This window comes from Streptomyces sp. NPDC002690 (assembly GCF_053592415.1).
The window spans coordinates 1-56,235 of the sequence record NZ_JBSFVR010000006.1 but is presented as its reverse complement, the minus strand read 5'-3'; the positions used below and the strand labels follow the sequence as shown (position 1 = coordinate 56,235).

The window sequence follows — 56,235 nt, the reverse complement described above, 5'->3', positions numbered from 1 at the left end:
CGTCCGCGAGGGCCCGCATCGACACCCGCACGACCGGCACGCCCCCTCCCCCGTCACCGCCCGCGCCCCACCGCCGGAACGCGGGCCCACCCCCGCAGGAGATCCCCGTGCCCCCACGCATGCGCAGAACCGCCCTCGCCGCCGGACTGGTACTCGTCGCCGCCCTCTCCGTCACCACCGGTACGGCCTCGGCGGGCAACGCTCCCGGCTCCGCCGCGCAGGGCTCCACCGTCCGGGCCGAGTACTTCGCCGATCCGGCGGGCGAGGGCAGGCACGTCCAGGTGCCCGCTGTATCGCCGTACGCGGCCTCCGCCCCGGCACAGTCCGCGGCATCCCGTTCCGCCGACGCCGCGACGGCCACGGACGGCGCGGTCACCGTCCTCTCCCAGACCGGCCCGAGCGCCGCCCGCATGGACGTGGCGATCATCGGCGACGGCTACACCGCGTCCCAGCAGGCCGACTTCCTCGCCGACGCCCGCGCCCGGTGGGCGGAGGTCACCGCCGTCGAGCCCTACCGGAGCTACACGGGCCTGTTCAACGTGTGGGCGGTCGGGGCCGTTTCGGCCGAGTCCGGCATCTCCGGCGACCCCTCGGCGGGCGTGGTCAAGAACACCGCGCTCGGCTCGTACTTCTGGTGCTCCAGCACCGAGCGGCTCATCTGCGTGGACCTCGCCAAGGTCAGGACGTACGCCGCCAAGGCCCCCGCGGCCGATCTCGTCGTCGTGGTCTCCAACTCCACGAAGTACGGCGGCGCGGGCTACTCGGGGCTCGGTTCCTCCTACTCCTTCGCCGGTGTCTCCACCCTCTCGTCCGACAACAGCCAGTCCAGCCTGATCGCCGCCCACGAGATAGGCCACTCGATCGGCCTGCTCGCCGACGAGTACACGTACGACAGTTACGGCACGTACACCGGAGCGGAGCCCGTCGAGCCCAACTCCACCGTCCGCACGGCCGCGCAGCTCACGTCGGCCCAGGCCAAGTGGTACCGCTGGCTCGGCGAGAGCGACCCCTCGGGCGGCACCGTCGGTACATACACGGGCAGTTCGTACTATCCGCTGGGCGTCTACCGGCCCACCGCCGACTCCCTGATGCGATCGCTCTCCACGGACAAGTTCAACCTGCCCGGCCGGGAAGCGATGATCAGCGGCTTCTACCGGTACGCCTCCGCGCTCACCGCGACCACCACCGCCACCACGGTGAGCCGCGGCCAGACGGTCACCGTGAACGTCGCCACGCTGACGACGGGCCTCTCCCAGCTCGACCTGCGGTGGTACGTCGACGGAACCGAGGCCACCCAGGCGCGGGGCCTGACCAGCGTGGTGCCGCAACAGCTCGGTGTCACGGCGGACGGACGCACCCACACCCTCATGGCACGCCTCGCGGACACCACGGCCTCCCTCCGCGACCCGAAGGCCAAGACCGCCGCGACCGACACGCTGACCTGGTCGGTCACCTCCTGATCCAGGGGCGGTGCCGCCCCGGAGCGGGCGGCACCGCCCCTCCGTCCGCCCCTCCGTCCGCCCCGCGCCCGCAGGGCGGCCCGAGGCTCGCGCGGGCGGCGCGGACCGGGAGGGTGCGGGAGAGTGGATCCATGGCACTGCACTGGAAACTCGTCATCGACAGCGGGGACGCGCCGATCCTGGCCGACTTCTGGGCCGCCGCGCTGGACTACGAGGTGGAGGACCCGAGCCCGCTCGTCACACGGCTGCTGGCCGCCGGACAGCTCGGGGAGGACGCGGTCGCCGAGCACCACGGGCGCAAGATCTTCCGCGGCTACGCCGCGATCCGCCACCCCGACGACCCCTTCGACGAAACCAGTGGGGTGGGCGCCGGGCGGCGGCTGCTCTTCCAGGAGGTTCCCGAGGAGAAATCCGGCAAGAACCGTCTGCACGTCGACATCCACAGCGAACCCGGCGGCCTCGAACGGCTGGTGGAGCGGCTCAAGGACCTGGGCGCCACCCCGGTCCGCGAGGTCGACCAAGGACCGGCCGGGCACTGGTGGGTCATGAAAGACCCGGAGGGCAACGAGTTCTGCGCGGCGTAGAGCACACCGGCCCGGAACGGATCGGTTGCCGCACAGAGCACATCGGCGGTCCGCGACGCGCGCACGCGCTCGCCGCGGACCACGGACGGCCTGGGAGGACGCCCCGGTCGAGTGGCAAACTGGCCTCGCGTATTTTCATGCCGAGGGGGCCACCGTGCCGATGATCCGTTCCATCCGCCGGGCGATGAGCCGTGCGGTCCACCGCACGGTGGACCTGAGCCACCCGGCCCGTTCGCCGCTCGGCAGTTCGGTCGTGAACTGCGTGTCGTACGAGGACGGGGTGCGGCAGCCCCTGGCCGACTCCCCCGAGGAGGCCCTGCACCGGGTCCGCCGCACCGGGAACGGCTTCGTCTGGCTCGGCCTCCACGAGCCGGGCCAGGAGGAACTCGCGCGCGTGGCAAAGCTGTTCGACCTCCACCCGGTGGCGGTCGAGAGTGCGCTGCGCGGGCACCAACACCCGAAGGTGGAGCCGTACGGGAAGGGGCTGTTCGCGGTCTTCCGGACGTGCGGCTACGTCCCCCACGAGCAGTTCACCGCCACCAGCGACGTGGTGAACACCGGTGAGCTGATGGTCTTCACCGGGGAGGACTTCGTCATCACGGTGCGGCACGGCTCCCACGGTTCGCTCGGCCCGCTGCGCGAGGCCCTGGAGGCCGAGCCCGCCCGTCTGCGGCAGGGTCCGGCCGCCGTGCTGCACGCCGTCGCGGACACGGTGGTCGACGCCTACGCGGAGGTCGCCGACTCCCTGCAACACGACGTCGACGCGGTGGAGACCGCCGTGTTCAGCGTGGACGCCGGCCGGGGCGAGGCGGGAAAGATCTACCAACTGAAGCGTGAGCTGATGGAGTTCAGGCGGGCGGTCGCCCCGCTCGACCGCCCGCTGCAGACCCTCGCCACCCGGCCCATGCCCGCCTTGGCCCCCGAGACACAGCCGTACTTCCGCGATGTCGCGGGCCGTCTCACGCGGCTGACCGAGCAGATGGCGTCCTTCGACTCGCTGCTCGACTCGGTGCTCCAGGCCCATCTGGCCCAGGTGACGGTCGGGCAGAACGAGGACATGCGCAAGATCACCGCGTGGGCCGCGATAGTCGCCGTGCCGACGATGGTGTGCGGGATGTACGGGATGAACTTCTCGCACATGCCGGAGCTCCGGTGGACCTACGGATACCCGTTCGCACTGGGGCTGATGGCCCTGGCGTGCTACGCGATCCACCGGGGCTTCCGGCGCAACGGCTGGCTCTGAGCGGCGCCTTGGGCCGTGTCCGAGAATTCGGACCGCTCGGCGGGAATTCTCGGACACGACCCAAGGCCCTCAGGCGGCGTCCGCGCCCTTGAGGATCGACTCGACGAGCGCGAGCTCGTCGGCGTCGAAGTCCAGGTTGCGGCTGGCCTCCACGCTGTTCTCCAGCTGGGCGACGCTGCTCGCGCCCACCAGCGCGGAGGTGACCCGGCCGCCGCGCAGCACCCAGGAGAGCGCCAGCTGGGCCAGCGACTGGCCCCGCTCCTTGGCCACCGCGTCGAGCGCCCGCAGCTTCTCCACCAGCGCGGGAGTGACGGCGTCCGCCGTCAGGAACGGGCTGGAGCCCGCCGCCCGCGAGCCCTCGGGGATGCCGTCGAGGTAGCGGTCGGACAGCATGCCCTGGGCGAGCGGCGAATACGCGATGGAGCCGGCCCCGACCTCGTCCAGCACGTCCAGGAGGCCGTCCTCCACCCAGCGGTCCAGCATCGAGTAGCGCGGCTGGTGGATGAGGAGCGGGGTGCCCAGGTCCTTGAGGATGGCCGCGGCCTCGCGGGTCTGCTCCGGCGAGTAGTTGGAGATGCCGGCGTAGAGCGCCCGCCCGGAGCGGACAGCGGTGTCGAGTGCCCCCATCGTCTCCTCCATCGGGGTGTCCGGGTCGGGACGGTGGGAGTAGAAGATGTCGACGTACTCCAGGCCCATCCGTCCGAGGCTCTGGTCGAGCGAGGAGAGCAGGTTCTTGCGGGAGCCCCACTCGCCGTACGGGCCCGGGCCCATCAGGTAGCCGGCCTTGGTGGAGATGATCAGCTCGTCGCGGAGCGTGGCGAAGTCGGTCGCCAGCGAGCGACCGAGGGTGAGCTCGGCGGAGCCGGGCGGCGGGCCGTAGTTGTTCGCCAGGTCGAAGTGGGTGACGCCCAGGTCGAACGCCCGGCGCAGGATGGCGGCCTGCGTGTCCGGCGTCCGGTCGCCACCGAAGTTGTGCCACAGGCCGAGGGAGAGCGCGGGCAGCAGGAGGCCGCTGCGCCCGGTGCGCCGGTAGGGCATGGCGGAGTAGCGGTCGGCGGACGGAAGGTACATACGAAAGGCTCCGCGAGGTCGTCGGACGGGCACTCCGGTCCGGAGTGCCGGGGGCTCTCTCCGCGGCGGGTATCCGCTGAGGGGGTCCTTCCCCAGGCTGACGGAGAAAGATCCAGCAGTCCAACGGGAAACAGCTCTGGCATTCATCGTTTAGATTCATCAATCATGGAATTGCGTCAGCTGGAGCACTTCGTCACCGTCGCGGAGGAGCAGCACTTCACCCGGGCCGCCGAGCGCCTCGCCGTGTCCCAGTCGGGTCTGTCGGCGTCCGTGCGGGCGCTGGAGCAGGAGCTGCGGACGCCGTTGTTCAGCCGGACGACCCGGTCGGTACGGCTCACGGAGGCGGGGCGGGCGCTGCTGGTGGAGGCGGTGCGGACGCTGGCCGGGGCCCGGGCGGCGCGCGACGCCGTGGATGCCGTACGGGGGCTGCTGCGCGGCACGCTGACGGTGGGGGTGGAGCAGTGCGTGGCGGGGGTGAGCCCGGCCAGGCTGCTGGCGGCGTTCCACCGGGAGCACCCGCACATGGAGATCCGGCTCCGCCAGGAAGGCACGATGAGCCTGCTGGACGGGGTGGCGGACGGGCGGCTCGACCTGGCGTTCGCGGCGACGGTGTCCCCGCTGGAGTGGCGCGGGGAGCTGATCCCCCTGGCGACGGAGGAGATGGTGGTGCTGTGCTCCGCCGGGCACCGGTTCGCCGGGCTGCCGGGGGTCGAGTGGGGTGCGCTGCCCGAGGAGTCATTCATCGACTTCCATCCGGACTGGGGTCCCCGGCGGGCCGCCGACGCGGCCTTCGCCTCGGCGGGGGTGCGCCGGACGGTGGCCCTGGAGGTGAACGACGTGCACAGCCTGCTGGAGCTGGTCCAGGAAGGGCTGGGCATCGCGGTCGTCCCGCGCCACTTCGCGCGCAAGCCGGAGGCGGCGCGGCTGGTGGCCCTGGACCTCGTGGCGCCGGAGGCGTCCGGCCCAGGGAGCGGGCCGCGACCGGCGCGGTACGAAAGCGTGGTGGTGCTTCCGCCGCAGCGGGCGACGAGCCCGGGGGCGCGGGCGCTGGTGTCCCTGGTGACGTCGGCGCGGGAGCGGGACGAGGAGTAGCCGGCGTCGGCCGATGTGCCTGAGACCATGAGCCGCCCCCGGTCCCCGGTGGGCGCGCGACGACGGCTGCGGCACCCGTCGGGCACCCGGGGCGACCCCGCGGAAGCGATTTGCCGGAATTCGACCAACTGAGCAGCTCCGCGTGGCACATGACGGTCAATCAGGGAGGCTGGAAGGTGACTTGTGACGCGGTTCGGGCGGGTGCTTAATGAGTCTTCGCGTGAACACGGGTCAACTCCGAGGAGATGCATGGAAGCGAACGGGCCACCGCCGCCACCGTCACGACCACCCACCGCGGCGGGCTCACCCGCGTCGCCGCAGCCCGCCCGCCCTCGCGCCTCCTCGCCCCCTCCACCGATGGCGCCACCCGTGCGTGCGCAGTCTCCTGGTTCACCCGCGCTCGATCTGCGCGTCACGAAGAGGCTGCTGTGGGTGGGGGGAGCCGCGTACCCGCTCCAGAACGTCGCCCGCGTCTACACGTTCGTGCTCCACCCGAAGCGCAAGGAGGCGGTCCTCCTCTTCCTCAAGCGCACGGCGCTGACCGTCGTGGTGGCGATGGCCCTCGCGCTGTTCGGCACCATCGCCACGTTTCTCGCGCGGGAGGAGAGCTTCGGCGGGGTCATGGGGTTCATCTGGTTCGTCACCGTGGGCGGCTTGGTCTACTACCTGGTGGACATGCTGACCGTGCTGACGGCGTCCTCGCACTACGTGCTGGCCGTCGAATCCAACGGCCGGTCGACGGCCCTGGTCACGGGCCACCCCGGCCACCTCGACCAGCTCGTTCATCAGATCGCGCATGCCATCGAGCACCCGGACACCGAACTGAACGTCCGCGTCGAGCGGCTGACCATCAGCAACCCCAGCAACTACTACTTCGGCGACACGGTGAACATGTACGGCGGCACCGGCAACACGGGGATGGCATCGGGATGAGCGGAGACAGTTACAACTTCGGCAACGTGGTCAACATGCACGGTGGCTCTCACAACACCGGCATGGTCAACCACGCGCCCGCTCAGGACCCGCAGCCCGTCGATCAGGCGCTGCAGGAAGCGATCGACGAGCTGATCGAGCTGTTGCGGGACCTGCGGACGCAGGTGGCACCGGCGACCGCGCAGCGCATCGACGCCTCGCTCCCGGCCGTCTCCGCGGTTCCCGCCGCGGCCCCCGCGGAGCGGCTGAGCACCCTGGAGGCCGTCGCCGGCATCGCCGCGACCGTGGGCGCGATCGGCGACCCCGTCATCAGCACCGTACGTTCGCTGATGGAACTGGTCGGGCTCTGAGGGGCCCGGACCGGGCGGGGCGCCGGGTCCGGGCACCCGGGCGGGCGCCGAACAGCTCCGGCTCCCCGCTTCGGCGGGCGGTCAGTCCTCGTGTCCGAGCTGGAGATCGCGTTCGGTCCGGCCGCCGCCTGCGACCTGGAGAACGGTGGCCACCGGCGGGTAACCGGCCGCGATCACGGTGTACTCGCCGGTCGAGAGGTCCACGAAGCGGAACGCCCCGTCCGGACCGGTGGTGAGGGTGTCGACGACGTTGCCCGCGGCGTCGAGCAGAGTGACCCGGGCGTCCTCGACGAGCCTCCCGCCCGAGGCGCGTACGACCCCGCGCAGCACCGCGCCGCCGGCCAGCTCGATGTCCTGGCGGGTCTCGCGGGCGGCCTGCACGCTGACCGGGAGCGCGGCGGGCCGGAAGGCGGCGGCGCTGGCGGCGAGGGTGTACTCGCCCGCGACCAGTTCCCCGATGACGTAACCGCCCTCGTGGCCGGTCCGGGTGGCGGCGACGACCTCGCCGCGTACGTCGGTGAGGGTGACGGTCGCCTCGCGGACCGGGGCGCCGTCCGGGGTGAGGACCCGGCCGGCGAGGCGGCCGGCGCCGCCGAGCACGATGTCGAGCTGGACCGGCCGCTCGCCGACGGTGACGCTGACGGCCTGCGGCTGGTGCCCTCCCGCCGCGGCGATCAGGACGTAACTGCCGGAGCCGGGCACGCTCAGCGCGTACCGCCCGTCCCCGTCGCTGGCGCCCCGACCCACCTGGTGACCCTGGGCGTCGATGAGGGTGAGCGCCGCCCGGGGCACCGTGGTCCCGTCCTGGTGCTGGACGCAGCCGCGTACCGGCACCCCGGCGACATGGGCGATCACGACGGGCGCGGCCGCGGGGACGGGTACGGGCACGGGCACGGCAGCCGGTGCGGCGGCGGGGACGGCACGGGCGGCGGGGATGTCGGCGGGCTCGGCGGCCGCTTCGGGGCTGTGGTGGGACACCAGCGGTTTCTCCTTGAGGAAGAAGGCGAGGGCGAGACCGGTCAGCAGGACCGGCACCAGGTAGAGGAAGATCCGCGGCATCGCGTCCACGTACGCCTGGATGTACGCGTCGCGCAGCGCCGGGTCCAGCGTGCGGATCAGCTGCGGGGTGACGGACTTCGCGTCGGGCAGACCGGCGTCGGCGGGCAGGCGGACGGCGAGGGCGTCCGCGAGGCGTCCGGCGAACAGCGTCCCGAAGATCGCCGCTCCGACACTGCCGCCGATCTGCCGGAAGTAGTTGTTGGCGCTGGTGGCGGTGCCGAGGTCGGTGGGGCGTACGGAGTTCTGCACCGCGAGCACCAGCACCGGCATGACGAGCCCGATCCCGATGCCGAGGACGGCCTGGGCGAGGCTGTACTCCAGCCGGGAGGTGCCCAGTTCCAGCCGGGAAAGCAGCCACATGCCGACCACCGAGAGCGCGCTGCCGACGATGGGGTGGATGCGGTAGTGGCCGGAGCGGGAGATCATCTGGCCGGAGACGATGGAGGCGCCCACGATGCCGCCCATCATCGGCAGCATCAGCAGCCCCGACTCGGTGGCGCTCACACCGTCGACCATCTGGAGATAGGTCGGCAGGTAGCTCGCCGCGCCGAACAGCGCCACGCCGATGACGGCACCGACCAGTCCGCTGACGTTGAAGACGGAGTCGCGGAAGAGCCGCAACGGAATGATCGGTTCTGCGGCGCGGGCCTCGACGGCGACGAAGAGCAGTGCGGTGACGACCGCGCCTGCCGCGAGGGCCACGATGGTCGGCGATCCCCAGGCGTATTCGGTGCCGCCCCAGCTGGTCACCAGCACCAGGCAGGTGGAGGCCACGGCGAGCAGTGCGGCGCCCGGCACGTCGAGTTTCGGGCGGACCCCGGGCCGGGGCAGCTTCAGCACGACGGCGATGACCGCGAGGGTCGCCAGTCCGAACGGCACGTTGATGTAGAAGCACCAGCGCCAGCTGACGTGGTCGGTGAAGAAGCCGCCGAGCAGCGGTCCGGCCACGGACGCCAGCCCGAAGACGCCGCCGATGAGCCCCATGTAGCGGCCCCGCTGCCGGGGCGGCACGATGTCCGCGATGATCGCCTGCACGCCGATCATCAGCCCGCCGCCGCCGATGCCCTGGAGCGCGCGGAAGGCGATCAGCTGGTCCATGGTGCGCGACCAGCCGGCGAGCGCGGAGCCGACGACGAACACGACGATGGCGAACTGGAAGACGCCCTTGCGTCCGAAGAGGTCGCCGAGTTTGCCGTAGAGCGGCAGCACGATCGTGGACGCCAGCAGATAGGCGGTGACCGCCCAGGACATCTTGTCGAGTCCGTGCAGTTCGCCGACGATCTTCGGCAGCGCGGTGGCGACGATCATCTGGTCGAGGGCCGCGAGCAGCATGGTGAGCATCAGCCCGATGAAGACCGTCCGGACCTGACGGGCGTTCACCTCGCCGTCCCGCGCCGGCGGGCCGGGTGCGGAGCTCTTCTCGCGGGCGGCGGACGACCCGGCCCGTACGGGCAGTTCCTCGGTCGGGGTGTCGTCCGGGGGGAGTACGGACGGGTGCCCGGCTTCGCCCTCCCGGTCCCCCGACCCGTCCGGTCCGCCCTCGACCAGCATGCTGCCACCCACCACGGAACGCTCCCCTCGTCGCACTGCGCCGCACATTTCTCGCATCGGGCAGCAAGGCGGGGCAAACGACTTCGAGCGGCCCGGACGGCGTGCGCGGAGGCAAACGCGCCGGTGAGAGCGGCGTGGGGCGCACAACAGGTTGCCCTGGAAAACCACTCGTTACGGTGAGGCGGCCGAGCCGCCGAGTGGCGGGCGGGACACGGGGGAACGGGGACCGGCGCGCGGACGGTGGCGGTCGGCCCACCGTCCGGCGACGGGACCTACTTGGCGGTCTTCTCGACCTCGGTGGCGAGGTTCTGGAGCAGCTCGTCGTAGATGCGGGCAAGCCCCTTGGGAGCGAAGGTCCGCTCGAAGAAGCCTCCGATGCCGCCCGCACCGTTCCAGACGGTGGAGACGACCGCCTTGGAGCGGCCCTCTCCGGCGGGGGTGACGGTCCAGGTGGTGACCATGGAGGAGTTGCGGTCCTTCTCGACCAGCTGGCCGTCGGTCGGCTCGGTCACCTCCAGGAGGCAGTCGCGCACCCGCTTGGATGTGGCCTGGAGCTTCCAGTGGACGAGGGTGCCTTCACCGTCGCCGCCTTCGCGGACCTCGTACTCGCTGAAGTGTCCGGGCAGCACCTTGCCCCGGACCTCCTTGTAGTCGGCCAGCGCGTCGAACACCGTCTCCGCGTCCGCCGCGATGGTCCGCTCCGTCGTGGCTTCGACCTGCGCCATGGCTGTTCCTCCAGCACTTGGTTGATGGGGGCTTGGGCCTGCATCGAGTTCCGGGCCGGGCTCGCGACGTCGAACTCGATACGGGCCCTGGCTGAGCCAACCACCCCGGGAGGGTCCGCTCAAAATCGGGGCGGTGAACCTCCGGCCAGACCCTCCCTTCCCTTGCCGGCCACGACCTGGCCGGAAGTCGCCCCACAGCCCTCCGGAAAGGTGTCCCGCACGATCAAGGGAACATATGTTCTATTGTCGGAATCGAGCCACCGAGGAGGTGCCGATGCGCTGGGACCACTTGGTCGAGAGCCCCAAGAGCCCCGAGAACCCCGAGAAACCTGCGAACACCGGGAACACCGGGAACACCGGGAACACCGGGAACACCGGGAACTCCGGGAACACCGGGAACACCGCCGGCGACGGAATCGCCGCGAGCAGCCGCGCCGCCGACAGCGCGCTCTTCGCGGCGGACGCGGTGACCAGGCGTGTCTTCGACACTCCTGAGTTCAAGGGCATGACCTTCTACGAGATCCGCGCCCGCTCGCTCGTGAACCGGGTGCCCGGAGCCTCCCGGATGCCGTTCGAATGGACGCTCAACCCGTACCGAGGGTGCGCTCACGCGTGCGTGTACTGCTTCGCCCGCAAGACGCACAGCTATCTGGACCTGGACACCGGGGCCGGTTTCGACTCGCAGATCGTGGTCAAGGTCAACGCGGTCGAGCTGCTCCGGCGGGAACTCGCTTCCCCCCGATGGCGCGGGGAGCACCTCGCGATGGGCACCAACGTCGACTGTTATCAGCGCGCGGAGGGACGCTACCGCCTCATGCCGGGGATCATCGGCGCTCTGCGCGACCGCGCGAACCCGTTCTCGATCCTGACCAAGGGCACGCTGATCCTGCGCGATCTGGAGCTGCTCCGGCAGGCCGCCGAGGTGACCGAGGTGTCCGTCTCCGTCTCGGTGGGGTTCACCGACCGCGAGCTGTGGCGGACCGTCGAACCCGGCACCCCCGCCCCCGGACGCCGGCTGGACGCCGTACGCGCCCTGACCGACGCGGGCATCGGCTGCGCGGTCCTGATGGCCCCGGTGATCCCGTTCCTCGGCGACCACCCGGACCAGTTGCGGACCACGGTTCGCGCGATCGCGGAGGCCGGAGCCACCTCCGTGACTCCGCTCGTGCTGCACCTGCGGCCGGGCGCCCGCGAGTGGTTCATGGAGTGGCTGGGCCGCCACCACCCGCCCCTCGTCGCCCGGTACGAGCGAATGTACGCGGGCGGGTCGTACGCCCCGACCTGGTACCAGCGGCGGATCACGCGTCAGGTGCACCGGATCGCCGCCGAGTTCGGCATCGGCCCGTCCGGCTGGGGCACCGCCCGGCGGATCGCCCCGTCCGGCCCGCCGGAGGGCGGTGCGTCCGGGAAGGGCCCGACGCCGGGGCCCACCCAGCTCACGCTGCTGTGAGACGGGCCCCCGGTGCGGCTCCCCCGCACCGGGCGGTTCCACGCGGGAACGGCGCCGACCGGCCGCCCGTACGGGTCAACTCCGGCCCGATCGCGTCGGGCCCGGGCGGAACGCGGGGAGCATCCGGCCGAGGCTGCGCCCCCGCAGCCGCGACCCCTCGCCCTCGGAGCCCGTATGACGAACCGTGCAGGAATCCTGGTCGCCGCGAGTGCGGTGGTCGCCGGTCTGGTGACCGGCGTGCCCGCTCCGGCGACCGCCGACACCGGCGCCGCGCCCGCGCCCTTGAAGTGGACCGCGTGCGCCACGGACGCCCGGCCGACGCTCCAGTGCGCCACCGTCCTGGCCCCGCTCGACCACGCCCACCCCGACGACCGCCGGGTCACGCTCGCGCTGACCCGCGTCCCGCACACCGCGAAGACCTTCCAGGGGCCGCTGCTGGTCAACCCGGGCGGTCCCGGCGGCAGCGGACTGAATCTGGCCGGATTCGTGTCCACCGCCCTGCCCGCCGGGGTCGCCGCCCAGTACGACGTGATCGGCTTCGACCCGCGCGGCGTCGGGAAGAGCACCCCGGCAGTCGACTGCGTGCCGGGGTACTTCCAGCCGGTGCGCCCCGGATCGGTACCCGCCTCCCTCTCCGCCGAGCGGGCGCTCCGCGACCGGGCCGCCTCGTTCGCCGAGGCGTGCGGAAGCAAGTACGGCGACCTGCTGCCGTACATGGACACCCGGAGCACGGCCCAGGACCTGGACGTGATCCGCGAAGCCCTCGGCGCGCGGCGGATCAACTACTTCGGCTACTCCTACGGCACCTACCTCGGCGCGGTCTACGCCCAGCTCCACCCGGACCGGGTGCGGCGGTTCGTGCTCGACTCCGTCGTGGACCCCGAGGGCGTCTGGTACGAGGACAACATCGCCCAGGACTACGCGTTCGACGCCCGCCACAAGGCGTTCGCCGCCTGGGTGGCGAAGAACGACGCGACGTACCGCCTCGGTACGGACCCCGACGCCGTCGAGGCGGCCTGGTACCGGATGCGGGCGGCGGTCGCCGCGAAGCCGGCCGGCGGCAAGGTCGGTCCGGGGGAGCTGGAGGACACCTTCCTGCCCGGCGGCTACTACAACGGCTACTGGCCCCACCTCGCCGAGGCGTTCGCGTCGTACGTGAACGACGCCGACGAGAAGGCACTCCTCGCCGCCTACGAACGGTTCGGCGAAGCCGGCGACGACAGCAACGGCTACTCCGTCTACACGGCGGTCCAGTGCCGCGACGCCGCCTGGCCCGCGGACTGGTCCACCTGGCGCGGCGACGCGCGGGCGGCGGACGCGAAGGCGCCCTTCATCGCCTGGAACAACACCTGGTACAACGCGCCGTGCGCGAGCTGGCCGGTGGAGCCGCTCGGCCCGGTACGGATCGCGAACGACGCGGTGCCGCCGGTGCTGCTCTTCCAGGCGACCGAGGACGCGGCCACCCCGTACGAGGGCGGGCTGAGCATGCACCGCAAGCTCAAGGGCTCCCGGCTGGTCGTGGAGCAGGGCGGCGGGAACCACGGCATCACCCTGAGCGGCAACACCTGTCTCGACGGCTACCTGTCGGAGTACCTCGCGACCGGCGCGCTGCCGGCCGCGACCGACGGCGAGCACCCGGACGCGGTGTGCGCCACGCGGCCGGACCCGAAGCCGCTGCCCGCCGAGAAGGCGTTGCGCGCCACCGACAGCGGGACCACCTCGGGCAACGGCGGCGGAACCCTGCACGGACTGCTCGGTTTCCGGGGCTGACCGGCGCGCGGACCCGGCAAACTCCCCGGGCGGGGCGTATCCACGCACGTCGGCCGGGAGGGGGGAGCCGGCGCGAGCGGCTCGCCGGGGGTGGCGCGGTGGACCTGGTGGCCGTGACCGGGCCGCCTGGTTCACCGGCGCCGGAGGCCGTCGGCCGGGCCTGCCGCGGCGCCCGTCGCGAGGACGCCGGCAGCCGGACCGGGGCGGTGAGCCGTCCGTCCGGTCGCTCACCCCGCGGGGAGCAGGCTGAGGGCCTCGGCGGCGGCACCGGAGAGCCTGGGGTGGGGCAGCGCCGACTCCAGGACCGCCCGGGCCCGCTCGTCGCCGAGCTGTCCGAGTCCCTCCACGCACGCCAGCGCCACCCGCCAGTGCGGCTCCTCGGGTGCCGGTGCCGCGTCAGCCGAGGTTTGCGACGGGGCGAACCTTGGCCGGCGCGGCACCAGCAGCCGCTCCAGGGTGGCGATCAGCGCGGGTGCGGACTCCGGGGCGCGCAGCGCGGTCAGCAGGCGCACGGGGTGGAGGGCGTACGCGGAGCGCAGGGGGTTCGTGGCGAGCGCGGCGGCCGCCCGGGGCGTGCGCGGGTCGCGCAGCTCGGCGAGGGCGTGGGCGGCGCAGGCGCAGCGCTCGGGGTCCCGGTGGTTGAGCAGCAGCACGAGGGCCTCGAAGGCCCGGCGGTCGCCGGCGCAGCCGAGCCGGAAGGCGGCGAGTTCCCGGGACCAGAGCGGGCGGCCGGGTTCGACGAGCGCCCGGGCCAGCTCCTCCCGGTCGGCGGTGGAGGCGAGCCGCGCGCACTCCGCCTCTCCCGCCGGACCGGCCTCGCCCCACAGCCGGGCCGTCAGCGACTCGGCGAGGTGCGTGGTGAGCGGCCCCGCGACCGACCCGGTGCGTGTTTCCGCAGGTGCTTCCGTGCGTGATCCCGGCTCCTCGTCCATGACGCTCAGCGTATCCACGGACACGTTCCGTGCAGAGGGTGCGGACGTTCGCACACACGGTCAAGTGTGGTCCAGGGCACAAGGGTTCCGGGCTGGCGCGCTCGTTACCCGCCGGTTAGTCTCATGTGAGCGGGGCACACTCCCCGCAGGCTCCGGTGGCCTGGTGACGCAGCCATCCGGAGTGCATGTCGGTTCGGCGGTCTTCGTGAGCAGCGAAAGCCCCGTGTGGCGCGACCCGGGACAGGGTCCGTCCCCCTCGGGCCCGGGACGTGTTTCCCGTGGTCCGGCCCGTACACCTCGACACGCCTTCCGCACGCGCGCGTTCCTTCGCCCCTCGTGCGCGCCGTGCTCCCTCACAGTCGTCACTCACCCTGGAGTCCCGTGATGGACACCCCGTTCTCCACCATCGCCGTCGTCGGTCTCGGCACCATGGGCGCCGGCATCGCCGAGGTTCTGGCCCGCGCGGGCCGCGAGGTCATCGGCATCGACACCGACCCGGCTGCGGCCCGTCGGGCGGTCGCCTCGCTGGAGGTCTCCACCGCCCGCGCCGTGCGCCGCGAACGCCTCACCGAGCGGGAACGCGACGACGTCCTCGCCCGTTTCCGCACCTTCTCCGATCTGTCGGCGGCAGCCGACGCCGAACTCGTCATCGAGGTGGTGCCGGAGTCGTACGAGATCAAGCAGCAGGTGATCCGGGAGCTGGACGCGGTGGTGGCGCCGGGCACCATCCTGGCGACCGGCACCAACGCCCTGTCCGTGACCCGGCTGGCCGCCGAGTCGCTGCGTCCGGAGCGGGTGCTCGGGCTCCACTTCTTCAACCCGGCACCGGCGATGAAGCTCGTGGAGGTGGTCTCCTCGGTGCTGACCGCCCCGCCCGCCGTGGAGGCCGTCACCGCGCTGGCGCGCGAGCTGGGCAAGGAGCCGGTCGCGGTCGGCGACCGCCCGGGGTTCGTCGCGGACGGGCTGCTCTTCGGCTACCTCAACCAGGCCGCCGCCATGTACGAGGCGAACTACGCCTCCCGCGAGGACATCGACGCCGCGATGAAGCTCGGCTGCGGGCTCCCGATGGGACCGCTGGCGCTGCTCGACCTGATCGGCATCGACACCGCCCGCACGGTGCTGGAGGCCATGTACGCCGCCTCGCACGACCGGCTGCACGCGCCCGCACCGGTCCTCGGTCAGCTCAGCGAGGCCGGGCTGACCGGCCGCAAGGCGGGCCGCGGCTTCTACTCGTACGCGGCTCCGGGCAGCCAGGACGTGGTGCCGGACGCGCTCACTCCGGGCGCGGGCGCGGCCGGCGTCCCGGGGCGTACGGTCACCGCGGTCGGGGTGGCGGGCTCGGGCACCATGGCGTCCGGCATCGCGGAGGTCTTCGCGAAGGCCGGGTACGCGGTGGTGCTCGCGGCCCGGACCCAGGAGAAGGCGGACACCGCCAAGGGGCGGATCGCGAGGTCCCTCGACCGCTCGGTGGCCAAGGGGCGGCTGACCGCCGGGGCGCGGGACGAGACACTGGCCCGGATCACTCCGGCCGGCTCCCTGGACGCGTTCGCCGAGGTCGATCTCGCGGTGGAGGCGGTCGCCGAGGACCTGCTGGTCAAGCAGCAGCTCTTCGGGACGCTGGACAAGGTCTGCAAGCCGGGCGCGGTGCTCGCCACCACCACCTCCTCGCTGCCGGTGGTGTCCGTCGCGCGGGCCACGTCCCGGCCCCAGGACGTGATCGGGATGCACTTCTTCAACCCGGCGCCCGCGATGAAGCTCGTCGAGGTGGTCCGTACGGTGCTGACCGCCGACGACGTGCACGCCACCGTCCGGGAGGTTTGCGCGAAGGTGCGCAAGCACCCGGTGGACTGCGGCGACCGGGCCGGGTTCATCGTGAACGCGCTGCTCTTCCCGTACCTCAACAACGCGATCAAGATGGTCGAGGAGCACTACGCGACGCTGGACGAGATCGACGCCGCGATGAAGCTCGGCGGCGGCTATCCGATGGGCCCGTTCGAGCTGCTGGACGTGGTCGGGCTGGACGTCTCCCTCGCCATCGAAAAGGTGCTGCACCAGGAGTTCCGCGACCCGGGGCTGGCCCCCGCGCCCCTGCTGGAGCACCTGGTCGCCGCGGGATGCCTGGGCCGCAAGACGGGGCGCGGCTTCCGCGAGCACGCGCGGCGCTGACACCGGTGCCCGGCCCCCGGTGGCGGTCCGCCCGGTCGTACGGGCCCTCCGCCACCGGGGGCCTTCCCGGACGGTTTGACCTTGTCGTGGCGACAACGTTTCTACTGGGGTCATGAGAATCGGAGAGCTCGCCGGCATCGTCGGTGTCACGACCCGCGCCGTGCGGCACTACCACCGCATCGGTCTGCTGCCCGAGCCGCCGCGGCAGCCCAACGGCTACCGCGACTACACGCTGAGCGACGCCGTCGAGCTGGCTCGCGTCCGCCGGCTGACCGAACTCGGCCTGAGTCTTGACGAGGTCGGGGACGTCCTGGGGGACGACAAGGGCAAGGACCCCCTGGAGATCCTCGCCGAGCTGGACGCCGACCTGGCACGCCAGGAAGAGGGCATCCGGCAGCGGCGCGTCCGGTTGGGCCGGCTGCTGGAGCAGGCGAAGCTGACCGGCAGGCTGCCCGCCGAGGCCCCGGTCTCCCCGGAGCTCGCCGCCTTCTTCGACGACATGGCCCGCGCGTCGGCGCGGCTGCCCGGACCCGAACCCGCGATGGCGGCCAGGGAACGGGAACTGCTGGCCCTCGTGGAGACCGGCTCGCCGGACGTCGACCGGGACCGACTGCACGCCCTGCTCCACGCCATGGGGCGGAGCCTGAATGCGGACGCCGAGGCCGTGCGACGCGCTCACGCGGTCTACGACCTCGTGGAAGCGCTGGTAGGGGCGGACGAAGACGATCCGCTCGTGGAGGAAGCCGCCCGGGCGATCGCCGGGAGCCTCCCGGACGCGGTGGTGCGGGCGTTCACGACGACGGAGGGAAAGAGTGGACCGGGTGCGGAGAGCGGTCTCGCGGACGTCCTCCTCGCCGAGTTCCCTCCCGCGCAGGCGGCGGCCGTCCGCCGTGCCGTGGAGCTGCTCAAAGAACCCGTGGTCGGGGAGCGTGCGGAGTGAGGGCGGTGCCAACGACCGTGCGTCGGCTGGCCGGCCACCAGGCTGCCCTCGCGGCCGATCTCCAGCGCTGGGCAACCCGTCGCGGCCCGCAGGGCGTGGGCGAGGGCGACCACCCCGTTGCGTACGCGCCGGCCCAGGCGGCGACCCTGTACGGCCTCCTCTTCGTCTGCGTGGTCGAGACCGTCGCCCTCGCCGTCGTGATCCCCTGGCCGGTGGTGCACGCCGTCGCACTCGTCCTCGACCTCTGGGGCTGCTGTTTCCTGCTGGCCCTGCACGCCTCCTGCGTGGTGTGTCCGCACGTCATCGGGGCGGACGGCTCGCTGCGCCTGCGCTTCGGGGCCCTGCTCGACGTCCGCGTCCCGGCGGACCGGGTGGCTTCCGTCCGGCTGGAACGACGGTTCCCCGCCGGAAGGCCGGCCTCCGTGGACGAGTACGGCACCGCGGACATCGCCGTCGGAGGTCAGACCACGGTCACTGTGGAACTCACCGAGCCGCTGGGCTACGCACGGGCCCTGGGCCGGCGGGCCGAGGCCCGCGTCTTCCGCTTCTACGCGGACGACCCGGTGTCCGCGGTCGCGGCCCTACGGGCAAACAGCGGCTCGTCCTCCGGCGCCGTCGTCGCCCCGGGCCCATAGCCGACGGGCGCCGGAGGGATGTGGCCGGATGCCGGCCCCTCACGGTGTCCGGCCGGTCGTGCGGGACCTTGATCCGCCGGAGACCACCTCGGGCACATTCCCCGTCACCCATGGAGTACGTTCACACCATGTCCCAGCCCGCCAGGTCACCCCGTGCCACCGCCGCCTCCGACGCCCCGGAGAGCACGGCAGTCACCCGCGCCGCAGCCCAACGGCTCAAGATGCGCCGCGAGTTGGCCGCCGCCGCCATGGAGCTCTTCGCGACCCAGGGCTACGAGGGCACCACCGTCGACGAGATCGCCGGCGCCGCGGGCGTGGCCCGGCGGACCTTCTTCCGGCACTTCCGGTCGAAGGAGGAGGCGATCTTCCCGGACCACGACGACACCCTGGTCCGTGCGGAGGCGGTGCTGAACGCGGCCCCCTCCCACGAGCACCCGCTCGACACGGTGTGCCGGGGCATCAAGGAGGTCATGAAGATGTACGCGGCCAAGCCCGCCGTCTCCGTGGCCCGCTACAAGCTCACCCGCGAGGTACCGGCACTCCGCGAGGCCGAGATCGCCTCGGTGGCCCGCTACGAGCGGCTGTTCACGCGCTACCTGCTGGGCCACTTCGACGAGCGCGACAGCCATGTGGGCAACGACGACCCGCTGCTCGCCGAGGTCGCCGCGTCGGCCGTGGTGACCGCCCACAACCACGTGCTGCGGCGTTGGCTGCGGGCGGACGGCAAGGGAGACGTGGAGGACCAGCTGGACCACGCGTTCGCCATCGTCCGGGAGACCTTCGGCACCGGGATCGGTGCGGGCCGGATCACCGGCACCGATCCGGCGAAGTCGGCGGCGGCGCCCGCCGCTTCGGTGACGACGGACGGTGAGGTACTGGTCGCGGTGGCGCGGACGGACGCCCCGCTCGACGAGGTCATGCGGACGATCCAGCAGGCTCTGAAGGAGCGCTGAGGACGGGTCCGCCGGAGCCGCCGGAGCACGGCCCCGGGTTCAGGCGGGCTCGGGCAGGCCCGGCCCGCCGACGGCGGCCGGGATCTCCCACGGCGGCGGCAGGGTCCCCTCGCTCCAGCCCGCCAGCGCGTCCGCGTCGACGCAGACGATCCCGCACGCCGCCGCGTACTCGGCGGCGGGTGCGGTGAACTCCCCCGTGCTCACCACGACCGCCACCTCGGCGCCGTGGACGGCGTAACAGGTCCCGCCGAACCGCTGGAGATCCTGCGAGCCGACCTTGTTCGCCGGTCCGTAACGCTTGCACTGGACGACGAGGCGCCGGCCGTCCGGGGCGGTGGCGAGCACGTCGGCGCCGAGGTCCCCGGCACCGCCCACCACCTCCGCGTCCCGGCAGCCGTCGCGTCGGCAGAGTTCGGCCACGGCCTCCTCGAAGGCGTACGGGTCGAGGGCCGCGAAGTCCACCGGAGCCGGTTCGCACCCCGGCTCGGAGACGGGTTCGGAGACGGGTTCGTACCCCGGCTCGTACACGGTCACCGGCTCGTCCCACCGCGCCGCCGCGGTCGCCTCGTCGATCTCCGCCAGCGCGGTGTCCACCAGGTCCTCCGCGGCCTCGGTGACGGCTGCCGCCAGCCGCGCGGCGCGCCTGCGCCGGTGGCGCCGGCGCAGCGGCAGGACCGCGCCCGCGCACACGAGCGGGGCGAGGGCGCCCCAGAGGACGGGATGCCCGCCCATGGCGTCCCAGACCCTGCGGCCGAGCAGACCGCCGGCCCAGAGCAGGAGTGCCGCGAGGGCGAATCCCACGGCTGTGCGGCGGAGGCTGAAGTCCCTGCGGCGTGTCCGCGTACGCCCGCGTATTCCTGTCGGCATCCCGTTCCCACCCCTCGTCATGGCCGGGTCCGTGCCCTGCCCGCGCGCCCCACGAGACGCAAGACGCAAGATCATCCGATGGGGCGTCTGCCCCGGAGCGGGTGATCGACGCGGACCCTGCCGAAATTCGTTGGCCGGGCACCTCGGGGTGTGGTCAGGTACGCCGATGCGTACCCACGAGGAACTTCTTGCCCTGTTCGATCACGAGATGCGGGAACACGCCCGCCCCGACGGCCCCGGCGCACGGGTGGAGCGGGACGGACCGGTGGTCCGCCAGAGCGGCGCCGCCGACGCCTGGACCGCCGTCGTGTGGTCGTCCCCGGGACTCGACGGGGAGGCCGCCGACGCGGCCGTGGCGGCCCAGGTCGCGTACTGCGTGGCACGGGGTGTCACGTCCTTCGAGTGGAAGCTCTACGGTCACGACCGCCCCGCCGACCTGGGCGATCGGCTGCGGGCGGCGGGGTTCGTCGCGGAGCCGCCGGAGACACTGATGGTGACGGCGGTGGCCGACCTGCCGGCCGACGCCGGGCCGCCCGCCGGGGTCGAGGTGCGCGAGGTGCACGACGAGGCCGGGGTGCACCTGATGGCCGACGCGCACGAGGCGGCGTTCGGTGCGGACGCCTCGTGGCTCCGCGACCACCTGCTGGCGCGGCTGGCGGCGGCGCCGGAGGACTTCTTCGGGCTGGTGGCGGTGGCGGACGGGCTGCCGGTGAGCTCGGCACGGATGGAGCTGTACCCGGGCACCTCCTTCGCGGGGCTGTGGGGCGGCGGAACGCACCCGGCGTGGCGAGGGCGTGGCATCTACCGGTCGCTGGTGGCGCACCGGGCGCGTACCGCCGCCGCGCACGGGGTGGAGTACCTCCAGGTCGACGCCTCGGCGGACTCCGCGCCGATCCTGGCACGGCTGGGCTTCGCGGCACTCACGAGCACGACGCCGTACGTGTACCGCATCGCGTCGTAGCCCTTCTCCTGCGGGACAGACCGCTCCAGAACGCCCATGGTGTTGCTCATGCGTGCCCATCGGATGACAAGTGAGAGAAATTGTTGGCACTCGGTGCCTTGCCAGCTGTCACGCAGTGCCATACGTTGAAGGTGTCCGGGCGGCCGGCGTACCGGATCTCACGTACGCCGGCTGTCCCCGCGAGCCGACCGTGCCCGCGCGCCCGGACGCCTGCGTCACAGGCACCCTTCCGCTCCACCGAGCACGCCCGCACCACCCGCCGAACCGACGGCACACCTCCAGACCGCACCGCTCCCTGTCCGCAGGGACCACCGAAGCGTTCCTCACCAGCGTTCCCCTGGCTCTCGGCCCGTTCGAGCAGGGGAGACACCACCCGCCGGAGGCATCACCGTGAAGGAAATCCTGGACGCGATCCAGTCGCAGGAAAGCACCGCAGCCGACTTCGCGGCGCTGCCCCTCCCCGAGTCCTACCGCGCGGTGACCGTGCACAAGGACGAAGCGGGGATGTTCGAGGGGCGCGCCACCCGCGACAAGGACCCGCGCGAATCGCTCCACCTCGACGAGGTCCCGCTGCCCGAACTCGGCCCGGGCGAGGCCCTGGTCGCCGTCATGGCCAGCTCGGTGAACTACAACTCCGTCTGGACCTCGATCTTCGAGCCGGTGTCCACCTTCGGGTTCCTGGAGCGGTACGGCAGGCTCAGCGAGCTGACCAAGCGCCACGATCTGCCGTACCACGTCATCGGATCCGACCTGGCGGGCGTCGTGCTGCGCACAGGACCCGGCGTGAACGCCTGGCACCCGGGCGACGAGGTCGTCGCGCACTGCCTCTCCGTCGAACTGGAGTCGTCCGACGGCCACAACGACACGATGCTCGACCCCGAGCAGCGCATCTGGGGCTTCGAGACCAACTTCGGCGGGCTCGCCGAGATCGCGCTCGTCAAGTCCAACCAGCTGATGCCCAAGCCCGACCACCTCAGCTGGGAGGAGGCGGCGGCCCCCGGGCTCGTCAACTCGACCGCGTACCGCCAGCTCGTCTCGCGCAACGGCGCGGGCATGAAGCAGGGCGACAACGTGCTGATCTGGGGGGCGAGCGGTGGACTCGGTTCGTACGCCACCCAGTTCGCGCTGGCCGGCGGCGCCAACCCGATCTGCGTGGTCTCCAACGACCAGAAGGCGGACATCTGCCGGCGGATGGGCGCCGAGGCGATCATCGACCGCAGCGCCGAGGGCTACAAGTTCTGGAAGGACGAGGGCCACCAGGACCCCCGTGAGTGGAAGCGGTTCGGCAAGCGCATCCGCGAACTGACCGGCGGCGAAGACGTCGACATCGTCTTCGAGCACCCCGGCCGCGAGACCTTCGGCGCCTCCGTCTACGTGACGCGCAAGGGCGGCACGATCGTCACCTGCGCCTCCACCTCCGGGTACACCCACGAGTACGACAACCGCTACCTGTGGATGTCGCTCAAGAAGATCGTCGGCTCGCACTTCGCCAACTACCGCGAGGCGTGGGAGGCGAACCGGCTGGTGGCGAAGGGCAAGATCCACCCGACGCTCTCCCGCGTGTACACGCTGGAGGAGACCGGACAGGCCGCCCACGACGTCCACCGCAACGTCCACCAGGGCAAGGTCGGCGTCCTCGCGCTGGCCCCGCGCGAGGGCCTGGGCGTGCGCGACGAGGAGCTGCGCGCGAAGCACATCGACGCCATCAACCTGTTCCGCGACACCCCCGCGGAACCGGCCGCCACCCCTTCCCGCGAGAACGTCTGAGGTCTCCCGATGACCGAACGTCACAAGGACCGTCCCTGGCTCATGCGGACGTACGCGGGCCACTCGACGGCCGAGGCGTCCAACGAGCTCTACCGGCGCAACCTCGCCAAGGGCCAGACCGGTCTCTCCGTCGCCTTCGACCTGCCCACCCAGACCGGTTACGACCCCGACCACGTCCTCGCCCGCGGCGAGGTCGGCCGGGTCGGCGTGCCGGTCTCCCATCTCGGCGACATGCGCCGGCTGTTCCAGGACATCCCACTGGAGCAGATGAACACCTCGATGACGATCAACGCCACCGCGATGTGGCTGCTGGCGCTCTACCAGGTCGTCGCCGAGGAGCAGGGCGCGGACCCCGGCAAGCTCCAGGGCACCACGCAGAACGACATCGTCAAGGAGTACCTCTCGCGCGGGACGCACGTCTTCCCACCCGGGCCCTCCCTGCGGCTGACCACCGACATGATCACGTACACGGTCAACCGCGTCCCCAAGTGGAACCCGATCAACATCTGCAGCTACCACCTCCAGGAAGCCGGGGCCACGCCCGTCCAGGAGATCGCGTACGCCATGTCCACGGCCGTCGCCGTACTGGACGCGGTGCGCGACTCCGGGCAGGTGCCCGAGGAGAAGTTCGGCGCGGTGGTGGCGCGCATCTCCTTCTTCGTGAACGCGGGCGTCCGCTTCATCGAGGAGATGTGCAAGATGCGCGCCTTCGGCCGGATCTGGGACCGGATCACCCGCGAGCGGTACGGCATCACCGACCCCAAGCAGCGGCGGTTCCGCTACGGCGTCCAAGTCAACTCCCTCGGCCTCACCGAGGCGCAGCCGGAGAACAACGTCCAGCGCATCGTGCTGGAGATGCTGGCCGTCACCCTCTCCAAGGACGCCCGCGCCCGTGCGGTGCAACTCCCCGCGTGGAACGAGGCGCTGGGGCTGCCGCGCCCCTGGGACCAGCAGTGGTCGCTCCGCATCCAGCAGGTCCTCGCGCACGAGAGCGACCTGCTGGAGTACGAGGACATCTTCGACGGCTCGCGGGTGATCGAGGCGAAGGTGGACTCGCTCGTGGAGGAGGCGCTGGAGGAGATCGACCGGATCGAGCAGATGGGCGGCGCGATGGCCGCCGTCGAGTCCGGCTACCTCAAGTCCGAACTGGTCGCCTCGCACGCGGAGCGGCGGGCCCGGATCGAGAGCGGCGAGGAGAAGATCATCGGCGTCAACGTCCACGAGACGACCGAGCCCAGCCCGCTCACCGCGGACCTGGACGGCGCCATCATGACGGTCGACCCCGAGAACGAGGCGCGGGTGGTGGCCGCCCTGCACGCCTGGCGCGACGCACGCGACGAGGCGCGCGCCACCGAGTCCCTGGCCGCCCTGAAGAAGGCCGCCGCCGGTACGGACAACCTGATGGCGGCGACCGTCGAGTGCGCCCGCGCCGGGGTGACCACCGGGGAGTGGTCCTGGGCGCTGCGGGACGTGTTCGGCGAGTTCCGGGCGCCGACCGGGGTCTCCTCGGCCCCGGTCGCCGTCACCGCCGAGCCGGGCACCCCGCTGGCCGCGGTCCGCGCGAAGGTGGCCCGTACCGCCGAGGACCTCGGCTGCGGACGGCTGCGGCTGCTGGTCGGCAAGCCGGGACTCGACGGACACTCCAACGGCGCCGAGCAGATCGCCGTGCGCGCCCGCGACGCCGGGTTCGAGGTGGTCTACCAGGGCATCAGGCTGACGCCCGAACAGATCGTCTCCGCCGCGCTGGCCGAGGACGTGCACTGCGTGGGCCTGTCGATCCTCTCCGGCTCGCACGCCGAACTCGTCCCCGACGTGCTCCAGCGGCTGCGCGGGGCCGGCGCGGACGACGTCCCGGTGATCGCGGGCGGGATCATCCCGCCCGCCGACGCCGCCGCCCTCGTCCGGGCCGGGGTAGCCGCCGTCTTCACCCCGAAGGACTTCGGTATCACGGAGATCATCGGCCGTATCGTCGACGAGATCCGCAAAGCCAACAAGCTCGACCCTCTGGAGGTCCCCGCATGACCACGCCCACGCCCGTGAACCGGCTGCGCCCCCGCCGCTCGTGTCTGGCCGTGCCCGGCTCCAACCCGCGCTTCCTGGAGAAGGCCCAGGGGCTCCCGGCCGACCAGGTCTTCCTCGACCTGGAGGACGCCTGCGCGCCGCTCGCCAAGGAAGGGGCGCGGCACACCATCGTCGACGCGCTCAACAACGGCGACTGGACCGGCAAGACCCGGGTGGTGCGGGTCAACGACTGGACCACGCACTGGACGTACCGGGACGTCATCACGGTCGTCGAGGGCGCCGGGCCGAACCTCGACTGCATCATGCTGCCGAAGGTCCAGGACGCCGAGCAGGTCGTGGCGCTGGACCTGCTGCTCACGCAGATCGAGAAGACGATGGGCTTCGAGGTCGGCCGGATCGGCATCGAGGCGCAGATCGAGAACGCCAAGGGCCTGGTGAACATCGACACCATCGCGGCGGCGTCGCCCCGGCTGGAGACACTGATCTTCGGCCCGGCCGACTTCATGGCGTCCATCAACATGAAGACCCTGGTGGTCGGCCAGCAGCCGCCCGGCTACGGCGCCGACGCGTACCACTACATCCTGATGCGCATCCTGATGGCGGCCCGTACGCACGACCTCCAGGCGATCGACGGACCGTTCCTGCAGATCCGTGACGTGGACGCCTACCGCGAGGTGGCCGGCCGGGCCGCGGCGCTGGGCTTCGACGGCAAGTGGGTGCTGCACCCGGGCCAGGTCGACGCGGCCAACGAGGTCTTCTCGCCGTCGCAGGAGGACTACGACCACGCCGAGCTGATCCTCGACGCCTATGACTGGTGCACCTCGGAGGAGGGCGGCAAGAAGGGCTCGGCGATGCTCGGCGACGAGATGATCGACGAGGCCAGCCGCAAGATGGCGCTGGTCATCGCGGGCAAGGGGCGGGCGGCCGGGATGCGGCGCACCTCGAAGTTCGAAGCCCCGGAGGCCTGACCATGCAGTTCGGACGCACCTTCGAGGAGTTCGAGGTCGGCGCGGTCTACAAGCACTGGCCCGGCAAGACGGTCACCGAGTACGACGACCATCTGTTCTGCCTGCTCACCATGAACCACCACCCGCTGCACATGGACAGCAACTATGCGGAGAACACGACCGACTTCGGCAAGAACGTGGTCGTCGGCAACTACGTGTACTCGCTGCTGCTGGGCATGTCGGTGCCGGACGTCTCGGGCAAGGCCATCGCCAACCTGGAGGTGGAGTCGCTCCGGCACATCGCGCCCACCTTCCACGGCGACACGATCTACGGCGAGACCACCGTGCTCGACAAGACGCCGTCGAAGTCCAAGAGCGACCGGGGCATCGTGTACGTCGAGACCCGGGGCTTCAAGCAGGACGGCACCGTCGTCTGCGTCTTCCGGCGCAAGGTGATGGTCCCCACGCAGGAGTACATCGAGGCACGCGGCGGCGAGCAGCCCGGCCGCCCGACTCCCGCCCCCGCCAACTAAGCGAAGTCACAGGAGAAGCCGTCATGAGCCGACTCGCCCGGACCGCAGGTCTGACCGACGTCCAGGAGGAAATCCTCTCCACCGTACGGGACTTCGTCGACAAGGAGATCATCCCCGTCGCGACCTCCCTGGAGCACCGCGACGAGTACCCGACCGAGATCGTCGAAGGTCTCAAGGAACTGGGCCTGTTCGGGCTGATGATCCCGGAGGAGTACGGCGGGCTGGGCGAGTCGCTCCTCACCTACGCGCTCTGCGTGGAGGAGATCGCGCGCGGCTGGATGAGTGTGTCGGGGATCATCAACACGCACTTCATCGTGGCGTACATGCTCAAGCAGCACGGCACGCAGGAGCAGAAGGACACCTTCCTGCCGCGGATGGCGCTCGGAGAGGTGCGCGGCGCCTTCTCGATGTCGGAGCCCGGCCTGGGCTCGGACGTGTCGGCGATCACGTCGAAGGGTGTCAGGGACGGTGAGGAGTACGTCCTCGACGGTCAGAAGATGTGGCTCACCAACGGGGGGACCTCGACCCTGGTGGCCGTTCTCTGCCGGAGTGACGAAGGACACCCCGAGGGGACGCCGCCGCACAAGTCGATGACGACCTTCCTGGTGGAGAAGGAGGCCGGCTTCGGGGAGGTCAGGCCCGGACTCACCATCCCCGGGAAGATCGACAAGATGGGCTACAAGGGCGTCGACACCACCGAGCTCATCATGGACGGACTACGCATTCCGGCCAATCGGGTCCTGGGTGGCACCACCGGCCGAGGGTTTTACCAAATGATGGACGGAGTCGAGGTCGGGCGGGTCAACGTGGCGGCACGTGGCTGCGGAGTCGCTCAGCGTGCATTCGAATTGGGCGTTTCGTACGCCCAGCAGCGTCAAACTTTCGGAAAACCGATCGCCCAGCACCAGGCCATCCAGTTCAAATTGGCTGAAATGGCCACCAAGGTCGAAGCGGCGCATGCGATGATGGTAAACGCGGCCCGCAAAAAGGACTCCGGGGAACGTAACGACCTGGAGGCAGGGATGGCGAAGTACCTCGCCTCCGAATACTGCAAGGAAGTCGTCGAGGACGCCTTCCGCATCCACGGCGGCTACGGCTTCTCCAAGGAGTACGAGATCGAGCGCCTCTACCGCGAGGCTCCGATGCTGTTGATCGGTGAGGGTACCGCCGAGATCCAGAAAATGATCATTGGCCGCCGACTCCTGGAGGAGTACCGCTTGCAGGGTTGATCGTCCCTTAACGGGCGATTTGGCCGCGAAGAAGATCACACCCAGTGATCCTGGGGCGGGGTCTTCCAGCGGTCCGACTCGGCTGCTGGCTTGCCCAGTTGTGGCCACCACCCGATAGCATCGACGGAAAGCCGCCGTCCCCCGTTGCCAGCGCGGCATCATCCGCTACGAAGGTCATTCATGCCCGACAGCCCTACCTCCGCAAACCGCGGCGGGGTCCGCATCGCTCGCGGAGCATCGCCGTGGCTCCTCCCGACCGTCGCCACCGCGGCGCTCAGCCTGACCCGGGCGCGCAAGTCCGGCCGCTGGGCGGCCGTCGCCGTGCCCACCACCGCGCTCGCGGCGGGCATGCTGTGGTTCTTCCGCGACCCCGAGCGCGAGATCGCGCAGGGCCGGGTCATCTCCCCGGCCGACGGTGTGGTGCAGAGCATCATGCCGTGGAAGGACGGGCGCACCCGCGTCGCGATCTTCATGAGCCCGCTCAACGTCCACGTCAACCGCGCTCCGCTGGCCGGTACCGTGACGTCGGTCGAGCACGTCCCGGGCGGGTTCGTCCCGGCGTTCAACAAGGAGAGCGAGAACAACGAGCGCGTCGTCTGGCACTTCGACACCGAGCTCGGCGACATCGAGATGATCCAGATCGCCGGCGCCGTCGCGCGCCGCATCGTGCCCTACATCCCCCAGGGCACGAAGGTCGAGCAGGGTGAGCGCATCGGCCTGATCCGTTTCGGCTCGCGCGTCGACATCTACCTGCCGGAAGGCATCGAGGTCGCGGTCGAGGTCGGCCAGGCCACCACCGCGGGGGTGACTCGAATTGACCGTGGTTGATCCGGACACCCAGGCCGACTGGGTGCCCGAGGCGGCTGAGGACGGTGCTGGGGACGACGCCCAGGACATGCCCCTCTCACTGCGCCTGTCGATAGCGGACACCCTCACTCTCGGCAACGCCACCTGCGGGTTCATGGCGGTGTACTTCACCACCACGGGCATTCTGATCCCGCACCTCACGGGCAGTGACGAGTCCGGCATGGCGCGTCACTCCGCGGCCACCGCGGTGATCCTGATGCTGATGGCGGCCGTCTTCGATCTCTTCGACGGACTGGTCGCCCGCAAGCTTCGGTCGTCGCCGATGGGCGCGGAACTGGACAACCTCTCCGACCTCATCAGCTTCGGTCTCGCCCCGGCGTACTTCGTCCTGGTCTACGGGATGGTCGCGGACGACGCGCACCAGCGTGTGTCGGCGCTCGCGGCGATCGTGGTGCTGCTGGCGGTGGTGCTGCGGCTTGCGCGATTCTCCTGCGTGACCTTGAAGGACGGCATGTTCCAGGGCATGCCCAGCCCCTTCGGAGCGCTGACGGTCGTCTCGATCGTGCTCCTGGAGCTGCCCTTCGTGCCCACCCTCCTCGCGATCGTCGGGGTGGCGTGGCTCATGGTCAGCCGGGTCGAGTACCCGAAGCCGCGCGGAGTGCTCGCGGTGGCGATGCTCGGCTGGATCGTGGCCGCGATGGGGCTCCTCGTCGCCTGGGCGTTCGACGCCCCGGGCGGTCAGCTGCTCCTCCAGACCGGCTGCGCGCTCCAGGTCGTGCTGGGCGCGGTGATCCCGCTCTTCGCGACCGCGCGGCGGGTGAACACCTTCCGCGGCAACCGGCGTGAGGCGCGCGCGGCCCAGCTGCCTTAGGGCGTACGCAGAACGCACGAGAGGCCCGGATGCCATGAGCATCCGGGCCTCTCGCACGTCCGGGCACGGCTTACGCGGGCTTTCCGGCCGCTCCGCGGGCTCAGCGGCCCGGGACGGCGGCTTCCACGGCCCTCTTGATACGGAGCCCGAAGGCGGGTGCGTCCTTGCGCGCGGCCTTGACGGCGAAGCCGACCAGCAGCTTGCCGACGCCGTGGCCTTCGAGGACGTTGTAGATCCGCACCCTGGTCCCGCCGTTCCCGGTGGCCTCCAGGTCGTACCCGCCGTCCGCGGCGGTGACGACGTTCTTCGACTTCTCCTGCCAGCGGACCCGGGTCGGAGCCACCAGTTCCGTGATGGCGAATTCCCGCTGGGTGGTCATTCCGGCGTCCTTGACCGTCGAGCGGAACGTCGTGCCGACGACCGTGGGACCGGCCGGAGACTTCTCGATCTTCTGCACGCGTGGGCTGAAGTCCCGGTCGTTCCCGCCGTCGGCGAGATAGGCGAAGACGTCGTCGATCGGACGGTCGATCTCCACGATCGCCTCGAATTGCGTGGCCATGGGTTCCTCCTAGGGGAATGCGCCCAGTCTTCGGTGCGCGCTCCCCGGGCGCACCCGGAACGGCTGCCTCCGGGTGTCCCGCCGCAAGGTCGCAACGTCGCAGAGCCGCCGGGCCTCGGGGCCTCGGGGCCTCGGGGCCTCAGGGCCTCAGGGCCTCAGGGCCTCAGGGCCTCAGGGCCTCAGGGCCTCAGGGCCGCCGGTCGGCAGAGCCACCGGGCCGCGGCGTCAGCCGAGTACCTCGTGGCGGAAACACCAGCGCCACTCCTCGCCCGGCTCGTGGGAGCGCATGACGGGGTGCCCGGAGGTCTCCCAGTGGGCGCTCGCGTGCCGCAGTGGCGAGCTGTCGCAGCACGCCACCCGGCCGCAGGTCAGACAGAGCCGCAGATGTACCCAGTCGTCCCTGCCCACCGCCAGGCAGTCGGCGCAGGCGTCGGCGGGAGGGGCGGGGGCCGTGTCCTGGCTCACCCGGTCCAGATCGTCGCAGAGGGCCATGTGCCGAGCGTACGACCGGGGCGGGTGGGCGGCAGGGCGGGGAGATGCGGGCAGACGCGCGTTCGGTCCCGCGCGCCGGCGATTCCGAGGGGGCGTGCGCCGAGCCGGACCGGGGTGTCCCGCCGCGCGAGCCGGTGCACCAGGTGCCGGCTCGCACCGCACGAGGCCGGTGGGGCTGCTCGGAGAAAGCTTGGTTTCCCCGAGCAGCCCCAACGCGGCTCAGAGGTCGTCCGAACCCGGGTACTCCTGGGTTCCTCACGACGCTTCGGCCTGATCGGCGTGGTCGTCGGCCCCGGCGGCATGTCCTGCGGCCCGGCCGACGGAGTCGCGCGCTTCGTCGGCACAGGGCGCCGCGACGTCACAGCGGCGGCCGGGGTTCCCCGGTGGCCGATCGCGCTCACCGCCGGCGGCTGTTCACTTCTGGCGGCTGAGGAACTCCTCGACCTCGTCCCGTGCCGGCAGCGAGGACTGGGCTCCTGCGCGCGTGGTGCTCAGCGCGGCGGCGGCCGAGGCCCAGCGGACGGCCTCCGCGAGCGGGCGGCCCTCGGAGAGCCCGACCGCCAGCGCGCCGCAGAAGCAGTCCCCGGCCGCGGTGGTGTCCTTCGGGTCGACGCGGAAGGCGGGCAGGTGCAGGTGTGTGGTGCCTTCCAGCAGCAGGACACCGTCGCCACCGAGGGTGACGACGACCGCGCCGGCTCCGCGCAGCCTGCGGGCGGCCGCGACGACCTCGTCGATGGTGCGGGGGACGGCAGTCCCGGTGAGCGCGGCCAGCTCGGTGCGGTTGGGCACCAGCAGGTCGACGTGGGGCGGCGGGGTGGTTCCCGGTGTCACCGGCGCCGGGTTGTACAGCACCGTCCCGCCGGCCAGGCGGGCGGCGGCGTGGTTGGCCTCGTCCGGGACCTCCTGCTGGAGGACGGTGACGGCCGCCCGGCGCAGGACGTCGGCGGCGGCCTCGCAGTCGGCGGCGCCGAGACGGGAGTTGGCCCCGGGGCTGACGATGATGGTGTTCTCGCCGGCCGGGGAGACGGCGATCATCGCCCGACCGGTGGCGGTGCCGGCGGTGGTGCGCACGTGCGTGATGTCGACGCCCTGGCCGCCCACGGCGCCGGTCATGACCTGGCCGGCGTCGTCGTCGCCGACCCGGCCGACGAAGGAGACCTCGGCGCCGAGGCGGGCCACGGCGACGGCCTGGTTGGCGCCCTTCCCGCCGGGGTGCTGGGCGATGTCGCCGCCGAGCACGGTCTCCCCGGGCACGGGGTGCCGCGGTACGGGGGCGACGAGGTCGAGGTTCAGGCTTCCGACGACGGCGATCACTGCTGGTTCCTCACGCTGTGGGGTGGTTGTGGTCACGGGGTCGCTGCGGGGGCACGGGGCTCGCCGGGTGGGAGTCCGGTGCCGCGGCGCGGCCGGGCGTGTGCGGCGGGCCGGGTGCGGCCTGCGGGGGTGTGCCGGCGGGCGGCTGGACGCTGGAGGCACGGACCGCCAGTTCCGGTGCGAGTCGCACCGTGCGCACCTTCCGGGCACCGGGGGTCCCCGCGGCGGCCGGGCGGCCGGTGTCCAGCCTCTTCGCCAGCACCGCGACGGCTTCGGCGGCGAGTTCGTGGACCGGCTGACGGACGGTGGTCAGCCCGGGAGCGGTGAGCGAGGCCATCGGCACGTCGTCGAAGCCCGTCACCGCGACCTCCCCGGGCACGTCGGCGCCCAGCTCCCGCAGGCGTTGCAGCGCCCCGATGGCGATCAGGTCATTGGCGCAGACCACGGCGTCCGGGCGGGACGGCCAGAGCCGGTCGATCGCGGTCCGGCCCCAGGCGACGGAGAACTCCCCGAGTTCGACCAGGGCCCGCTCGCCGCCGGGGAAGAGCCTTCCGGCGTTCGCCTCGAAGGCGGCCCGGCGCTCGGCGGCGGCCGAGTCGGTACCGGCGGCGCCGATGAAACAGGGCCGGCGTCTGCCGGTGGCCGCCAGGTGGTCCAGGACCAGGGCGATGCCCGCGGTGTTGTCGACCGCGACCAGGTCCGCGACGCCGGGTCCGCAGCCGCGGTCGAGCAGCACCAGCGGCACCCGGTCGGCCGCGTCGGCCACCGCGGGCCGGCTGAGGTGTTCGTCGACGGGGACCACCAGGATCGCGTCGACCCGTCTGCCCAGGAGGTCGGCGATGCGGCCGGCCTCCACACCGGGGTCGTCGTCGCAGTCGGCGAGCAGCGCGGCCCGTCCGACCCCGTGCAGGGCGTACGTGAGCTCCCGCACCAGCGACGGGTAGAACGGGTTGGTGATCTGCGGCAGTACCAGGCCGACGGTGCCCGTGGACCGGCTGCGCAGGGAGCGCGCGACCTGGTTGGGCACGTAGCCGAGGGTCTCGGCGGCGGCGCGTACCCGGGCCGCGATCTCCTCGCCGACCGGCCGTGTGCCGGCCATGACACGGGAGACCGTCGCCACCGAGCAACCGGACAGCGCTGCGACGTCCTTGAGGGTCACCTCGCCCACCGGGCAGCCTCCTTGCTTGCCACGGCCCGCCCTGCGGCGAACCCCGTCATCCTTGACGAGGGCAAACGTTATCACTCGAAAGCGCCTGGGCAAAGGGGTGTTGAAATGACCTCAGCACCGCCCTGACCAGTGGTGACTGTGATGCGTGCCTCATGCATTGACAATCTGGGGCGGGAATGAGCAATCTCTTGGGAGAACGATTTCCCGACGTCCTCCCGACGTTGCGACCCGGGTCCGCGCGCCGTCCTCCCGGAGGGTGGTACGGACCCGCCGACCCGGCTCCGGCGACCTGCCGAGCAGCCGTGCGCTCCCCGTTCGTACCGCTCCACGGTCACGGACGGGGGCGGGCGTGGCGCTTCACGGGCCGGCCGTAGGGCCGGTGTCGCAACCGCCGACGGGCTCACGCCCGGGACGGGCGGGGAGTCGTTCCCAAGGGTTCTGCCGCCGGTCCGTCCGGCGCGCATCCGCACACCGTCACAGCCGAGCAAAGGGGCTCATGTTGACCAGGAAGATCATCCTCGATTGCGATCCCGGACACGACGACGCGATCGCCATGCTGCTGGCTCACGGCAGCCCGGGCGTGGAGCTGGTCGGCGTGACCACGGTGGTCGGCAACCAGACGCTGGAGAAGGTGACCCGCAACGCCCTGTCGGTGGCGCGGATCGCCGGTATCACCGGTGTGCCGTTCGCGGCGGGCAACCCCCGCCCCCTGGTCCGCGAGATCGAGACGGCCCCGGACATCCACGGCGAGTCCGGCCTGGACGGTCCGGTCCTGCCCGAGCCCCGGACCGAGCTGGACCGGCGGCACGCGGTGGACCTGATCATCGACCTCGTCATGTCGCACGAGCCGGGCGAGATCACCATCGTGCCGACCGCGGGGCTGACCAATATCGCCATGGCGGTCCGCAAGGAGCCGCGCATCGCCGAGCGGGTCCGCGAGGTCGTCCTGATGGGCGGCGGCTACCACGAGGGCAACTGGAGCGCGGTCGCCGAGTTCAACATCATCATCGACCCCGAGGCCGCGCACATCGTCTTCAACGCGGGCTGGCCGGTCACCATGGTCGGCCTCGACCTGACCCACCAGGCGCTGGCCACCCCGGAGGTCCGCGAGCGGATCGCCGCCGTCGGCACCCGCCCGGCCCGGTTCGTGGGCGAACTGCTCGACTTCTTCGGCGACATGTACCTGGAGGCGCAGGGCTTCGAGCACCCGCCGGTGCACGACCCGTGCGCCGTGGCGTACGTGATCGACCCCGACGTCATGACCACGCGCAGGGTCCCGGTCGACATCGAGCTGCACGGCTCCCTCACCCTCGGCATGACCGTCGCGGACTTCCGCCGGCCGGCCCCCGAGGACTGCCGCACCCAGGTCGCCGTCACCCTCGACCGCGACCGCTTCTGGGGCCTGGTCGTCGACGCGCTGGAGCGCATCGGCGAGGGCGGCGACCCCGACGGCGACAAGGCCGTCCCCGCCCCGGAGCGTGAGCAGGCGTGAACGTCTCCACCGCACCCGTCACGCCCGACGCGAAGGGCGCCGTCCACGGCCGTCCGGCACGCGTCGGCGCGCTGATGGTCGCCCTGCTGGTGGCCTGTTTCGCCTTCCAGCTCAACGCGAGCATGCTCAGCCCGGCCCTGACGGACATGGCGGAGTCGCTGCACACCACCTCGTCGTCCATCGGCAGCACCCAGACCGCGTTCTTCACCTCCGCGGCCGTCTTCTCGCTGTTCCTGCCGCGCCTGGGCGACCTGATCGGCCGCCGCCGGGTGCTGACGGGCATGCTCGCGCTGATGGTGGTCGGCTGTGTGATCTCCGCGCTGGCCACCAACGTCCCGGTGCTCTTCGTCGGCCGTGTGCTCCAGGGCGTCAGCGGGCCGGTCGTGCCGCTGTGTCTGATCATGCTGCGCAACGAGGTCCGGGAGCCGAAGATGTACGGCACCCTGCTCGGCGTCATCACCGCGGTCAACGGCGGCATCGCCGGTATCGACTCCGTGGCCGGCGGTTCGCTCACCGACCACTTTGGCTTCGGCTCCGTCTTCTGGACCATGGCCGTGGTCGCCGCGCTCGGCGTCGTGCTCGTCGCCACCCTCACCCCCGAGTCGAAGGCCACCGCGGGCGACACCCGCATGGACTGGCCGGGTGCCCTGTTCCTCGCGGTCTCGGTCGGCACCCTGCTGCTCGCGCTCGACGAGGCCGGCAAGCTGTCCGCCGCGAACTGGACGTACGCGGTGCTCATGGCGGTCGTCGCGGTCGTCGCGTTCGCCCTGTTCTGGCGCAACGAGGGACGGGCCGCCCAGCCGCTGGTCGCCCTGCACCACCTGCGGCGCCGCGCCACCTGGTCGCTGCTGGCCTGCACCCTGCTCACCATGACGGGTGTCTTCGCCGTCATGAACGGCTTGGTGCCCGCCTTCGCCCAGAACGCCGAGGCCGGCCTGGGCATGTCCGCCACCGGCTCCGCCTGGTGGACGCTCACCCCCTACGCCCTCGCCGGATTCGCCATGGGCCCGCTGGCCGGCCGCGCCGCGGCCACCTGGGGCTACGGCCGCGTCCTGCGGGTCGGCCTGATCGGCTCCGTGATCTCCGTCGCGGTCCTCGCGAGCACCCTGCACACCGGTTCGCGCGCCTGGCTGCTGATCGGCTCCCTGCTGGTCGGCATCACCTACGCGGGCATCGGCAACATCATCCTCAACGGGCTGGGCATCGTCCTCTCCCCCGACGACAACCCGGGCTTCCTGCCGGGCCTGAACGCGGGTGCGTTCAACCTCGGCGCGGGCCTCAGCTTCGTCGTCCTGGACGCCGTCCAGAGCGCCGTCCACCCGTCCTCGGCCGGCTCGACGTCCGGCTACTCCACCGCGATGATCGCCGGAATCGTGCTCATCGTGATCGCTCTCGCGGTCTCGTTCCTGATCCCGAAGCCCGCGCGGGCCGAGGTCGACGGGTAACTCCACCCACACCGGGAGCGGTCCGCGGCCCCCGACCCGCACACGGCCCTGTGCCGTGCGCCGGGCCGGGGGCCGCGGACTTCGTCGTGCGGGTGGGCTACTTCAGGGTGTACGACTCCGCCGCCGGCGATACCGCAGCCGGGCGGATCACCTTCAGGCCGCCCGGGACCTTCGTGTCGGGCTTCATGATGACGCTCTGCCGGGTGGAGGGCGCCTTCGGGTCGGTGAAGTCGTGGGACATACCGAAGTCGGCGCCGTACCCCTTGATGGTGAGCAGCGCCTTGTCGACGCCCTCACGGGTGAGGTCCTTGGCGTCACACGCCTTCTTCAGGGCCTCGCCGTAGACGGAGGCGGCCGTCCACCCGGCGACGACGCCGTTGTCGAGGCCGTCCTTCGGGTACTCGGCGGCGTACTCCTTCGCCAGCTTCGACGGCCCCGCGCCCGGGTCACCGATGGGCAGGGTGGAGGCGGCGACGTAGTAGTCGCCCAGCAGTGCGGGGCCGGCCGGGGTCGCCAGCAGCTGCGGCGCGAAGGCGGAGTTGTTGCCGACGACGGGAACCTTGAAGCCGGTCGCGGCGGCGACCCCGACGAGCGAGGCGGCCTGGCGGGGGCCCGCGCTGACGATGATCGCCTTGACGCCCGCCTGCTTGAGCGCGGAGACCTGCGCCGTCATGTCGTTGTCGGTGGGCTTGATCTTCTGCTCGACGACGGTGAGGCCGGACTGCTCGGCCGCGTACTTCGCCCCGGCGAGCGCGTTCTCGCCGTAGTCGCCCTCGAAGTACACCTGGCCGATCTTGTCGCCCTTGGCGATGCGCTTCTCGGTGAGCAGGTAGTCGATCAGGTTGATCGTCTCGACGTCGTAGGTGGCGCCGATGACGCGGACGTACGGGGAGCCGAGCAGGTTGGCCGACCACGCCTGCGGCAGCACCAGCCCGTGGTCCTGGCCGTCGACGCGCTGCTCGACGGCGGCGACGAACGGGGAGCCGATGAACTGGGTGAAGCCCAGGACCTCGGGTTCGAGCTCGGTGTACGCCGCGATCGCCTTCTGCGGGTCGTAGCCGTGGTCGCGCACGGTCAGCTCGATCTTGCGGTCGCAGATGCCGCCGGCGGCGTTGGTCTGCTTCACCCAGAGCTGCTGGGCCTGGGTGACGCTCTTGCCGAGTGACGCGTACACCCCGGTCATGTCGGTCAGCGAGCCGAGGGTGATGGCCGAGTCGGTGACGCCCTGGCCGGTTTTGATGCCGCCCTTGTCCGCCTCGGTGTCCTTCCCCTCGGTGGCTTTTCCGCTGCACCCCGCGAGGGTGAGGGCGAGAGCCGCGACGACGGCTCCGATTGCACGCTTTCTCATTTCTTCTCCCCTGTTTTCTTCGGACGCGTAAGGCCACCGGGCATGAACAGGACCACCGCGACGATCGCGGCGCCGTAGAGATAGCGGGACGCCTCGCCGGGTGCGATTCCGCCCGTACCGGGGGCGGAGACCAGCGGGAGGGACTCGCTGTAGTGGGTGAGCACCTGCGGGAGCAGGGAGACGAAGGCGGCGCCGACCACGGCGCCGGCGACCGTGCCGAGACCGCCGATGACGATCATGGCGAGGTACTCCAGCGAGAGGGCCATGCCGAAGTACTCGGGGACGGTCCGCTGGAAGACGAGGGCGAGCAGTACGCCCGCCAGGCCCGCGTACATCGACGAGAGGACGAAGACCCCGGCGCGGTACCGGGCCACCGGGACGCCCATCACCCCTGCGGCGATCCGGTGGTCCCGGATGGCGTTGAGCGCGCGGCCGGGCCTGCCGCGCAGCACGCCCCGGGCGAACAGGCCGCTGAGCAGGAGGGCGGTGAGCGACAGGTACCAGAGTTTCTCGGAGGACTCGAACGGCACTGCGGCGACGACGAGTTCGGAGTCGTCGAAGGTGAACCCGAACACCGACAGCGGGGGCACGGCACGGCCGTTGAATCCGCCGGTCAGCGAGCCCGCGTTGAACAGCACGTGCTGGCCGATGAAGATGAGCGCCAGGGTGGCGATACCGAGGTAGGCGCCGCGCAGGCGGCCCGCGATCGGGCTGAAGATCCCGCCGGCCAGCCCGGCCAGCGCCACGGCGAGAATCGCCGCGAGCCAGGTCGGCAGGCCCAGTCCGGTCAGGGTGTGGCCGTTCTCGTCGCTCGGCTCCCCCGCCAGAAGGCAGTAGCCGTACGCGCCGACCGCGAGGAAGAAGGCGTGTCCCATGGACAGTTGGCCGGTCGCGCCGGTCAGCAGGTTGATCCCGATCGCGCCGATCGCGGCGGCCATGGCGAACAGCCCGGCCTGGAGCCAGAAGCGGTCCAGGTAGAAGGGGAACGCCAGGAGCAGCAGCGATCCGGCGAGCCAGAGGTACGGACGCGGGCCACGGAGGCGTTCGAGGTAGCCATGGGCCGCAGGGGGCTTCGTGCCCGGCGCGGTCGGCGGGGTGAGCAGGACGGGCGCGCTGTCACGCGCGGCGTCCGGCGTGGTCTCAGACACGGGCCGGCTCCTTCGTGCCGAAGAGTCCGGCGGGCCTGATCAACAGGACGATCAGCATCACCAGATAGGGCGCGAGATCGCCGATTCCCCTTCCGAGGAAGGAGAGATCGCTCTGGTAACCCGTGGCGAAGGACTCGGTGACGCCGACGAGCAGTCCGCCGGCGAGGGCTCCGGTGGTCGAGTCGAGGCCACCGAGGATCGCCGCTGGGAACGCCTTGAGAGCGGCGAGCGAGGTGGCCCGTTCGAGTCCGGGGGTGGGAAACACGGTGAGGAAGAGGGCGGCGACGGCGGCGAGCGCCCCGGCCACCGCCCAGGCGGACAGCGAGACCCGGCCGAGCCTGATGCCCATGAGGGCCGCGGTCTGCGGGTTCTCCGCGGCGGCTCGCATCGAGACGCCCCAGGAGGTGAAGCGGAACGCGAGCAGGAACACGGTGATGAGCAGCGCGGCGGCGACGAAGGCGGCGATCCGTGTCTGCGCGAGGGTGACCCCGCCGACGGTGACGACTCCGCTCCCCCAGGGGTCGCCGAGCGGCAGTACGTCCGTGCCCATGCGCCGGGTGAGCTCGGTGGTGAGGAGGATGTCCACGCCGATGGTCACGATGGCCAGCACGCTGTGGTCGCTGCCCCGGTAACGGCGCATGACGAGGAACTCGACGGCTGCTCCGACGACGGCGGCGCCCGCGATGCCCGCGGCGAGCGCGGGCCAGAAGCCGATGTCGTCGTGGAGCACCGCGGTGACGTATCCGCCGGCGAGCAGCAGGGAGGCGTGCGCGAAGTTGACGACCTCGGTGGCCTTGAAGATGACGACGAATCCGAGGGCGATGAGGGCGTAGACCGAGCCGATGGAGAGGCCGCCCAGGAGGAGTTCGACGAAGGTGGTCATTCCTGTTCTTCTCCCAGGTAGGCGCGGACGACGGCCGGGTCGCTCTGGACCTCGGCGGGAGTTCCCTCGGCGATCCTGCGTCCGAAGTCGAGTACGGTGACCGCGTCCGCGAGCCGCATCACCACGCCCATGTCGTGTTCGACGAGCACGATGGAGATGCCCAGGCTGTCGCGGACTCCGGCCACCACGGCGGCCGTTCGTCGGCGTTCGTCGGCGGTCATGCCCGCGACGGGTTCGTCCAGGAGCAGCACTTCGGGCTCCATGCAGAGGGCCCGGCCGAGTTCGACCAACTTCTGCGCTCCGTAGGGCAGAGACCCCGCAGGCCGGTTCAGCTCCGCTTCGATTCCGATGAATTCGGCGATTTCGTGGACTCGTTCGAGGTGGCGGCGCTCCTCCCGGGCGGCGGACGGCAGCCGGAGTCCGGCCGCGAGGAATCCGGTGCGCATCAGCCGGTGCCGCCCCAGCAGCAGGCTCTCGGCGACGGTGGCGTGCGGTGGGAGCGCGAGGTTCTGGAAGGTACGTGCGACGCCGAGGGCCGCGATCCGGTGCGCGGGGAGCCCGGTGAGTTTGGTGGTGCCGAGGTGCACGGTGCCGGAGGTGGCCCGGTAGACGCCGGAGAGGACGTTGAACGTCGTTGACTTCCCGGCTCCGTTGGGGCCGATGACGGCGTGCACGCTGCCGGGTTCGACGGTGAAGGACACCCCGTCGAGGGCGGTCAGCCCGGCGAACCTGACGGTCACGTCGCGGACGACGAGCGGGGCGGGCGAGGTGGTGGCCGGTGGGGCGACGGCGGGGACGGGTGTGGTGGTCACGCCGACCACCTGCGCAGGGTGCGCGAGGCGGTGGCCGCCGCACCGGCGTCCTCGGCCGCCGCCTCGTCCACGACGCCGAGGTACCGGCGGCGCACCTCGTCGGAGGCGGCGAGTTCCCCGGCCGGTCCGCCGAGGGCGACCTCGCCGACGTCGAGGACGTACGCGGTGGAGGCGAGGCGCAGAGCGATGGCCGCGTTCTGCTCGACCAGCATCACGGAGGTGCCGCCCGCGTTGATCTCCTGGACGGTCTCAGCGATCTTCGCCGCCATCAGCGGGGCGAGGCCGAGGGACGGTTCGTCCAGCAACAGGAGGCGGGGACCGGCCATCAGGGCCCGCCCCATCGCCAGCATCTGCTGTTCGCCGCCGGACAGCAGTCCGGCCCGCTGGTGCGCGCGCTGGGCGAGCACCGGGAACAACTCGTGGACGCGGGCCAGTGCCGCTGCCGCCTCCTTGCGTCCCCCGCGGGCTCCGAGGGCCCCGGCCCGCAGGTTGTCGGCCACCGTCATCCGGGCGAACACCTGCCGTCCCTCGGGCACTTGGACCACTCCGGCGGCGACCACCTGTGCGGGCCTCAGCCCGTCCAGGGGCCGGCCGTCGAAACGGATCGTGCCGGTGCCGCTTCCGCGGTGGAAGCCGAGGGTCCGCGAGACGGCCCGCAGCAGCGTGGTCTTGCCCGCGCCGTTGCCGCCGAGCACGGCGGTGATGGTGCCGGCCGGCACGTCGACCGAGACGTCCCGCAGGGCCCGTACCGGGCCGTAGCCCACGGACAGCGAGCGGATCTCCAGTGTTGCCATGCGTCCTCCTCCTTCCGCCTGTTCGTCGTGGTGTCCCCGGGCCGTCGCGCGGCCCGGTCGGTTCCGGGTCCGGCCTGCTCCGTCGCGATCGGTGCGCGCCGCCTTGCCGGGCGGCCCGCCCGGTGCGGGCGCCGACGCCGAAGCGCCTCGGCAGGGTGGCCCCGGTGCGGCGCACCCGGTTCCCCGGGATCCACAGACCAGCACCGGTGCCCGCCGCGCGTCCACGGCGTGCGGCGGACTCGATGCGGGCGACCAGCGAGGAAGGCACGGCGTTGTGCGCGTGCACAGAGGCGGCGCGCTCCGGTCCGGGAGAGGCGGGGCCGGTGTCATCCTCGCCACGACGCGCGGCCTCCCGGCTCGCGGGGAAGGGTGAGGGGATGCCGAGGCACGAGGACGAGGGGGAACGGGACCTGCTCGTCGATCTGTTGACTGGTCCCGTGACGCCGGAGCTGGCCGGGCGGGCGGCTGCCGCCCTGGACCTGCCGGAGCACGGGCGGTACGCGGTCGTGGCGTTGCCGTCCGGAACCGACCGCGGCTGGGGTACCGGCCCGCGGGTGGACCGGGACCGGCTCCTCTGGCATCCGGGGCCCGAGCGGGACTTGGGCGTGGTGGCCCTCGGGGATCGTGAACCCGTGTGGCTGGCACGGCGGTTGAACGAGCTGCGCGCAGGGCGGGGAGGTATCGGTCCCGCGGTCGAGGGGCTGGCCGCACTTCCCACGGCCCGGCGGCTGGCCGAGGTGGCGCTGCTGGCGTGCCCGCCGGGCGGGACGACGGTCGTGGCGCTGGAGCGGTGCCTGCCCGCAGCCCTGGTGGCGAGTCAGCCGGAACTGGCGGACCACCTGGTCAGGGGTGTACTGGGGCCGTTGTTGACCCTTCCCGAGGCCGAACGCGACGTACTGGTGGGGACGTTGGACGCCTGGCTGGAGTGCGGCGGTTCTGCCGGGCGGGCGGCGGTCCGGCTGTACTGCCACCGCAACACGGTGCTCAACCGGCTGCGCCGATTGGAACGGCTGACCGCGAGGTCACTGTCCTGGCCGCGCGAACTGGTCGAACTGACCCTGGCGTTGGACGCGCTCCGGCTGGCGCCTCGGCCGCGGTGAACGGGCCGGTAGGCGCCAGACCGTGAGGCGCGACGCCGGTCAGCCGAGCCAGTCTCGGGCGATCGTCTCCGCCGCCCGTTCGAGCAGTGGCCCGGCCTGGGCCATGGAGACGGCGGGGTCGGGTTCCAGCTCCGCGAGAGCATAGGCGCGCGCGATGCCCGCCTTGTCCAACTCCTCGGGTCCGAGCGCCAGTCGGCCGCACACCGCGACGACCTGGACACCGGCCGCGCGCGCCGCCGCCGCGACACCGGCGGGGGCCTTCCCGTGCAGGGTCTGCTCGTCGAGCGACCCCTCACCGGTGACGACCAGCGTGGCGCGGGCGAGCGCGGGGGCGAACCCCAGCACGTCCAGCATCACCTCGATACCCGGGCGGAACCGGGCTCCCAGCCCCACCAGCGCGCCGTAGCCGATACCGCCGGCCGCGCCTGCGCCGGGCAGCGCCGCCTGCTCGGGGCCGAGTACGGCCGCATAGCGGGAGAGCGCGGCGTCCAGGACCGCGATGTCCTCGTCGGTGGCCCCCTTCTGGCGTCCGTACACCGCGGGGGCGCCCTTCGGGCCGGTCAGCGGGTTGTCGACGTCGCTGGCGAGGACGAGGTCCACGGAGGCGAGGCGCGGGTCGAGTCCGGAGAGGTCCGCCCGGGCGATGCGGGCGAGTCCGCCGCCGCCGGGACCGACCGGTTGGCCGTCCTCGTCCAGGAACCGGGCCCCGAGCGCGGTGAGCATGCCCGCACCGCCGTCCGTGGTCGCGCTGCCACCCACGCCGAAGACGATGGTCCGGGCGCCGTCGTCGAGTGCGGCCCGCAGCAGCTCGCCGGAGCCGTACGTGGTCGCGGCGAGGGGGGCGAACACGCCCTGCGGCAGGTGCTGCAGCCCGGATGCCTCCGCCATCTCCACCACGGCCGTGGTGGCACGCAGCGCGTACGCGGCGTCCACGGGCTCACCGAGCGGCCCGGTCACCCGGGCTTCCCTGCGCTCGAATCCGGCGGCGAGGGCGGCGGCGACCGTGCCGTCACCGCCGTCCGCCACGGGCAGCGTCTCCACGTGCAGTCCGGGCACGACGCGTCGCAGTCCGGTGGTCACCCGCTCCGCGACCTGCGCCGCGGTGAGTGAGCCCTTGAACTTGTCCGCCGCGACCAGCACCCGCGCGGTCGCCATCTCTGCTGCTGCCCCGTCCGTCACCCTGCATCCTTCGCTGTCGAACAAGCTATCGTGCCGCTCGACCCTATCCGCACCTGCCTGATCTGCCCATGGCCCGCGCCCGGCAGCCCGCTCGGCTCGCCCCTGAACGCGCCCGACGGGCCGCGCGCGAGGCGTGCGGCCCGTCGTCGAGGACTCGTGGATCTCTTCAGGCGGTTTTCGTGAGCGAGGTGAGGTGGGCGAAGACGACGACGTTGGCGGAGTAGCCGGTCTTCTTGTCGAAGCGTCCGCCGCAGGTCAGCAGCCGCAGTTCCGGCCGGTCGGTCGCCCCATACACCTTTTCGTCGGGGAACTCGCTCTTGCGGTAGGTCTTGACCGTGTCGACGGTGAAGACGGCGGTCCGCCGGTCCGCGCGTACGACCCTGACGGCGTCACCTCTGCGCAGCGCGTTCAGGTTCAGGAAGATGGCCGGGCCCGTCTCGGTGTCGCGGTGGCCGACGATCAGCGCCGTGCCGGCCTCTCCCGGGGACGGCCCGTCCTGGTACCAGCCCGCCACCTTGGGCCGGTTGATCGGTGGGGCACCCAGCCGGCCCTTGGCGTCGAGGCGCAGGCCGACGAGCGGGGCCTCGATGTAGATGGCGGGGATCGCCACCTTCACCGCCCGGGAGGGGCTCAGGGGCGGGTGGGATTCCGGGATGTTCTCCGGCATCCGGTGCGGAGCCCTCCGGAACGGCGGCGACCCGCCGCCCGCGGCATCGGAGCCGCGGGCGGCGGTGTGCACCGTCGCATCGTCGGACGAGTCACCGCACACCCGGACGATGCCTGCCACGAGGCAGAAGGTCGCGCACAACGTCAGAGTGAGACGGCATGCGCGACTCGGGCCTCGGCGCCGCCGTCGCGAAGTGCTACGCCTCGCCACGGGCGCGACGACGGGCGGCCCGACGGGCCAGGACGAGCCCGGCGAGTCCGGCCACTCCCGCCGCGACGGCCGCGGTGGTTCCCACGCCCGGGCCCGTGTCGCCGTCGTAGCTCGCGGTCTCCAGGGTGGCGACGCCACCACCGCCCGCGGGAACCCCGCCGGACGGGCGGGTGCCGGATGCCTTGGTGTCGGCGGCCGTGCTGTCGGAGGACGCCGCGTCGGCTGCCGTGGTGTCGGCGGCCGTGGCGTCGGCCGCCGTGGTGCCCGTCGCCTGGTTGTCGGCGGCCTGGCCGCCACCCTGGTTGCGCTCGCTGCCGCCTCGCCCACCGGCGTTGCCGTCGGGGCAGTTGACGACGAAGGTCCGCTGCTTGGTCAGGCTGCTCGGGACGACCCACTGGAGCTGGTAGGTGCCGTCCGGCAGCTGGTACAGCGGGCTGCGGGCCCTGCCCTGCGCGAGCGGGAGCGTACCGGCCAGCGCGTTGCCGGGCGGAATGGTCAGCGGCTGCTCCGTGATGGTCCAGGCGACCGAGGCCAGGGTCTCGAAGTTGTTGGCCGACAGCCTGAACTGGCAGATCGAGCCACCGTTTCCACGGGTGTCGCGACCCGCGTTGCGGACCTCCACGATGGTGAGGTCACCGCTGTCGCCGGGAAGGGCGAGAGCTTCGGGGGCGCAGAGGAGCGCGATGCCCGCGGCGGCGACGAGGGTGCCGGCACGGAGGGCGTGGGTGCGGGTGGAGGCGGAGATGGGCATGCGTGACTCCTTGAAGCCAGAACGATTGTCGTACTAATGAGAGGGCTCCCAAGGGATGTCACAGGTGATCCACAAGAAGGGTCCGGCGTGACCGAGAGTCCGTCGGAAATCCCCCCACCGGCCCATACACGGCGGGTCCGGGACGTGCGGGGCCAAAAGCCGCCGTCGGCCACGACGGCGGCCTCTAATCTGGCGTGGTGACCACAACTGACGACTACGCCACGTACATCGCCGGTCTCCCCCGCATCCTGGCGGGCGCCGCCTGCCTCTTCCGCGATGCGACGGACCGGGTCCTGCTGGTCGAGCCGAACTACCGGGACGGCTGGGCGCTGCCCGGCGGGACGATCGAGTCGGACACCGGTGAGAGCCCTCGGGCGGGGGCGCGGCGCGAGACCGCCGAGGAGATCGGCCTCGACCTGGAGCCGGGCCGGCTGCTCGTGGTGGACTGGGTACGCGGGCCGCACCGCCCGCCCATCGCGGCGTACCTGTTCGACGGCGGGGTGCTCGGTGAAGCGCGACTGGCGGAGATCGTCCTCCAGGAGGAGGAACTGCTGTCCTGGAAGCTCGTGGAGCGGTCCGCCCTCCCGGATCACCTGCTCGGTTCGCTTCTGCTGCGGGTGCAAGCCGCGCTGGAGGCGCTGGACTCGGGCACCGGAGCGCTGGAACTGGAGGACGGCCGGCCGCCGGCCCTCTGACGGGCCGCCAGGAGCGGGCAGAAATCCGATCGTCGGACGCGTTCCCGCTCCGTAGGCTCGCCGCATGACTCTCGTCGCGATCCTCAGCGGTGCCGGTGTCTCCACGGACTCCGGCATTCCCGACTACCGGGGCCCGAACGGGCTGTGGACCCGGGACCCGGAGGCCGAGAAGCTCGTCACCTACGACTTCTACATGACCGATCCGGATGTCCGTCGCCGGTCCTGGCAGATGCACCGCGCCGGTGCGGCGTTGAACGCCCGCCCGAACGCGGCCCACCGCGCGGTGGCGGACCTGGAGCGTTCCGGCGCGGCGGTGCGGGTCCTCACGCAGAACATCGACGGTCTGCATCAGGAGTCCGGGCTCCCGGCCCGCAAGGTGGTCGAGCTCCACGGCAGCGCCCGCGAGGTGGTCTGCACCCGGTGCCACGCCCGCTCCCCCATGGCCGACGCGCTGGCCCGGGTGGACGCGGGCGAGGCCGACCCGGCGTGCACGGGCTGCGGGGGCGTCCTCAAGCCGGCCACGGTCATGTTCGGCGAGCGGCTGGACCCGGAGGTACTCGCCCGGGCGGTGGCGATCGCCAAGGGGTGCGAGGTGTTCGTCGCGGTGGGTACGACGCTCCAGGTGCATCCGGCGGCGGCGCTCGCCGGTCTGGCCGCGGACCACGGGGCCCGGCTGATCATCGTGAACGCGGAACCGACCCCGTACGACGACCGGGCCGACGAGGTGGTGCGCGAGCCCATCGGTACGGCGCTCCCCGCGCTGTTGGAACGGCTGGCGGCGGGCGGGGTGGACCGAGCCGCCGGGTGCACGTGAGGTAGTGTTGATGGCTGCGAAGGGGAGTAGCCCCGAAAACCGGTCGTCGACACACTGGAATCCCCGGATTCCCGGTGGCCGGGCCCGTCGGATCCGATGGGTGGGCGAGACCTTCGGTCAGGTATGACACGCCCGCTCCCCGCGGGTGCTGCGTCGTGCCGGGCCGAGTGGTCCTCCGAAAGCCCGTGCGGCGCTTCGCGAAGGCCCGGGGCCCGGCTCTCACAGAAAGCCACCCGGAATGCACCTCGACCCCCTGGCGATCATCACCGCCTTCGGGCTCATCTTCCTCGCGGAACTGCCGGACAAGACGATGTTCGCCTCGCTGGCGATGGGCACCCGCATGAAGCCCCTGTACGTCTGGTTCGGCACGTCGTCCGCGTTCATCGTCCACGTGGCCATCGCGGTCGGGGCGGGTGGCCTGCTCGGGCTGCTGCCCGACTGGATCGTCAAGCTGGTCTCCGCCCTGCTCTTCGCGTTCGGCGCCTTCATGCTGCTGCGCGGCGGGGGTGACGACGAGGACGAGGACGACGAGGTCAAGACCGTCACCGGTTTCTGGCCCGTCTACGGAACGGCGTTCATGGCCGTCTTCATCAGCGAGTGGGGCGACCTCACCCAGATCACCACGGCCAACCTCGCCGCGAGCAACGGCGCCTGGTCGGTGGCGATCGGTTCCGCCGCCGCTCTGATGTCCGTCTCCGCGCTGGCGCTGCTGGCCGGGCGGTTCATCGCCAAGCGGGTGCCGCTCAAGACCGTCCAGCGGGTCGGCGGGGTGTGCATGCTCGGCCTGGCGATCTGGACGGCGATCGAGATCTTCACCGGCTGACGGGTCCCGCCCACGAGCGCGGGTGTGGAGGAGCCCGGTGACCGCCGAGTCGGTCACCGGGCTCCTTCATGCTCCGGCTCGTAGAACCGGGCAGGGGTGCCGTTCGCTCAGAACAGCGCCGGGGTGTCGTTCTCCGTGCCGCGTTCGAAGGCCAGCAGGCGCTGCTTGCGGTCGAGCCCGCCGCCGTATCCGGTGAGGCTCCCCGAGGCGCCGATGACCCGGTGGCACGGGACGATGATCGAGACCGGGTTGCGGCCGTTGGCCAGGCCCACCGCGCGGGAGGCGCCGGGTTTGCCGAGCCGGCCGGCCAGCTCGCCGTAGGAGAGTGTCTCGCCGTACGGAATCCGCTGGAGCTCGGCCCACACGGTCCGCTGGAACGGGGTGCCTTCGAGGTGCAGGGCCAGGTCGAACTCGGTACGCGTCCCGTCGAAGTACTCCCCCAGCTGGCGCACCGTCTCGCCGAAGGAATCGGCGTCCACCTCCTCCCCGAACGTCTCGCGCGGTGGCTGGTGACGGTGCTCGGTCATGTACAGGGCGCTGAGGACTCCGTCGGTGGCGACGAGGGTGAGCGGGCCGTAGGGGCTGTCGAGCAGGGTGTGGGTCCTGGTGTGCGGGAGAACGGTGGTGCTCATGGGGTGCTTCTTTCGCAGGTCGGGGGTGACGGCACTCGTTCGGGCCGGGGTCACTCGGGCAGCCGGTTGATGGGGTGCCCGTCGACGGTCCACAGGTACTGCACGGCGTACGCACGCCAGGGCCGCCATCCGGCCGCCCTCGCGGTGAGCGCCGCCGGGGTCGACGGCAGCCCCAGGTGCTCGGCCGCGCGCCGGATGCCGAGGTCGGTCGGGCAGAAGGCGTCCGGGTCGCCGAGTGCCCTCATGGCGATCACCTCCACGGTCCAGGGGCCGAAGCCGGGAAGCGCCGTCAGCGCGGCGCGGGCCTCGTCCCAGTCCGTGTCGGCGGCGTCCAGCCGCAGCGAGCCGTCCGCCAGCGCTCCGACGAGGGTGGTGAGTGTCGTGCGCCGGCTGCGCGGCAGGGCGAGCGCCTCGGGGTCCAGCCCGGCCAGCGCCTCCGGGGTGGGGAAGAGGTGGGTGAGCCCGCCCTCGGAGTCCTCCACGGGCTTTCCGTACGCCGTGACCAGCCGGGCCGCGTGGGTGCGGGCGGCGGCGGTGGAGACCTGCTGGCCGAGTACCGCGCGTACGGCGAACTCCGCACCGTCCACCGTCCGGGGCACCCGCCGCCCCGGACCGGCGTCCACCAGGGGGGCGAGCAGCGGGTCGGTGCGCAGCTGGCCGTCCACGGCCACCGGGTCGGCGTCCAGGTCGAGCAGGCGGCGGCAGCGGCTGATGGCGAGGGTGAGGTCGCGCGGGTCGGTGAGCTGGAGGCGGCAGGCGATGTGGTCGGGGCGCGGGGAGAGCGCCACGATGCCGTGGCCGTGGGGCAGGGCGAGGGTGCGTCGGTAGGCGCCGTCGCGCCACTCCTCCACGCCGGGGACGGCGGTGGCGACGAGGTGGCCGAAGAGGTTGCTGGGGTTGAGTGGGGCGCGGTACGGCAGCCGCAGCGCTATCACGCCGGGGGTCGAGGCGGCCTTGGCCCCGCGTTCGGCGCGGGTGCGCAGTTCGCCGGGGGCGAGGGCGAAGACCTCGCGGACCGTCTCGTTGAAGGTGCGGATGGAGGAGAACCCGGCGGCGAACGCCACCTCGGCCATCGGCAGCGCGGTCGTCTCGATGAGGACCCGCGCGGTCTGGGCCCGCTGGGCGCGGGCCAGGGCGAGCGGGCCGGCTCCGAGTTCGGCCAGCAGCTGGCGTTCGATCTGGCGGGCGGAGTAGCCGAGGCGGGAGGCGAGGCCGGGGACGCCCTCGCGGTCGACCACCCCGTCCTGGATGAGGCGCATGGCGCGGGCGACGGAGTCGGCGCGGGCGTTCCATTCCGGTGAGCCGGGGCTGGTGTCGGGCCGGCAGCGCTTGCAGGCCCGGAAACCCGCCTGCTGGCAGGCCGCCGCGCTGGGGTAGAAGGTCATGTTCTCGACCTTGGGCGGCACGACGGGGCAGCTGGGACGGCAGTAGATCCGGGTGGTCAGGACCGCCGTGAAGAACCATCCGTCGAAGCGGGCGTCTTTGGACTGGACGGCCCGCACGCAGCGCTCGGTGTCGGTGTGCATGTTTCAAGCATCGGTCACCCGGGAGGCCGGAGCTGGCGGAAATCCGACATGGAGGTGGACCGGTTCCCGGCTGCCGGAGTCCGGGAACGCGAGGGAGCACCCCGCCCCTCTCTGTCTGCACACCCGGCCGGCACACATGCGTGCGTATCGCCGTCATCGGGTTCGGTCCGCGACTTCGCACCGCCCGAGGAGATCCCCCCACGCCCCCGTACCGGAGCGGCGGACGCGACGGGACCTGTCGGGGATCAGTGCGCGGCGGGACCTGCCGGGGTCACCGTGCGGCGCGCAGGCTGCGCCAGACCGCGCGGGCGGCGTGGTGGCCGGACATGCCGTGGACGCCCGGGCCGGGCGGGGTCGCCGAGGAGCAGAGGAAGACGGCCGGGTGGGCGGTGGCGTAGGGGACGCGGGCGAGCTTGGGGCGGATGACGGTCTGGAGTCCGGCGAAGGCACCGCAGGCGATGTCGCCCCCGACGTAGTTGGCGTTGTGCGCGGCGAGCTCCCGCGGTCCGGCGACCGCACGGGCGAGGACCAGGTCGCGGAAGCCGGGTGCGAAACGGTCCAGCTGGCGCTCGATGACCTCGGTGGCGTCACCCTCCCAGCGTGCCGGGACGTGTCCGTACACCCAGAAGACGTGGCGTCCCTCGGGGGCGCGGGTGGGGTCGGCCAGGCTCGGCTGGGCGGTGATCAGGAACGGGACGCTCGGGTCGCGGCCGTCGACGGCGGCCCGGAGGGCGGCGTCGATCTCGGGGGCGGTCGGTCCGATGTGCACGGTCCCGGCGCGCCGGGCTTCCTCGGCCGTCCAGGGGACCGGGCCGGAGAGCGCGTAGTCGATCTTGAAGGTGGCGGCGCCGTAGCGGTAGTGGCGGTAGGCGTTGCCGAGTCCGGCGATCCGGGCGAGCGAGGTCGGCGAGGTGTCGAAGACGTAAGCGCGGGCGGGCGGCAGCTCGTCCAGGCGCTTGACCTCGATGCCGGTACGGATGGTGCCGCCCTGGCTGCGCAGGTACGAGGCGAGGGCGTCGGAGATCGACTGCGAGCCGCCCCGGGGCACCGGCCAGCCGTTGGCGTGCGCGGCGAGGGCGAAGAGCAGGGCGATCCCGCCGGTGGCCACCCCCGAGGTGGGGGCGATGGCGTGCGCGGCGAGGCCGGCGACGAGCGCGCGGGCCTTCTCGTCACAAAAGCGCCGGGAGAGCAGCGTGGCGGGCTGGAGGGCGTCGAGTCCGAAGCGCACCCAGCGGTACGGGTCGCGGGGGAGGCCGAGCCACGGGGTGCGCAGGAAGTCCTGGGCGAGGGTCTCCCAGTGGCCGAGGTACGGGGCGACGAGCCGGCGGTAGGCACCCGCGTCCCGGGCACCGAGGGAGGCGGCCGTCTCCCCCACCGACCGGTTGAGCACGGCGGCCGTACCGTCCGGGAACGGGTGGGCGAGGGCGATTTCCGGCTGGATCCACTCCAGTCCGTGGTCGGCGAGCGGCATTCCGGCGAACGCCGGGGAGCCGATGCCGAGCGGGTGGACGGCGGAGCAGGGGTCGTGGCGGTAGCCGGGGAGGGTCAGTTCGCGGGTACGGGCACCGCCTCCGACGGTGTCGGCCGCCTCGAAGACCTCCACCGCGAGGCCCCTGCGGGCCAGTTCGACGGCGGCGGTCAGTCCGTTGGGCCCGGCCCCCACGACGACTGCGTCAAGCAACGGCGACACCTTGGGCTCCTTCGCGGGACGGCGGGCAGGGGAACCAGGATATTCCCGCGCGCGGGCGGCGTACGCGTGGGTACCCTCCGCTCCGATGACCGATTCTGCGGGAAAGACCGCGTCCGCCGTCGCCGCCATGGCCGACAGGCTCGTCCGCGTGCCCGGTATCCGTGCGGTGGCCCTCGGCGGCAGCCGGGCCCGTGGCACCCACCGCCCCGACTCGGACTGGGATCTGGGCCTCTACTACCGGGGTTCGCCCGATCTCGGCGCTCTGGTCGCCCTCGCCTCCGAGGTCCAGGGAGCGCCCGCGTCGGTGGAGGGGCCGGGCAGTTGGGGGCCCTGGGTGAACGGGGGCGGCTGGCTGCGGGTCGACGGGGTGCCGGTCGACTGGATCCTGAGGGACCTGGACCGGGTGGAAACGGTCTGGGCCGACTGCCGCGAGGGGCGGTACGAAGTCGGAGTGCAGCCGGGCCATCCGCTGGGCTTCTGGTCGCCCTGCTATCCCGGAGAGGTCGCGCTCGGGCGCGTACTCTCCGACCCGATGGGTGAACTGACGCTTCTTCAGGAACAAGTCCGGCTGTATCCGGAGCCGTTGCGGCGGGCCCTCGCGGACGGGGCGTGGGAGGCGGAGTTCCTGGTGGGCGCCGCCGCGAAGTCGGCCCCTGCGGGCGACACGCTCCACGTCTCCCTCTGCCTGTCGCGGGCGTTCGGGATTCTCGCTCAGGCGCTGCACGCACACCATCGCACCTGGTGCCTCAACGAGAAGGGTGCACTGGCCGCTGCGGCGCTGCTGCCACAGACCCCGCCCGGCTTCGCGGACCGGGTGGCCCGGGCGCTGCGCGACCTCGGGCCGGCGGCGGTGGACACGGCCCGGGAGCTGGTGCGCGAGGCGCGGGAGGTACTGACGCGCGGGCGGGAGTGAGGGACTGCGGCCCGGCGCCGAGTGGGCACGCCGAACTCCCCGCGGGGGCGCACCGACTGGCTCTCCCCGGGGCGCACCCCCGGGTGTTGCCGCTCAGGCGTCGCCGAGCAGTGCCTCGCGGATGCGGGCCACGGTCGCCTCGTCCCGGCCGACCGCGAACGGGAGGTCGTTGTCGCCGGCCAGCCTGAACTTCGCGCCGGACAGGGTGGCGTGGGAGCCGCCGGCCTCGGCGACCAGCAGCAGCCCCGCCGCGTGGTCCCAGGCGAACTCCCAGTTGAAGGCGAGCCCGTCGAGGTCGCCACGGGCGACGGCCAGGTATTCGAGCCCGGCCGAACCGCAGGCGCGCGCCTCGATCCCCTCGGTCCGCAGACCGAGCAGGGCGCGCTTCTGTTCCTCGGTGGTGAAGTCGGGGTGGGACATGGCGACCCTCAGTACGGCGCCGGGCTCGGGCGAGCCGGACCTGAGCGGCTTCCCGTTGAGCGTGGCGCCCCTGCCGCGTACGGCGACGGCCATCTGCTGGAGCACGGGGGCGTACGTCCACGAGGCGATGAGTTCACCGTGGTGGGCGAGTGCGACGAGGGTGCAGAATCCGGCCTCGCCGCGGACGAACTGGCGGGTGCCGTCCACGGGGTCCACGATCCACACCGGCGCGTCCCCGGACAGCGCGCCGTACACGGCGGGGTCGGCGTGCACGGCCTCCTCGCCGACCACCACCGATCCCGGCAGGATGCGGCTCAGCGCGGCGGTGAGGTACTTCTCCGCCTCGCGGTCGGCGCTGGTGACGAGGTCGTGCGGCCCGTTCTTCTCGATGATGTCGTCGGCGGCGAGCTTGCGGTGGCGGGGCGTGATCTCGGCGGCCACCGCCGCGCGTACCGCCTCCTCGACCACCGCCACCTGCCCGATGCTCCCGGCGCCGGCGGCGTCCTGGGTGTTCGTTGCGTATTCGGCGAGAAAATCATCGATCATGTCTCCAGCTAAGCACGGTCCGGCCGAACCCCCGAGGGCGGACGGGTTTCCGGGCCGTGAAACCACCGGTTCCGGGCGGGGCGGCCCCTGCGGGAGGGGTCGCCCCGCCCGGGGCGGTCAGGCTTCGAGCCTCATGTACAGCCGGGTGCCCTGCGGGCTGTAGCCGATCCGCTCGTACACACGGCGTGAGCCCTCACCGGAGAACTCCAGCCAGACCGAGTCGGCGCCCCGGTCGAACATGGTCCCGGTCAGCGCGGCGGTGACCGCGCCGGCGATGCCCCGGCCCCGGAAGGCGGGGCGGGTGCCGACCCCGGCGAGTTCCGCCGTGCCCACGGCGGGCGCGGAGCAGGAGGCGGCGCCCGCGCAGGTCCCGTCGGGCGCCGCCACGAAGCGGACCGCGCCGCCGTTCTCCTGGAGGTTCCGCAGGCGGGTCACGCCCTGCGCGGAGGATGCGTGGACCCCCTCGAAGGACTCGGAGAGGGCGGCGTCAACGGCCGCGTACTCCTCTTCCGAGGCCGGGATCCGCACGAGGGGGGCCGGGTTCTCGCCGCCCCCGCCGTCCTTGCCGACCCCGCCACCGGACGGCGGCAGGATCAGGGTGGCGGGGGTGCAGACCAGGTAGGAATGCGTTTCCTCGGCCGTGAAGCCGGCGCTCCGCAGCGCCGCCTCCACGGCCGGGGCGGCGTCCGGCGCGTACTCCAGGCGCGGCAGCAGCCCGCGTGTGCGGAAGGCTTCGATCAGGGAGTCCACGTCGGCGCCCGTCGGCCGGACACCGGGCAGTGGGGTGGCGTAGTTGATGAATGGGCTGTCCGTGGCGGGATCGAATCCCGCTACGAATCCGCCGGTCTCCACGACGTCGGGACGGCGCTGGAGGTTGGCGACGGCAAAGCTCTGGACGTCGGTGTCCACGATGATGTCGACCTCACGAAAGTGACAGGAGGAAGCGTGGCTCCCACGGACCGTGACAGGACCGGCGGAGACACGCGAGCTGATGGCTCTCCCGGCAGGGAGAAGCGGACGGTGCCTGGGCACCGCCTCGTGGGGCCGCCGTCGGACGGGGCGTGGTACCGGCCGGTGCCGCTGGGGCTACCGGCGGGGACCGACGACGGCCGCTGTGGTCGCCGCGGGCACAGGCTCACTCCTTCATGTTCCGTTCGTGCGCGTACGGGAGACCCGGAAGGAACGCTCTCCGTAGCGAGATCCGCATCAGCTTGTCACCGCCGGGGCATGGCGGGCAAGGGAATTCCCGGGGGCCCGCGGACCCCGGCAGCCGGTGCGCGGCCCGGGCGCCGGGAGCCCTCGGCCGGGGATCGGGCTCGCCTTCCGGCCCCGGCCGGTTGGCATCACCGGGTAGGTCCGTCCTACGGTCGACAGGTCGGCATACCGTCGACACGTTCCACGACCCCCACGACCCCGGAGATGTGCGACATGGCGAAGATCCTGTTTGTGGTGACCGGCGCGGACCACTGGACCCTGGCGGACGGCAGCAAGCACCCCACCGGCTTCTGGGCCGAGGAGGCCGTCGCCCCGTACGAGGCGTTCAAGGCGGCGGGCCACGAGGTCGTCGTCGCCACGCCGGGCGGGGTCGAGCCCACGGTGGACCGGGGAAGTCTGGCGCCGGACGTCAACGGCGGCCAGGAGAACGCCGACCGGATCGCCGCGACGCTGGACGGCATGGACGAACTGCGCACGCCGCTGGCCCTGGACGACGTCCGGCTGGAGGAGTACGACGCGGTGTTCTACCCCGGCGGCCACGGGCCCATGGAGGACCTCGCCGTCGACCCGGTGTCCGGAGATCTGCTGACCCGCGCCCTGGATTCGGGCAGGCCGCTGGGAGTGGTGTGCCACGCCCCGGCCGCCCTGCTCGCCGCGAAGCGCCCGGACGGCTCCCCCACCTTCGCGGGGTACCGGCTGACCGGGTTCACCAACGCGGAGGAGACCCAGGCGGGCTTCGCGGACAAGGCGCGCTGGCTGCTCCAGGACAGGCTGGTGGAGCTGGGCGCGGACTTCCAGGAGAGCGACCCGTGGGCGCCGTACGTGATCACCGACCGAAACCTGATCACCGGTCAGAATCCGGCTTCGTCGGCGCCGTTGGCCGCTGAAATGATCAAGAGGCTCGGCTGAGGCTCCCGTTCGCCCCGAAACCGCCCCCGCGCCGCCCTCGCCTTCCCGGGCCGGTCGGGACCGCCCCCGCACCGCCCTTGCCATCTCGGGCCGGTCGGGACCGGCACCCGCTCGCCGGTCGTGGTCAGTACCAGTCCCGGTGGGCGGGCGGCTGGCAGAGTTCGAGGATCACGTCGCCCGCCTCCGGCTCCTCGGCCGGGAGCGGGCGCACCCGGGCGCCCACCTCCACCAGATGCGGGGCGGCCCCCACGACCTGGCAGCGGAAGACGAACCCTTCCGGGAATCTGACCAGGGATTCGTTGCGGGCATCTTCGGTGTAGCGGTGGACGACCGCGGTCCGCACGACGACTCCGTCTCCGGAGCTGCGCTCCGGGGTGAAGTCGCTCGACGCGCAGATCGGGCAGAGCAGCCTCCGGAAGGAGGCCGTACCGCACCAGCGGCAACGCTGATAGGGCAGCCCGGCTTCTTCGGCCACCTTGTGCACGGTGCCACTTGCTGACGGGAACATGTCGGGACCCCCTGCGCTCGGCTCGGACGCGCCGCGTCTCGGCAGCGGCGGCGCGTCCGCACCATATGGCACTCAGTGCCTAGCCGTAAAGACACTGAGTGCCGATTGTTGCGTTCAGTCCTGCCCCACGGCCGCTTCGATCTGCTGAACGACCCTCCACATCGGGGTTCCGCGCTGCGCGACCATGACGATCACGTCCCGCGCGGCCCCCTCCGCCGCACCCTCCGGCCCGTCCGCGCCGCGCAGGTCCTGCACGGCGAGCCCCACGGATCCGGCCCGGGTGGACCACAACTCGCGCACCACGTCGAGGGCGTTGTCGACGGCCGCCCAGGCATCCCCTTCACCGCCCGAACGCAGCCAGAGGCGGAGGCCGTTGTTGTGCGCCGCCGCGACCGAGGCGGCGGCCACCTCCGCCCGCAGCACGCCGTCCGGCAGGTCACGGTAGGCGTGCCGGAGGTACCCCGCGAAGGTGCGCTCGTACCGCCGTACGACGGAGAGTTCATAGCTCCGCAGCCCCGGCACCTCACGGGTCAACCGGTAGCGCTGGACCGAGAATTCGGGCTTCGCCGCATACATGCCCAGCACGATCCGTGCCGCGTCGCAGACCGTGCCGATGGGGTCGGGGGCGTCCCTGCCCTCCGCGATCTCCGAGGCCTCGGCAGCGGCGAGGAAGGCCGTCGTCTCCGCGAGACAGCTCTCGTGGTCCGGGAAGACCACGTCCTCCTTCGACGGGAAGTAGCGAAAAAACGAGCGGCGTCCGACCCCGGCGCGCGCCACGATGTCGTCCACCGTGGTCCGTTCGAAGCCCTTCTCCACGAAGAGCTCGAACGCCGCCTCGGCGAGCCCCTCCCGCATGGGAGCCTTCTTCGCTGGTCTGCGCGCATCGGTCATGCCGCGCAACGTAGCACCGGACACGTCGATCTGGCACTGCGTACCTTTACAGAGGGTACTGAGTGCCATAATCTCGACACTACGAACCACCACCAGGTAGGAGAGCCGGCGTGAGCTTGAGGATCGTTGTCTGTGTGAAGTACGTGCCCGACGCGACCGGTGACCGGGGGTTCGCCGATGACCTGACGGTGGACCGTGAGGATGTGGACGGTCTGTTGTCGGAGCTGGACGAGTACGCGGTCGAGCAGGCGTTGCAGATCGCGGACGCGGCGGACGAGGCGGAGGTCACCGTGGTGACGGTGGGTCCGGAGGACGCGAAGGACGCGTTGCGCAAGGCGTTGTCGATGGGTGCGGACAAGGCGGTGCACGTCGA

53 protein-coding genes are annotated in these 56,235 nt (G+C 72.1%); 29 read left to right on the top strand and 24 right to left on the bottom strand.

Going from position 1 to position 56,235, the window contains the following annotated elements; translation table 11 throughout:
- The first annotated feature begins 107 nt into the window (after nt 1-107).
- From ACWD3D_RS01845 to ACWD3D_RS01835, 3 genes are all read left to right on the top strand, one after another.
- Nucleotides 108-1,460: a M64 family metallopeptidase gene (locus tag ACWD3D_RS01845; RefSeq protein WP_451458943.1), complete on the top strand. Its 1,353-nt coding sequence runs from the start codon at nt 108-110 to the stop codon at nt 1,458-1,460.
- A gap of 131 nt (nt 1,461-1,591) precedes the next feature.
- Nucleotides 1,592-2,044 (top strand): VOC family protein, encoded by a 453-nt coding sequence (locus ACWD3D_RS01840; protein ID WP_451458942.1) that lies wholly within the window; start codon nt 1,592-1,594, stop codon nt 2,042-2,044.
- A 160-nt stretch (nt 2,045-2,204) separates the two neighbouring features.
- A complete protein-coding gene (locus ACWD3D_RS01835; RefSeq protein WP_451458941.1) occupies nt 2,205-3,287 on the top strand; it encodes a magnesium and cobalt transport protein CorA in 1,083 nt (360 codons plus the stop codon).
- A gap of 69 nt (nt 3,288-3,356) precedes the next feature.
- On the opposite strand, the gene ACWD3D_RS01830 is transcribed toward ACWD3D_RS01835, so the two are convergent.
- A complete protein-coding gene (locus ACWD3D_RS01830) occupies nt 3,357-4,358 on the bottom strand; it encodes an aldo/keto reductase (protein ID WP_451458940.1) in 1,002 nt (333 codons plus the stop codon).
- A gap of 165 nt (nt 4,359-4,523) precedes the next feature.
- Between ACWD3D_RS01830 and ACWD3D_RS01825 the strand changes: the two genes are divergently transcribed.
- The 3 genes from ACWD3D_RS01825 (at nt 4,524) to ACWD3D_RS01815 (ending at nt 6,733) form a co-directional block, all read left to right on the top strand.
- On the top strand, nt 4,524-5,450 hold the full coding sequence (locus ACWD3D_RS01825) for a LysR family transcriptional regulator (RefSeq protein WP_451458939.1): 927 nt from the start codon (nt 4,524-4,526) through the stop codon (nt 5,448-5,450).
- Between the two features lie 369 nt (nt 5,451-5,819).
- Nucleotides 5,820-6,383: a DUF6232 family protein gene (locus tag ACWD3D_RS01820; protein WP_451458938.1), complete on the top strand. Its 564-nt coding sequence runs from the start codon at nt 5,820-5,822 to the stop codon at nt 6,381-6,383.
- The gene (locus ACWD3D_RS01815; RefSeq protein WP_451458937.1) at nt 6,380-6,733 is read left to right on the top strand and encodes a hypothetical protein; all 354 of its coding nucleotides are present in this window, start codon (nt 6,380-6,382) and stop codon (nt 6,731-6,733) included. The genes ACWD3D_RS01820 and ACWD3D_RS01815 overlap by 4 nt, the downstream gene beginning before the upstream one ends.
- Before the next feature lie 81 nt (nt 6,734-6,814).
- Here ACWD3D_RS01815 and ACWD3D_RS01810 read toward each other — a convergent pair whose 3' ends face one another.
- On the bottom strand, nt 6,815-9,358 hold the full coding sequence (locus ACWD3D_RS01810; protein WP_451458936.1) for an MFS transporter: 2,544 nt from the start codon (nt 9,356-9,358) through the stop codon (nt 6,815-6,817).
- Nucleotides 9,359-9,615: 257 nt separating this feature from the next.
- Nucleotides 9,616-10,068 (bottom strand): SRPBCC family protein, encoded by a 453-nt coding sequence (locus ACWD3D_RS01805; protein ID WP_327179021.1) that lies wholly within the window; start codon nt 10,066-10,068, stop codon nt 9,616-9,618.
- A gap of 274 nt (nt 10,069-10,342) precedes the next feature.
- Here ACWD3D_RS01805 and ACWD3D_RS01800 point away from each other — a divergent pair, with 274 nt between their 5' ends.
- Nucleotides 10,343-11,518 carry an Rv2578c family radical SAM protein gene (locus tag ACWD3D_RS01800; RefSeq protein ID WP_451458935.1) on the top strand — a complete coding sequence of 392 codons (1,176 nt, stop codon included), beginning with the start codon at nt 10,343-10,345 and terminating at the stop codon, nt 11,516-11,518.
- Nucleotides 11,519-11,692: 174 nt separating this feature from the next.
- Complete coding sequence (locus ACWD3D_RS01795; RefSeq protein WP_451458934.1) at nt 11,693-13,288, top strand: alpha/beta hydrolase; 1,596 nt, start codon at nt 11,693-11,695, stop codon at nt 13,286-13,288.
- 227 nt (nt 13,289-13,515) lie between these two features.
- Here ACWD3D_RS01795 and ACWD3D_RS01790 read toward each other — a convergent pair whose 3' ends face one another.
- Nucleotides 13,516-14,244: a HEAT repeat domain-containing protein gene (locus ACWD3D_RS01790; protein WP_451458933.1), complete on the bottom strand. Its 729-nt coding sequence runs from the start codon at nt 14,242-14,244 to the stop codon at nt 13,516-13,518.
- A 360-nt stretch (nt 14,245-14,604) separates the two neighbouring features.
- Between ACWD3D_RS01790 and ACWD3D_RS01785 the strand changes: the two genes are divergently transcribed.
- From ACWD3D_RS01785 to ACWD3D_RS01770, 4 genes are all read left to right on the top strand, one after another.
- Complete coding sequence (locus ACWD3D_RS01785) at nt 14,605-16,386, top strand: 3-hydroxyacyl-CoA dehydrogenase family protein (RefSeq protein ID WP_451458932.1); 1,782 nt, start codon at nt 14,605-14,607, stop codon at nt 16,384-16,386.
- A gap of 112 nt (nt 16,387-16,498) precedes the next feature.
- On the top strand, nt 16,499-17,326 hold the full coding sequence (locus ACWD3D_RS01780) for a MerR family transcriptional regulator (RefSeq protein ID WP_451458931.1): 828 nt from the start codon (nt 16,499-16,501) through the stop codon (nt 17,324-17,326).
- A gap of 5 nt (nt 17,327-17,331) precedes the next feature.
- Nucleotides 17,332-17,961: a hypothetical protein gene (locus ACWD3D_RS01775; RefSeq protein WP_451458930.1), complete on the top strand. Its 630-nt coding sequence runs from the start codon at nt 17,332-17,334 to the stop codon at nt 17,959-17,961.
- 128 nt (nt 17,962-18,089) lie between these two features.
- Nucleotides 18,090-18,914 (top strand): TetR family transcriptional regulator, encoded by an 825-nt coding sequence (locus ACWD3D_RS01770; protein ID WP_451458929.1) that lies wholly within the window; start codon nt 18,090-18,092, stop codon nt 18,912-18,914.
- A 39-nt stretch (nt 18,915-18,953) separates the two neighbouring features.
- Here ACWD3D_RS01770 and ACWD3D_RS01765 read toward each other — a convergent pair whose 3' ends face one another.
- Nucleotides 18,954-19,781: a restriction endonuclease gene (locus ACWD3D_RS01765; RefSeq protein WP_451458928.1), complete on the bottom strand. Its 828-nt coding sequence runs from the start codon at nt 19,779-19,781 to the stop codon at nt 18,954-18,956.
- A 166-nt stretch (nt 19,782-19,947) separates the two neighbouring features.
- Between ACWD3D_RS01765 and ACWD3D_RS01760 the strand changes: the two genes are divergently transcribed.
- The 8 genes from ACWD3D_RS01760 to pssA all read left to right on the top strand — a co-directional run bounded on the left by ACWD3D_RS01760 (nt 19,948) and on the right by pssA (nt 28,918).
- Nucleotides 19,948-20,742: a GNAT family N-acetyltransferase gene (locus tag ACWD3D_RS01760; RefSeq protein WP_451458927.1), complete on the top strand. Its 795-nt coding sequence runs from the start codon at nt 19,948-19,950 to the stop codon at nt 20,740-20,742.
- 384 nt (nt 20,743-21,126) lie between these two features.
- A complete protein-coding gene (gene ccrA, locus ACWD3D_RS01755; protein ID WP_451458955.1) occupies nt 21,127-22,509 on the top strand; it encodes a crotonyl-CoA carboxylase/reductase in 1,383 nt (460 codons plus the stop codon).
- 9 nt (nt 22,510-22,518) lie between these two features.
- Nucleotides 22,519-24,531, top strand: a complete 2,013-nt coding sequence (locus ACWD3D_RS01750; RefSeq protein ID WP_451458926.1) for a protein meaA — start codon at nt 22,519-22,521, stop codon at nt 24,529-24,531.
- A complete protein-coding gene (locus ACWD3D_RS01745; RefSeq protein ID WP_328718380.1) occupies nt 24,528-25,499 on the top strand; it encodes an HpcH/HpaI aldolase/citrate lyase family protein in 972 nt (323 codons plus the stop codon). The genes ACWD3D_RS01750 and ACWD3D_RS01745 overlap by 4 nt, the downstream gene beginning before the upstream one ends.
- A gap of 2 nt (nt 25,500-25,501) precedes the next feature.
- Complete coding sequence (locus ACWD3D_RS01740; protein WP_266711712.1) at nt 25,502-26,011, top strand: MaoC family dehydratase; 510 nt, start codon at nt 25,502-25,504, stop codon at nt 26,009-26,011.
- A 23-nt stretch (nt 26,012-26,034) separates the two neighbouring features.
- Entirely contained in the window at nt 26,035-27,240 is a 1,206-nt protein-coding gene (locus ACWD3D_RS01735; RefSeq protein ID WP_451458925.1) for an acyl-CoA dehydrogenase family protein, read from the top strand.
- A 180-nt stretch (nt 27,241-27,420) separates the two neighbouring features.
- Entirely contained in the window at nt 27,421-28,068 is a 648-nt protein-coding gene (locus ACWD3D_RS01730) for a phosphatidylserine decarboxylase (RefSeq protein WP_451458924.1), read from the top strand.
- On the top strand, nt 28,061-28,918 hold the full coding sequence (pssA, locus tag ACWD3D_RS01725) for a CDP-diacylglycerol--serine O-phosphatidyltransferase (protein WP_451458954.1): 858 nt from the start codon (nt 28,061-28,063) through the stop codon (nt 28,916-28,918). The genes ACWD3D_RS01730 and pssA overlap by 8 nt, the downstream gene beginning before the upstream one ends.
- Nucleotides 28,919-29,018: 100 nt before the next feature.
- On the opposite strand, the gene ACWD3D_RS01720 is transcribed toward pssA, so the two are convergent.
- From ACWD3D_RS01720 to ACWD3D_RS01705, 4 genes are all read right to left on the bottom strand, one after another.
- Nucleotides 29,019-29,477 (bottom strand): SRPBCC family protein, encoded by a 459-nt coding sequence (locus tag ACWD3D_RS01720; protein ID WP_451458923.1) that lies wholly within the window; start codon nt 29,475-29,477, stop codon nt 29,019-29,021.
- A gap of 225 nt (nt 29,478-29,702) precedes the next feature.
- Nucleotides 29,703-29,969, bottom strand: coding sequence for a UBP-type zinc finger domain-containing protein (locus ACWD3D_RS01715; protein ID WP_451458922.1), 267 nt, complete (start codon nt 29,967-29,969; stop codon nt 29,703-29,705).
- 414 nt (nt 29,970-30,383) lie between these two features.
- Nucleotides 30,384-31,283 (bottom strand): ribokinase, encoded by a 900-nt coding sequence (gene rbsK / locus ACWD3D_RS01710; protein WP_451458921.1) that lies wholly within the window; start codon nt 31,281-31,283, stop codon nt 30,384-30,386.
- Between the two features lie 10 nt (nt 31,284-31,293).
- The gene (locus tag ACWD3D_RS01705; RefSeq protein WP_451458920.1) at nt 31,294-32,451 is read right to left on the bottom strand and encodes a substrate-binding domain-containing protein; all 1,158 of its coding nucleotides are present in this window, start codon (nt 32,449-32,451) and stop codon (nt 31,294-31,296) included.
- Between the two features lie 499 nt (nt 32,452-32,950).
- Between ACWD3D_RS01705 and uriH the strand changes: the two genes are divergently transcribed.
- Together uriH and uriT are read left to right on the top strand one after the other, a co-directional pair.
- Nucleotides 32,951-33,943 (top strand): uridine-preferring nucleoside hydrolase UriH, encoded by a 993-nt coding sequence (gene uriH / locus ACWD3D_RS01700; protein WP_451458953.1) that lies wholly within the window; start codon nt 32,951-32,953, stop codon nt 33,941-33,943.
- Entirely contained in the window at nt 33,940-35,388 is a 1,449-nt protein-coding gene (gene uriT / locus ACWD3D_RS01695; protein ID WP_451458919.1) for a uridine transporter UriT, read from the top strand. The genes uriH and uriT overlap by 4 nt, the downstream gene beginning before the upstream one ends.
- Before the next feature lie 97 nt (nt 35,389-35,485).
- On the opposite strand, the gene ACWD3D_RS01690 is transcribed toward uriT, so the two are convergent.
- Genes ACWD3D_RS01690 through ACWD3D_RS01670 form a run of 5 tightly spaced genes read right to left on the bottom strand, consistent with a single transcriptional unit; the run spans nt 35,486 to nt 40,373 of the window.
- Entirely contained in the window at nt 35,486-36,736 is a 1,251-nt protein-coding gene (locus ACWD3D_RS01690) for an ABC transporter substrate-binding protein (protein ID WP_451458918.1), read from the bottom strand.
- The gene (locus ACWD3D_RS01685) at nt 36,733-37,839 is read right to left on the bottom strand and encodes a branched-chain amino acid ABC transporter permease (RefSeq protein ID WP_451458952.1); all 1,107 of its coding nucleotides are present in this window, start codon (nt 37,837-37,839) and stop codon (nt 36,733-36,735) included. Before ACWD3D_RS01685 ends, ACWD3D_RS01690 begins: the two co-directional genes overlap by 4 nt.
- A gap of 37 nt (nt 37,840-37,876) precedes the next feature.
- Nucleotides 37,877-38,767: a branched-chain amino acid ABC transporter permease gene (locus tag ACWD3D_RS01680; protein WP_451458917.1), complete on the bottom strand. Its 891-nt coding sequence runs from the start codon at nt 38,765-38,767 to the stop codon at nt 37,877-37,879.
- On the bottom strand, nt 38,764-39,588 hold the full coding sequence (locus ACWD3D_RS01675) for an ABC transporter ATP-binding protein (RefSeq protein WP_451458916.1): 825 nt from the start codon (nt 39,586-39,588) through the stop codon (nt 38,764-38,766). The genes ACWD3D_RS01680 and ACWD3D_RS01675 overlap by 4 nt, the downstream gene beginning before the upstream one ends.
- Nucleotides 39,576-40,373, bottom strand: coding sequence for an ABC transporter ATP-binding protein (locus ACWD3D_RS01670; protein ID WP_451458915.1), 798 nt, complete (start codon nt 40,371-40,373; stop codon nt 39,576-39,578). The genes ACWD3D_RS01675 and ACWD3D_RS01670 overlap by 13 nt, the downstream gene beginning before the upstream one ends.
- 377 nt (nt 40,374-40,750) lie before the next feature.
- Between ACWD3D_RS01670 and ACWD3D_RS01665 the strand changes: the two genes are divergently transcribed.
- Nucleotides 40,751-41,473, top strand: coding sequence for a helix-turn-helix domain-containing protein (locus ACWD3D_RS01665; RefSeq protein ID WP_451458914.1), 723 nt, complete (start codon nt 40,751-40,753; stop codon nt 41,471-41,473).
- 39 nt (nt 41,474-41,512) lie between these two features.
- On the opposite strand, the gene ACWD3D_RS01660 is transcribed toward ACWD3D_RS01665, so the two are convergent.
- The 3 genes from ACWD3D_RS01660 to ACWD3D_RS01650 all read right to left on the bottom strand — a co-directional run bounded on the left by ACWD3D_RS01660 (nt 41,513) and on the right by ACWD3D_RS01650 (nt 44,280).
- Complete coding sequence (locus tag ACWD3D_RS01660; RefSeq protein WP_451458951.1) at nt 41,513-42,628, bottom strand: glycerate kinase; 1,116 nt, start codon at nt 42,626-42,628, stop codon at nt 41,513-41,515.
- Between the two features lie 190 nt (nt 42,629-42,818).
- The gene (locus ACWD3D_RS01655; protein ID WP_451458950.1) at nt 42,819-43,466 is read right to left on the bottom strand and encodes a class F sortase; all 648 of its coding nucleotides are present in this window, start codon (nt 43,464-43,466) and stop codon (nt 42,819-42,821) included.
- 49 nt (nt 43,467-43,515) lie between these two features.
- Complete coding sequence (locus ACWD3D_RS01650) at nt 43,516-44,280, bottom strand: hypothetical protein (RefSeq protein ID WP_451458913.1); 765 nt, start codon at nt 44,278-44,280, stop codon at nt 43,516-43,518.
- Between the two features lie 197 nt (nt 44,281-44,477).
- Here ACWD3D_RS01650 and ACWD3D_RS01645 point away from each other — a divergent pair, with 197 nt between their 5' ends.
- From ACWD3D_RS01645 to ACWD3D_RS01635, 3 genes are all read left to right on the top strand, one after another.
- Entirely contained in the window at nt 44,478-44,975 is a 498-nt protein-coding gene (locus ACWD3D_RS01645) for an NUDIX domain-containing protein (protein ID WP_451458912.1), read from the top strand.
- Between the two features lie 64 nt (nt 44,976-45,039).
- Nucleotides 45,040-45,789 (top strand): SIR2 family NAD-dependent protein deacylase, encoded by a 750-nt coding sequence (locus ACWD3D_RS01640; RefSeq protein WP_451458911.1) that lies wholly within the window; start codon nt 45,040-45,042, stop codon nt 45,787-45,789.
- A 238-nt stretch (nt 45,790-46,027) separates the two neighbouring features.
- Nucleotides 46,028-46,612 (top strand): TMEM165/GDT1 family protein, encoded by a 585-nt coding sequence (locus tag ACWD3D_RS01635; RefSeq protein ID WP_451458910.1) that lies wholly within the window; start codon nt 46,028-46,030, stop codon nt 46,610-46,612.
- 107 nt (nt 46,613-46,719) lie between these two features.
- Here the strand turns inward: ACWD3D_RS01635 and ACWD3D_RS01630 are convergent, their stop codons facing one another.
- The 3 genes from ACWD3D_RS01630 to ACWD3D_RS01620 all read right to left on the bottom strand — a co-directional run bounded on the left by ACWD3D_RS01630 (nt 46,720) and on the right by ACWD3D_RS01620 (nt 50,460).
- Nucleotides 46,720-47,244, bottom strand: a complete 525-nt coding sequence (locus tag ACWD3D_RS01630; protein WP_451458909.1) for a methylated-DNA--[protein]-cysteine S-methyltransferase — start codon at nt 47,242-47,244, stop codon at nt 46,720-46,722.
- Nucleotides 47,245-47,294: 50 nt separating this feature from the next.
- Nucleotides 47,295-48,770: an AlkA N-terminal domain-containing protein gene (locus ACWD3D_RS01625; protein WP_451458908.1), complete on the bottom strand. Its 1,476-nt coding sequence runs from the start codon at nt 48,768-48,770 to the stop codon at nt 47,295-47,297.
- A 271-nt stretch (nt 48,771-49,041) separates the two neighbouring features.
- Nucleotides 49,042-50,460: a phytoene desaturase family protein gene (locus tag ACWD3D_RS01620; protein ID WP_451458907.1), complete on the bottom strand. Its 1,419-nt coding sequence runs from the start codon at nt 50,458-50,460 to the stop codon at nt 49,042-49,044.
- A gap of 85 nt (nt 50,461-50,545) precedes the next feature.
- Between ACWD3D_RS01620 and ACWD3D_RS01615 the strand changes: the two genes are divergently transcribed.
- Nucleotides 50,546-51,373 carry a nucleotidyltransferase domain-containing protein gene (locus tag ACWD3D_RS01615; protein WP_451458906.1) on the top strand — a complete coding sequence of 276 codons (828 nt, stop codon included), beginning with the start codon at nt 50,546-50,548 and terminating at the stop codon, nt 51,371-51,373.
- Between the two features lie 93 nt (nt 51,374-51,466).
- Here ACWD3D_RS01615 and ACWD3D_RS01610 read toward each other — a convergent pair whose 3' ends face one another.
- On the bottom strand, nt 51,467-52,339 hold the full coding sequence (locus ACWD3D_RS01610) for an inositol monophosphatase family protein (protein WP_451458905.1): 873 nt from the start codon (nt 52,337-52,339) through the stop codon (nt 51,467-51,469).
- Between the two features lie 117 nt (nt 52,340-52,456).
- Nucleotides 52,457-53,248, bottom strand: a complete 792-nt coding sequence (locus tag ACWD3D_RS01605; protein ID WP_451458904.1) for a GNAT family N-acetyltransferase — start codon at nt 53,246-53,248, stop codon at nt 52,457-52,459.
- A gap of 519 nt (nt 53,249-53,767) precedes the next feature.
- Here ACWD3D_RS01605 and ACWD3D_RS01600 point away from each other — a divergent pair.
- Complete coding sequence (locus tag ACWD3D_RS01600) at nt 53,768-54,463, top strand: type 1 glutamine amidotransferase domain-containing protein (RefSeq protein ID WP_451458903.1); 696 nt, start codon at nt 53,768-53,770, stop codon at nt 54,461-54,463.
- A 124-nt stretch (nt 54,464-54,587) separates the two neighbouring features.
- Here ACWD3D_RS01600 and ACWD3D_RS01595 read toward each other — a convergent pair whose 3' ends face one another.
- Nucleotides 54,588-54,971: a Zn-ribbon domain-containing OB-fold protein gene (locus tag ACWD3D_RS01595; protein ID WP_451458902.1), complete on the bottom strand. Its 384-nt coding sequence runs from the start codon at nt 54,969-54,971 to the stop codon at nt 54,588-54,590.
- A 114-nt stretch (nt 54,972-55,085) separates the two neighbouring features.
- Nucleotides 55,086-55,862, bottom strand: coding sequence for a TetR family transcriptional regulator (locus ACWD3D_RS01590; protein ID WP_451458901.1), 777 nt, complete (start codon nt 55,860-55,862; stop codon nt 55,086-55,088).
- A 110-nt stretch (nt 55,863-55,972) separates the two neighbouring features.
- Between ACWD3D_RS01590 and ACWD3D_RS01585 the strand changes: the two genes are divergently transcribed.
- The coding region (locus ACWD3D_RS01585; protein ID WP_451458900.1) for an electron transfer flavoprotein subunit beta/FixA family protein at nt 55,973-56,235 on the top strand (263 nt) is incomplete at its 3' end.

Excerpts from the sequence above, each read along its gene's own strand:
- ACWD3D_RS01840 (WP_451458942.1), top strand. The coding sequence starts at position 1,592 with ATGGCACTGCACTGGAAACTCGTCATCGACAGCGGGGACGCGCCGATC.
- ACWD3D_RS01835 (WP_451458941.1), top strand. The coding sequence starts at position 2,205 with ATGATCCGTTCCATCCGCCGGGCGATGAGCCGTGCGGTCCACCGCACG.
- ACWD3D_RS01815 (WP_451458937.1), top strand. The coding sequence starts at position 6,380 with ATGAGCGGAGACAGTTACAACTTCGGCAACGTGGTCAACATGCACGGT.
- ACWD3D_RS01660 (WP_451458951.1), bottom strand. The coding sequence starts at position 42,628 with ATGGCGACCGCGCGGGTGCTGGTCGCGGCGGACAAGTTCAAGGGCTCA.
- ACWD3D_RS01600 (WP_451458903.1), top strand. The coding sequence starts at position 53,768 with ATGGCGAAGATCCTGTTTGTGGTGACCGGCGCGGACCACTGGACCCTG.
- ACWD3D_RS01800 (WP_451458935.1), top strand. The coding sequence starts at position 10,343 with ATGCGCTGGGACCACTTGGTCGAGAGCCCCAAGAGCCCCGAGAACCCC.
- ACWD3D_RS01780 (WP_451458931.1), top strand. The coding sequence starts at position 16,499 with ATGAGAATCGGAGAGCTCGCCGGCATCGTCGGTGTCACGACCCGCGCC.
- ACWD3D_RS01730 (WP_451458924.1), top strand. The coding sequence starts at position 27,421 with ATGCCCGACAGCCCTACCTCCGCAAACCGCGGCGGGGTCCGCATCGCT.
- ACWD3D_RS01765 (WP_451458928.1), bottom strand. The coding sequence starts at position 19,781 with ATGCCGACAGGAATACGCGGGCGTACGCGGACACGCCGCAGGGACTTC.
- ACWD3D_RS01795 (WP_451458934.1), top strand. The coding sequence starts at position 11,693 with ATGACGAACCGTGCAGGAATCCTGGTCGCCGCGAGTGCGGTGGTCGCC.
- ACWD3D_RS01735 (WP_451458925.1), top strand. The coding sequence starts at position 26,035 with ATGAGCCGACTCGCCCGGACCGCAGGTCTGACCGACGTCCAGGAGGAA.
- ACWD3D_RS01760 (WP_451458927.1), top strand. The coding sequence starts at position 19,948 with ATGCGTACCCACGAGGAACTTCTTGCCCTGTTCGATCACGAGATGCGG.
- ACWD3D_RS01625 (WP_451458908.1), bottom strand. The coding sequence starts at position 48,770 with ATGCACACCGACACCGAGCGCTGCGTGCGGGCCGTCCAGTCCAAAGAC.
- ACWD3D_RS01670 (WP_451458915.1), bottom strand. The coding sequence starts at position 40,373 with ATGGCAACACTGGAGATCCGCTCGCTGTCCGTGGGCTACGGCCCGGTA.
- ACWD3D_RS01630 (WP_451458909.1), bottom strand. The coding sequence starts at position 47,244 with ATGAGCACCACCGTTCTCCCGCACACCAGGACCCACACCCTGCTCGAC.
- ACWD3D_RS01720 (WP_451458923.1), bottom strand. The coding sequence starts at position 29,477 with ATGGCCACGCAATTCGAGGCGATCGTGGAGATCGACCGTCCGATCGAC.
- ACWD3D_RS01665 (WP_451458914.1), top strand. The coding sequence starts at position 40,751 with ATGCCGAGGCACGAGGACGAGGGGGAACGGGACCTGCTCGTCGATCTG.
- ACWD3D_RS01805 (WP_327179021.1), bottom strand. The coding sequence starts at position 10,068 with ATGGCGCAGGTCGAAGCCACGACGGAGCGGACCATCGCGGCGGACGCG.
- ACWD3D_RS01785 (WP_451458932.1), top strand. The coding sequence starts at position 14,605 with ATGGACACCCCGTTCTCCACCATCGCCGTCGTCGGTCTCGGCACCATG.
- ACWD3D_RS01650 (WP_451458913.1), bottom strand. The coding sequence starts at position 44,280 with ATGCCCATCTCCGCCTCCACCCGCACCCACGCCCTCCGTGCCGGCACC.
- ACWD3D_RS01745 (WP_328718380.1), top strand. The coding sequence starts at position 24,528 with ATGACCACGCCCACGCCCGTGAACCGGCTGCGCCCCCGCCGCTCGTGT.
- ACWD3D_RS01750 (WP_451458926.1), top strand. The coding sequence starts at position 22,519 with ATGACCGAACGTCACAAGGACCGTCCCTGGCTCATGCGGACGTACGCG.
- ACWD3D_RS01615 (WP_451458906.1), top strand. The coding sequence starts at position 50,546 with ATGACCGATTCTGCGGGAAAGACCGCGTCCGCCGTCGCCGCCATGGCC.
- ACWD3D_RS01825 (WP_451458939.1), top strand. The coding sequence starts at position 4,524 with ATGGAATTGCGTCAGCTGGAGCACTTCGTCACCGTCGCGGAGGAGCAG.
- ACWD3D_RS01640 (WP_451458911.1), top strand. The coding sequence starts at position 45,040 with ATGACTCTCGTCGCGATCCTCAGCGGTGCCGGTGTCTCCACGGACTCC.
- ACWD3D_RS01740 (WP_266711712.1), top strand. The coding sequence starts at position 25,502 with ATGCAGTTCGGACGCACCTTCGAGGAGTTCGAGGTCGGCGCGGTCTAC.
- ACWD3D_RS01715 (WP_451458922.1), bottom strand. The coding sequence starts at position 29,969 with ATGGCCCTCTGCGACGATCTGGACCGGGTGAGCCAGGACACGGCCCCC.
- ACWD3D_RS01595 (WP_451458902.1), bottom strand. The coding sequence starts at position 54,971 with ATGTTCCCGTCAGCAAGTGGCACCGTGCACAAGGTGGCCGAAGAAGCC.
- ACWD3D_RS01635 (WP_451458910.1), top strand. The coding sequence starts at position 46,028 with ATGCACCTCGACCCCCTGGCGATCATCACCGCCTTCGGGCTCATCTTC.
- ACWD3D_RS01590 (WP_451458901.1), bottom strand. The coding sequence starts at position 55,862 with ATGACCGATGCGCGCAGACCAGCGAAGAAGGCTCCCATGCGGGAGGGG.
- ACWD3D_RS01690 (WP_451458918.1), bottom strand. The coding sequence starts at position 36,736 with ATGAGAAAGCGTGCAATCGGAGCCGTCGTCGCGGCTCTCGCCCTCACC.
- ACWD3D_RS01680 (WP_451458917.1), bottom strand. The coding sequence starts at position 38,767 with ATGACCACCTTCGTCGAACTCCTCCTGGGCGGCCTCTCCATCGGCTCG.
- ACWD3D_RS01610 (WP_451458905.1), bottom strand. The coding sequence starts at position 52,339 with ATGATCGATGATTTTCTCGCCGAATACGCAACGAACACCCAGGACGCC.
- ACWD3D_RS01830 (WP_451458940.1), bottom strand. The coding sequence starts at position 4,358 with ATGTACCTTCCGTCCGCCGACCGCTACTCCGCCATGCCCTACCGGCGC.
- ACWD3D_RS01770 (WP_451458929.1), top strand. The coding sequence starts at position 18,090 with ATGTCCCAGCCCGCCAGGTCACCCCGTGCCACCGCCGCCTCCGACGCC.